Origin of the sequence: Gillisia lutea, assembly GCF_021568705.1 — a bacterium.
GTDB lineage: Bacteria > Bacteroidota > Bacteroidia > Flavobacteriales > Flavobacteriaceae > Gillisia > Gillisia lutea.
In genome coordinates this window covers 519,044-576,714 of sequence record NZ_JAKGTH010000007.1, presented here as the reverse complement: position 1 = coordinate 576,714, position 57,671 = coordinate 519,044, and the positions used below count along the sequence as shown (strand labels likewise).

53 protein-coding genes and 1 tRNA gene (2 of these 54 running past the window's edge) are annotated in these 57,671 nt (G+C 36.8%); 37 read left to right on the top strand and 17 right to left on the bottom strand.

Annotation, left to right across the window (positions count from 1 at the left end; genetic code table 11):
* The 3 genes from L1I30_RS06935 to L1I30_RS06925 all read right to left on the bottom strand — a co-directional run.
* Positions 1-559, bottom strand: partial view of a SusC/RagA family TonB-linked outer membrane protein gene (locus tag L1I30_RS06935; RefSeq protein ID WP_236133540.1) — the start only. The gene continues 2,501 nt to the left of window position 1, outside the view; only the first 559 of its 3,060 coding nucleotides appear in the window; it begins with the start codon at positions 557-559; its stop codon lies off the left edge, out of view.
* A 71-nt stretch (positions 560-630) separates the two neighbouring features.
* Positions 631-3,096 (bottom strand): hypothetical protein, encoded by a 2,466-nt coding sequence (locus tag L1I30_RS06930; protein WP_236133539.1) that lies wholly within the window; start codon positions 3,094-3,096, stop codon positions 631-633.
* A 226-nt stretch (positions 3,097-3,322) separates the two neighbouring features.
* On the bottom strand, positions 3,323-4,342 hold the full coding sequence (locus L1I30_RS06925; protein WP_236133538.1) for a LacI family DNA-binding transcriptional regulator: 1,020 nt from the start codon (positions 4,340-4,342) through the stop codon (positions 3,323-3,325).
* Between the two features lie 737 nt (positions 4,343-5,079).
* Here L1I30_RS06925 and ftsH point away from each other — a divergent pair.
* From ftsH to L1I30_RS06910, 3 genes are read left to right on the top strand one after another with little or no spacing between them, the layout of a single operon-like run.
* Entirely contained in the window at positions 5,080-7,068 is a 1,989-nt protein-coding gene (ftsH, locus tag L1I30_RS06920) for an ATP-dependent zinc metalloprotease FtsH (protein ID WP_236133537.1), read from the top strand.
* A 22-nt stretch (positions 7,069-7,090) separates the two neighbouring features.
* Complete coding sequence (locus L1I30_RS06915) at positions 7,091-7,477, top strand: hypothetical protein (RefSeq protein WP_236133536.1); 387 nt, start codon at positions 7,091-7,093, stop codon at positions 7,475-7,477.
* A 37-nt stretch (positions 7,478-7,514) separates the two neighbouring features.
* Positions 7,515-8,279 carry an exodeoxyribonuclease III gene (locus L1I30_RS06910; RefSeq protein WP_236133535.1) on the top strand — a complete coding sequence of 255 codons (765 nt, stop codon included), beginning with the start codon at positions 7,515-7,517 and terminating at the stop codon, positions 8,277-8,279.
* A gap of 1 nt (position 8,280) precedes the next feature.
* Here L1I30_RS06910 and L1I30_RS06905 read toward each other — a convergent pair whose 3' ends face one another.
* Positions 8,281-8,694, bottom strand: a complete 414-nt coding sequence (locus L1I30_RS06905; protein WP_236133534.1) for a hypothetical protein — start codon at positions 8,692-8,694, stop codon at positions 8,281-8,283.
* A gap of 329 nt (positions 8,695-9,023) precedes the next feature.
* Positions 9,024-9,098 (bottom strand) — tRNA-Pro (locus L1I30_RS06900).
* 161 nt (positions 9,099-9,259) lie between these two features.
* On the opposite strand from L1I30_RS06900, the gene L1I30_RS06895 reads away from it, so the two are divergent.
* The 13 genes from L1I30_RS06895 to L1I30_RS06835 all read left to right on the top strand — a co-directional run bounded on the left by L1I30_RS06895 (position 9,260) and on the right by L1I30_RS06835 (position 21,810).
* The gene (locus tag L1I30_RS06895) at positions 9,260-10,393 is read left to right on the top strand and encodes a PQQ-dependent sugar dehydrogenase (RefSeq protein ID WP_236133533.1); all 1,134 of its coding nucleotides are present in this window, start codon (positions 9,260-9,262) and stop codon (positions 10,391-10,393) included.
* The gene (locus L1I30_RS06890) at positions 10,390-10,839 is read left to right on the top strand and encodes a c-type cytochrome (RefSeq protein ID WP_236133532.1); all 450 of its coding nucleotides are present in this window, start codon (positions 10,390-10,392) and stop codon (positions 10,837-10,839) included. The genes L1I30_RS06895 and L1I30_RS06890 overlap by 4 nt, the downstream gene beginning before the upstream one ends.
* A gap of 92 nt (positions 10,840-10,931) precedes the next feature.
* Complete coding sequence (udk, locus tag L1I30_RS06885) at positions 10,932-11,540, top strand: uridine kinase (protein ID WP_236133531.1); 609 nt, start codon at positions 10,932-10,934, stop codon at positions 11,538-11,540.
* Between the two features lie 19 nt (positions 11,541-11,559).
* A complete protein-coding gene (locus tag L1I30_RS06880) occupies positions 11,560-11,874 on the top strand; it encodes an FtsB family cell division protein (protein WP_236133530.1) in 315 nt (104 codons plus the stop codon).
* A gap of 51 nt (positions 11,875-11,925) precedes the next feature.
* Complete coding sequence (locus tag L1I30_RS06875) at positions 11,926-13,293, top strand: methylmalonyl-CoA mutase subunit beta (RefSeq protein ID WP_236133529.1); 1,368 nt, start codon at positions 11,926-11,928, stop codon at positions 13,291-13,293.
* A gap of 38 nt (positions 13,294-13,331) precedes the next feature.
* Complete coding sequence (scpA, locus tag L1I30_RS06870; RefSeq protein ID WP_236133528.1) at positions 13,332-15,464, top strand: methylmalonyl-CoA mutase; 2,133 nt, start codon at positions 13,332-13,334, stop codon at positions 15,462-15,464.
* Between the two features lie 89 nt (positions 15,465-15,553).
* Complete coding sequence (locus L1I30_RS06865) at positions 15,554-16,438, top strand: SDR family oxidoreductase (protein WP_236133527.1); 885 nt, start codon at positions 15,554-15,556, stop codon at positions 16,436-16,438.
* Positions 16,439-16,587: 149 nt separating this feature from the next.
* Entirely contained in the window at positions 16,588-17,352 is a 765-nt protein-coding gene (locus L1I30_RS06860; RefSeq protein ID WP_236133526.1) for a ParA family protein, read from the top strand.
* Positions 17,353-17,355: 3 nt separating this feature from the next.
* The gene (locus L1I30_RS06855) at positions 17,356-18,258 is read left to right on the top strand and encodes a ParB/RepB/Spo0J family partition protein (protein ID WP_236133525.1); all 903 of its coding nucleotides are present in this window, start codon (positions 17,356-17,358) and stop codon (positions 18,256-18,258) included.
* On the top strand, positions 18,248-18,841 hold the full coding sequence (locus L1I30_RS06850) for a DUF5683 domain-containing protein (protein WP_373314919.1): 594 nt from the start codon (positions 18,248-18,250) through the stop codon (positions 18,839-18,841). Before L1I30_RS06855 ends, L1I30_RS06850 begins: the two co-directional genes overlap by 11 nt.
* A gap of 2 nt (positions 18,842-18,843) precedes the next feature.
* Positions 18,844-19,548, top strand: a complete 705-nt coding sequence (gene dapB, locus L1I30_RS06845) for a 4-hydroxy-tetrahydrodipicolinate reductase (RefSeq protein ID WP_236133524.1) — start codon at positions 18,844-18,846, stop codon at positions 19,546-19,548.
* A gap of 57 nt (positions 19,549-19,605) precedes the next feature.
* Positions 19,606-21,168 carry a signal peptidase I gene (lepB, locus tag L1I30_RS06840; protein WP_236133523.1) on the top strand — a complete coding sequence of 521 codons (1,563 nt, stop codon included), beginning with the start codon at positions 19,606-19,608 and terminating at the stop codon, positions 21,166-21,168.
* Between the two features lie 21 nt (positions 21,169-21,189).
* Complete coding sequence (locus L1I30_RS06835; protein ID WP_236133522.1) at positions 21,190-21,810, top strand: WbqC family protein; 621 nt, start codon at positions 21,190-21,192, stop codon at positions 21,808-21,810.
* A gap of 7 nt (positions 21,811-21,817) precedes the next feature.
* Here L1I30_RS06835 and L1I30_RS06830 read toward each other — a convergent pair whose 3' ends face one another.
* From L1I30_RS06830 to L1I30_RS06800, 7 genes are all read right to left on the bottom strand, one after another.
* Positions 21,818-22,843 (bottom strand): endonuclease/exonuclease/phosphatase family protein, encoded by a 1,026-nt coding sequence (locus L1I30_RS06830; protein ID WP_236133521.1) that lies wholly within the window; start codon positions 22,841-22,843, stop codon positions 21,818-21,820.
* A 6-nt stretch (positions 22,844-22,849) separates the two neighbouring features.
* Positions 22,850-23,755, bottom strand: coding sequence for a rhomboid family intramembrane serine protease (locus tag L1I30_RS06825; protein WP_236133520.1), 906 nt, complete (start codon positions 23,753-23,755; stop codon positions 22,850-22,852).
* On the bottom strand, positions 23,755-24,498 hold the full coding sequence (locus L1I30_RS06820) for a rhomboid family intramembrane serine protease (protein ID WP_236133519.1): 744 nt from the start codon (positions 24,496-24,498) through the stop codon (positions 23,755-23,757). Before L1I30_RS06820 ends, L1I30_RS06825 begins: the two co-directional genes overlap by 1 nt.
* Complete coding sequence (mutL, locus tag L1I30_RS06815; RefSeq protein ID WP_236133518.1) at positions 24,499-26,349, bottom strand: DNA mismatch repair endonuclease MutL; 1,851 nt, start codon at positions 26,347-26,349, stop codon at positions 24,499-24,501.
* Positions 26,350-26,356: 7 nt separating this feature from the next.
* Entirely contained in the window at positions 26,357-26,644 is a 288-nt protein-coding gene (locus L1I30_RS06810; protein WP_236133517.1) for a hypothetical protein, read from the bottom strand.
* A gap of 110 nt (positions 26,645-26,754) precedes the next feature.
* Complete coding sequence (gene ribH / locus L1I30_RS06805; RefSeq protein WP_236133516.1) at positions 26,755-27,252, bottom strand: 6,7-dimethyl-8-ribityllumazine synthase; 498 nt, start codon at positions 27,250-27,252, stop codon at positions 26,755-26,757.
* Between the two features lie 7 nt (positions 27,253-27,259).
* Positions 27,260-28,033 (bottom strand): tetratricopeptide repeat protein, encoded by a 774-nt coding sequence (locus tag L1I30_RS06800; RefSeq protein ID WP_236133515.1) that lies wholly within the window; start codon positions 28,031-28,033, stop codon positions 27,260-27,262.
* A 145-nt stretch (positions 28,034-28,178) separates the two neighbouring features.
* Here L1I30_RS06800 and recF point away from each other — a divergent pair, with 145 nt between their 5' ends.
* Genes recF through L1I30_RS06785 form a run of 3 tightly spaced genes read left to right on the top strand, consistent with a single transcriptional unit; the run spans position 28,179 to position 29,972 of the window.
* A complete protein-coding gene (gene recF / locus L1I30_RS06795) occupies positions 28,179-29,258 on the top strand; it encodes a DNA replication/repair protein RecF (protein ID WP_236133514.1) in 1,080 nt (359 codons plus the stop codon).
* Entirely contained in the window at positions 29,255-29,692 is a 438-nt protein-coding gene (locus tag L1I30_RS06790) for a hypothetical protein (protein WP_236133513.1), read from the top strand. The genes recF and L1I30_RS06790 overlap by 4 nt, the downstream gene beginning before the upstream one ends.
* Complete coding sequence (locus tag L1I30_RS06785; protein ID WP_236133512.1) at positions 29,676-29,972, top strand: DciA family protein; 297 nt, start codon at positions 29,676-29,678, stop codon at positions 29,970-29,972. The genes L1I30_RS06790 and L1I30_RS06785 overlap by 17 nt, the downstream gene beginning before the upstream one ends.
* A gap of 79 nt (positions 29,973-30,051) precedes the next feature.
* Here L1I30_RS06785 and L1I30_RS06780 read toward each other — a convergent pair whose 3' ends face one another.
* Positions 30,052-30,471: a nucleoside-diphosphate kinase gene (locus L1I30_RS06780; RefSeq protein ID WP_236133511.1), complete on the bottom strand. Its 420-nt coding sequence runs from the start codon at positions 30,469-30,471 to the stop codon at positions 30,052-30,054.
* 81 nt (positions 30,472-30,552) lie between these two features.
* Positions 30,553-31,590 carry an alkaline phosphatase D family protein gene (locus L1I30_RS06775; protein ID WP_236133510.1) on the bottom strand — a complete coding sequence of 346 codons (1,038 nt, stop codon included), beginning with the start codon at positions 31,588-31,590 and terminating at the stop codon, positions 30,553-30,555.
* A gap of 78 nt (positions 31,591-31,668) precedes the next feature.
* On the opposite strand from L1I30_RS06775, the gene L1I30_RS06770 reads away from it, so the two are divergent.
* Genes L1I30_RS06770 through L1I30_RS06760 form a run of 3 tightly spaced genes read left to right on the top strand, consistent with a single transcriptional unit; the run spans position 31,669 to position 34,377 of the window.
* Entirely contained in the window at positions 31,669-32,685 is a 1,017-nt protein-coding gene (locus L1I30_RS06770; RefSeq protein WP_236133509.1) for a DHH family phosphoesterase, read from the top strand.
* Complete coding sequence (gene gldI / locus L1I30_RS06765) at positions 32,682-33,239, top strand: gliding motility-associated peptidyl-prolyl isomerase GldI (protein WP_236133508.1); 558 nt, start codon at positions 32,682-32,684, stop codon at positions 33,237-33,239. The genes L1I30_RS06770 and gldI overlap by 4 nt, the downstream gene beginning before the upstream one ends.
* A 13-nt stretch (positions 33,240-33,252) precedes the next feature.
* Complete coding sequence (locus tag L1I30_RS06760; RefSeq protein ID WP_236133507.1) at positions 33,253-34,377, top strand: peptidylprolyl isomerase; 1,125 nt, start codon at positions 33,253-33,255, stop codon at positions 34,375-34,377.
* 69 nt (positions 34,378-34,446) lie between these two features.
* On the opposite strand, the gene L1I30_RS06755 is transcribed toward L1I30_RS06760, so the two are convergent.
* Positions 34,447-35,907, bottom strand: coding sequence for an aminoacyl-histidine dipeptidase (locus tag L1I30_RS06755; RefSeq protein WP_236133506.1), 1,461 nt, complete (start codon positions 35,905-35,907; stop codon positions 34,447-34,449).
* Between the two features lie 89 nt (positions 35,908-35,996).
* Here L1I30_RS06755 and L1I30_RS06750 point away from each other — a divergent pair, with 89 nt between their 5' ends.
* The 8 genes from L1I30_RS06750 (at position 35,997) to L1I30_RS06715 (ending at position 47,693) form a co-directional block, all read left to right on the top strand.
* Positions 35,997-37,070, top strand: coding sequence for a DUF3810 domain-containing protein (locus tag L1I30_RS06750; RefSeq protein ID WP_236133505.1), 1,074 nt, complete (start codon positions 35,997-35,999; stop codon positions 37,068-37,070).
* An 87-nt stretch (positions 37,071-37,157) separates the two neighbouring features.
* Positions 37,158-40,121, top strand: coding sequence for an amidohydrolase family protein (locus tag L1I30_RS06745; RefSeq protein WP_236133504.1), 2,964 nt, complete (start codon positions 37,158-37,160; stop codon positions 40,119-40,121).
* 12 nt (positions 40,122-40,133) lie between these two features.
* Complete coding sequence (locus L1I30_RS06740) at positions 40,134-41,444, top strand: amidohydrolase family protein (protein WP_236133503.1); 1,311 nt, start codon at positions 40,134-40,136, stop codon at positions 41,442-41,444.
* Positions 41,445-41,556: 112 nt separating this feature from the next.
* Positions 41,557-42,360, top strand: coding sequence for a TrmH family RNA methyltransferase (locus L1I30_RS06735; protein WP_236133502.1), 804 nt, complete (start codon positions 41,557-41,559; stop codon positions 42,358-42,360).
* Positions 42,361-42,444: 84 nt separating this feature from the next.
* Positions 42,445-43,677: a M48 family metallopeptidase gene (locus tag L1I30_RS06730; RefSeq protein WP_236133501.1), complete on the top strand. Its 1,233-nt coding sequence runs from the start codon at positions 42,445-42,447 to the stop codon at positions 43,675-43,677.
* A 42-nt stretch (positions 43,678-43,719) separates the two neighbouring features.
* Entirely contained in the window at positions 43,720-45,927 is a 2,208-nt protein-coding gene (locus L1I30_RS06725) for a RelA/SpoT family protein (RefSeq protein WP_236133500.1), read from the top strand.
* Between the two features lie 28 nt (positions 45,928-45,955).
* On the top strand, positions 45,956-46,414 hold the full coding sequence (locus L1I30_RS06720) for a Fur family transcriptional regulator (protein ID WP_236133499.1): 459 nt from the start codon (positions 45,956-45,958) through the stop codon (positions 46,412-46,414).
* A gap of 7 nt (positions 46,415-46,421) precedes the next feature.
* Complete coding sequence (locus L1I30_RS06715; protein WP_236133498.1) at positions 46,422-47,693, top strand: adenylosuccinate synthase; 1,272 nt, start codon at positions 46,422-46,424, stop codon at positions 47,691-47,693.
* Between the two features lie 68 nt (positions 47,694-47,761).
* Here L1I30_RS06715 and L1I30_RS06710 read toward each other — a convergent pair whose 3' ends face one another.
* Positions 47,762-48,604 carry a ferritin-like domain-containing protein gene (locus L1I30_RS06710; protein WP_236133497.1) on the bottom strand — a complete coding sequence of 281 codons (843 nt, stop codon included), beginning with the start codon at positions 48,602-48,604 and terminating at the stop codon, positions 47,762-47,764.
* Between the two features lie 41 nt (positions 48,605-48,645).
* Positions 48,646-49,389: a ferritin-like domain-containing protein gene (locus L1I30_RS06705; protein WP_236133496.1), complete on the bottom strand. Its 744-nt coding sequence runs from the start codon at positions 49,387-49,389 to the stop codon at positions 48,646-48,648.
* Between the two features lie 270 nt (positions 49,390-49,659).
* Between L1I30_RS06705 and L1I30_RS06700 the strand changes: the two genes are divergently transcribed.
* The 7 genes from L1I30_RS06700 to L1I30_RS06670 all read left to right on the top strand — a co-directional run.
* On the top strand, positions 49,660-51,426 hold the full coding sequence (locus tag L1I30_RS06700; RefSeq protein ID WP_236133495.1) for an OstA-like protein: 1,767 nt from the start codon (positions 49,660-49,662) through the stop codon (positions 51,424-51,426).
* A 4-nt stretch (positions 51,427-51,430) separates the two neighbouring features.
* The gene (locus L1I30_RS06695) at positions 51,431-52,618 is read left to right on the top strand and encodes an aspartate aminotransferase family protein (protein WP_236133494.1); all 1,188 of its coding nucleotides are present in this window, start codon (positions 51,431-51,433) and stop codon (positions 52,616-52,618) included.
* A 99-nt stretch (positions 52,619-52,717) separates the two neighbouring features.
* On the top strand, positions 52,718-54,115 hold the full coding sequence (locus L1I30_RS06690) for a tetratricopeptide repeat protein (RefSeq protein WP_236133493.1): 1,398 nt from the start codon (positions 52,718-52,720) through the stop codon (positions 54,113-54,115).
* Between the two features lie 40 nt (positions 54,116-54,155).
* Entirely contained in the window at positions 54,156-55,103 is a 948-nt protein-coding gene (locus tag L1I30_RS06685; RefSeq protein WP_236133492.1) for a DUF368 domain-containing protein, read from the top strand.
* Positions 55,081-56,097 (top strand): DUF368 domain-containing protein, encoded by a 1,017-nt coding sequence (locus L1I30_RS06680; protein WP_236133491.1) that lies wholly within the window; start codon positions 55,081-55,083, stop codon positions 56,095-56,097. Before L1I30_RS06685 ends, L1I30_RS06680 begins: the two co-directional genes overlap by 23 nt.
* A complete protein-coding gene (locus tag L1I30_RS06675) occupies positions 56,094-56,825 on the top strand; it encodes a shikimate dehydrogenase family protein (RefSeq protein ID WP_236133490.1) in 732 nt (243 codons plus the stop codon). Before L1I30_RS06680 ends, L1I30_RS06675 begins: the two co-directional genes overlap by 4 nt.
* A 114-nt stretch (positions 56,826-56,939) precedes the next feature.
* A protein-coding gene (locus L1I30_RS06670; RefSeq protein WP_236133489.1) for a DUF349 domain-containing protein crosses the window boundary here: on the top strand, positions 56,940-57,671 show its 5' end (the start). The gene runs 1,395 nt beyond the window's last position; the window shows 732 of its 2,127 coding nt (coding positions 1-732); the start codon lies at positions 56,940-56,942; the stop codon falls past the right edge of the window.

Sequence of the window (57,671 nt, the reverse complement as noted above, 5' to 3'; positions counted from 1 at the left end):
TTGAAGGAATACCATCTACCACGTATAGCGGATTATTATTTCCTATAGTTCCTTCTCCTCTAATACGTATTTGGATATCATCTCCCGGGGCACCGGTACTTGAAGTTACCTGAACACCTGCAACCTGCCCTTGTAAGGCCTGAGCTACATTCGGAATTCGTGATTTTTCAAGGTCGGACATGTTTACCACCGAAACCGCCCCGGTAAGCGTTGACTTCTTTTGAGAAGAATACCCTACCAAGATTACTTCACTTAATTGCTGTGCGTCTTCTTCTAAATTGACATTAATCTCACTCTTTCCATCTACCGAAAGCTCTTTTGAAATATAGCCAATACTACTAAATACGAGTACCGCGTTTGGATCTACGTTATTAATGGTATAAGCACCATCAAAATCGGTTGAAGTACCGTTGGAGGTTCCTTTCACAAAAACATTTACCCCAGGTAAAGGTCCTTTTGCATCAGTAACAATTCCTGTAACAGTTTGTGCCATTAAGGCACTTCCAGAAAATACCGCCCATATAAACAACAGGCTATAAAGCATATTTTTTTTCATCATATCAAGAAATTAAATTGATTAATTATAGTGTGAACTCTAATCATAACTTTAAATATTTAGGTGAAGTGGTTTTATTTGTTTTTATAATCGGGATCCATTTCTTTAGTTCTAATACCTGCAACCTCATCAGCCATCAGTATAAACACATTCCAGCATAATCCTCTAGTTGAATGCCACCACGAATCTGTAGACTCCCATTTAGTAGGGATGAACTCTTTACTGTAAGGCCATTTTGAATTGAGATTGATCTCGGCCCAGGCTCTGTTCTCCATTAATTTTCTGGCCTTTTGCCATCCATGCTTAAGCCCTACTACATAAGCCATATACTCTGCGCGCATCCAGCTACCTCCATTATAGTAAAAGCCATCCCGGGATCCATCTTTATAATTGGATTCCCCAAACTCTGCAAAAGGTTGATACTTTTCATTTAGGTATGCATATCCCTTTTCATCTTTAGTTAAACGCACTAATATTGGAGCGGTGGTCCCAAATTCGGGATATGGAGAATTAGAAACTTTATTTAATACAGGAATTTGCTCTAAATGATTAACCACCATATTATCTGTTAGCAAGTTTCTTTCAAATAACCAAAGAGAAAAGAATTCCGGTTCCAGATCGGTTAAAGAAATAATATCAGGATACTTCCTATCAAATAAAATATGTTTCTTCTTAGCATCATAAAAGTCACGGTACCCTTCTTCGGCTTTTTTAATATATTCCTCAGAAATATCATAACCCAATTCTTTAATGGTTCTTAAAGCTATTGCGAACATCCCTTGATTTACCGCTAATCTATCGGTCTTAGGTGTGTACTCTATAATATCAATTTGGTTTAATGTAAAATGAGATTTACATAGACCATCTTTATCTTTATCAAATTCGTTTAAGACATATTCCACAGTCTTATCTATCTTCTCTTTTGGAAGAGCAACCCCGTAACGCCTTTTATTTAACATTGCCCAAATCAACCACTGAATGGTGGCTTCGTTATCCTTGGCTTCAACGGTGCCCATATACGGAGTTATAATGGTTGCTATTGCTCCTTTAGAGGTTTGGGTTTTAGCCCATTGATCCCAAATTTTCAAATTCAGCTCTTCATTATAGCTGGATGTAATCGAGAAAAATGAATCGCGGTTATACATATCAGGTGCATAATTCATATTAGGCACATTTAGGGGTGTAAAATCATTTACAGAAGTGATCCATGTTAACATGTTGAAATTAGCATATAACATTTTCTCGATTTGTGTTCCCTCAAAACCTTTAGCTTCAGCAAGACGAGACTGGGAAGAAACAACAAAATCGTGGTGATTGGTCCAGGGTTCAACAAAAATATAGGTTGTTTTTGTAACCTTTTCCCCCATGTTCATTTTGTTGTAAGGTTCCTTTTTGGGCTCATGTTCAATAATTTGAAGATCTTTTATCTCCAGCTTCGACTTGTTACCTAATTGAGTAAGGAACATCGCCACGCTATCATTCTGAATATAAGGCACCAGAATACTTCCTTTAAAAGCGGTCCATTCAGTTTCTTTAACTGGAAAATTATCGATGTATTTTATTCCATGCTCCAGCTCTACAGTTTTCTTTCCATTTTTAATTCTGAAAAGTTTCAGCGCAATTAGGGCATTTCCTTTAGAAAGAAAGGAAACTGTGTAGGATTTTTGATCTTGTAATGGTGTTAGCACTTCAATCCCCGAACGACCCGAAGTTTTAGATGCGATTGAAATCACTCCTGAATTGGTTTCAATTTTAGCATCTCCAACTTTTTTAAAATTCTCTTCTACTTTATAAATCAATTCTTTTCCCGCATCCAGATTGTACATTTCTCCAAATGTATACTGCACATAATGCTCTCCTTTCTCCCTTTCGGTCAATGTTGCTGAAGAAACTAGTGCGGGATCAGGCAATTTTCTCATTCCTACAAAACCGCCTCCATGACCATTAAAACGACGGCGAGTGGAGCGAGTATAATGATTTTTATAACCTGCATCTGTCAGAAAACCAACTACATGATTATCTGGTGTAACAAAACCAATCGAGGGAAACATTTCATGCGCAAAACCTCCCGGAAAATCATCATGCTCAAAAGAGACGTATTTAGAAGGAGCCTCTGCCGGCTTAGAAATTTCTTTAATTGTAAAATATAAAGCAGGCATTCCCGATTGAAAAAGATCGATACTTTTTCTAATAACCTGCTCATTAATTATCTCATAAGTTACAGTTATAGATAAGTTTAGATCAAACTCTTCTATAAATGTATCCCGGGTTAAACGTATCTTTTTCTTATTACCTGTCCACTTCTCCCCTTTCCAGTTCGTGATGTTTACATTCTCACTAAGATCTAAATTTGCCATGTTAAGCGAAAACTCTTCTGTATTATTAAGAAGTAACTTTTCACCATTATAAACCACCACATTAAAACCGCTAATAGAATCGCCTATCACTTTTAAATTCAGGTTTTGCGCATTTCCTGCTGCAACAAGAACACAAAAGAAAAAGACTGTAAGAATTTTAATACTGGTAATATTTCTTAGCATAGGTGATACATTGTATTTATTAAGTAAATCGTTTTACTAACTGTCTTTAAAAAATACCACTTTACGTGGCTGAATTAAAATTAACAAAAAGATAACTATATCGAAATAGTTCTTAAAAGTAAGTTAAATTAATATTCTCACCTAATTTATTATTTTAAAATATAAGTTTAACGAGTTTTTCGCCTCACGAACAATGCTGCAACACTTTAATAATGCGACAACTAACTCAGGAAGATTTTCTTACAATTAACTCCCCGTCCAACACAATTTGAATTTTATCCTGAATACTGTGTTTCCTTTTCAACAATTTTAAGGTACCACTAATAACCTCTTTTGCCAGTGATGTAATGGGTTGCGACATCACCGTAATAGCCGGAGCATGAAGCTCAAACAGGTCACGATCATCAAAAGTTATAACTCCTATATCTTCCGGGATCTGGATATTTTTTTTCTTTAAGATCTTCAGGCCTGTAATAGCCAAGTTGTTTGTAGCAAATAATATGGCATCAATTTCAGGGTGTAGTTCTAAAAATTCTTCAAACTGTTTGTTTCCTACTTCAGACTTTACATCATCAAAGCTTATAAGCAGCGACAAATTTTCCCTGTTTGCTTCTCGTACTGCTTCTTTGTACCCATCAAATCTATCCGTTAAAGTAGATAGTTCGGTTTTTAGACCTACATAAGCAATATTCTTGAAACCCTGATTCTTTAAATATTCTACTGCCCTTTTGGTACTTCCATAATTATTAAGCACTACATAATTGTAATCGGCATCTCTATAAAAACGGTCAAAAAGCATTACTATCTGGTTTTCTGAAACCAATTGCTCGATTTCATCCTGAAAGTCTTCGGGAGGAGTAATAATATAAGCATCTACCTGCCTGTCCTTAAACATTGATATCAGCTCTATGGCTCGTGATTTCTTATTATCTGTACTACAGAAAATAATTTTATACCCGCTATCAAAAGCTAATTTTTCCATCTCTTTGGCAACCGATGAAAAGAAGGGGTCAGAAATATCTTCTACCATAAAAACGATGGTCTTGGTCTTTCCGGTTCTAAGGGATTGTGCTGCAGAGTTTGGTTTGTATCCCACTTTCTCTATATAGGCTTCAACCTTCTGAATTACCTCATCGCTAATTCTGTTCTTTGCCTTTTTATTGATTATAAATGAGATCGTAGTGATAGATAAGCCCAATTCCTGAGCAATATCCTTAATAGAAATCTTAGATTGGTTTTTTTTCATTTACATGTTGGATTATTAAAATATGGTTCATAATTATTGAATAAGCCTTTCAGTTTCACGCAGGCAGTTTTTCATGTTTTTCAATAAAAAGCTGTGAATGGTATTGAAATTAATTTTTGAAGGCTCTAATTGATGAAAAACTTATCTAAATGGCAATATATACCTTGATAATTTTCAAAAAGAAAATCTTCGACGGCTATATTACTTTAATTTTTTCTCAATTAAATGGTTAAAATTTAAAAAAAAGCTTGGTGTTTCTTTAATAATTTTTTCAGGCTATATGCAGAAATTAGCACCAGAATATGTATGGTTTACTACACTTTACATAATATTGGGTAAGATATTACCAGACCTGCTTTGTTCAAGGTTTAGAAGATGAATTTTCCTCTGATTTCATTAAACCTGGATATTGCTTGTGCTGTTTTTCTTAGAAGAAGTCTTCCTCTATAAGTCGCGCTGACTATTGGCACGACCATGAATAGAGAGCATCCTACTTAAGATCCTCAAATTCTTCATATGCTTTGATAACCCTCCACTTCCCGTTGGTTTAACTAGTTTATTACTAGTGTATCCCGTACTTATAAAGAAAAATGGAAGGTAAACCAAGGGAAATGACTTAAGTCATTTTACACCCTACTTATTTTAAATAATTTAGAAGCCGATCGACTCATTGCTCATGCTTGCTACTCCCCTACAATGAAGTCATCTAAAAAAATACAACTCAGCTTCGTAAAAGAATGGAATCGCAACAACCAAATAAAATACACAAACAGCCGGAAAAGAAACCACCCAAGTCGCCCCTTAATGGATCAGGATCTCTATGGATTTATCTTATAATTTCGGTAACTTTTATAGCCCTATATCTATTTATAAGTCCTGAGTTTACAACAAAGGAAATAAGCTGGAAAGAATTTGAAAACACCATACTTCCTACCGAAAAAATTGAACAGATCATTATTGTAAATAAAGAGATTGCCGAGATTTATGTAAAAGCTAAACTTACTGACAGTACCAAGTATGATCAAATTACAGATAATTCGTTCAATCTAAGTCAAACGACACCGGCCTATACTATTCAAATTGGATCTGTAGACAGTTTCGAAAATAAACTGGAAAAGGCCCAACAAGAACTCCCCACAGCAGACCGAATTACCGTCACCTATACCAGTCGAAGTAGTTTTCTTGATATATTTTCCTGGCTTATTCCATTAGGAATCTTAATTTTTTTCTGGATATTCATTTTAAAACGAATGTCTACAGGAAGCGGCTCTAATCCCCTATTCAATTTTGGAAAAACCACTGCCAGGATCTCTGAAACAGACAAAAAAAGCAGCGTGAGCTTTAATGACATTGCGGGCTTAAAAGAGGCCAAAGTTGAAGTAATGGAGGTAGTAGATTTTCTTAAAAACCCTGAAACCTACACCAAATTAGGAGCAAAAATACCCAAAGGTGTTATGCTTGTTGGCCCTCCTGGCACAGGAAAGACCCTCATGGCCAGAGCGGTGGCAGGAGAAGCCCAAGTACCCTTTTTTTCTCTATCAGGATCAGAGTTTGTAGAAATGTTTGTAGGAGTGGGAGCTTCACGTGTACGCGATCTTTTTAAACGCGCAAAGGAAAAAGCACCCAGCATTATTTTTATAGATGAAATAGATGCAGTAGGACGCTCAAGAGGTAAGGTGAACGCTTTTCAAACTAACGATGAACGAGAAAGTACATTAAATCAGTTACTTACAGAACTTGACGGATTTGGTCCTAATACCGGTGTGATTGTTCTGGCTGCTACTAACCGTCCCGATATTTTAGATAAAGCTTTACTTCGCCCGGGTAGATTTGACAGGCATATTTACCTAGAACTCCCCAATAAACATGAAAGGGAAGAAATTTTTAAAGTTCATATGCGTAATCTCGTTTTAGGGGAGGATGTTGCTATAGATATTCTTGCCACTTTGAGTCCAGGATTTTCGGGTGCAGATATTGCCAACATTTGTAATGAAGCCGCTTTAATTGCAGCACGCAAAAAAACGGAAGCCATAATGCAAGAAGATTTTTTAGAGGCCAGAGATCGTGTAGTGGGAGGTTTAGAGCGAAAAAGCAAAATTATATCCCCAAAAGAAAAAAAGATTATTGCTTTTCACGAAGCGGGACATGCTGTAGCTAGCTGGTATTTAGAGCATGTTGATTCCCTGGTAAAAGTATCCATTATTCCCAGAGGAAAATCTTTAGGATCTGCCTGGTATTTACCAGAAGAACGTCAAATTGTTACCAAATCACAGTTTATGGATCAAATATGCGCTTCTCTGGGCGGTCGGGCGGCTGAAGAGATCATCTTTAATGAAATCTCATCGGGAGCAATAGACGATTTGGAAAAAATAACAAAACAAGCCTATGCTATGGTAGCATATTATGGTTTAGATGAATCTATAGGTCCCCTTAGTTTTTTTGATTCTTCAGAACAGAGTAGAACACTATTTGGAAAACCTTATAGCGAACATATGGCAAAACTGATTGATGAAGAAGTGCAACAGCTCATCTCCAAGTCGTATCAAAGAACAAAGGAGATTCTAACTACCCATAAAGCTAAATTGATACAACTGGCTGAACTTTTATTGAAAAAAGAAACTGTAGAAAAAGAAGATCTTATAGAATTATTAGGAGCTCGCGACAGAAAGTTCTTAGAAACAGACGATCATACCAACCAATCCCTATCACAATTTAATAAGACTTAATAATCACTTAAATGAATTAATTATGGAAACACAAGTTTTTTTCAATTCAGATTTACATTTTGAACATGTTCAATGGCAAAGAGAACTATTATTCTGGGAAGACGAACTAAAGTCTTTCAAAAATAAGTTAGAAGAATTGGCTACCCGCTGGACAGATAAATCGGTATTGGCACAGTTAGAGCAATTTCAAAACAAATTCATTCGTCATGGCGAAGTAATAGATGAGTTGCAACATGAAATAAACGTTCATGAAACCAATATGGCCGAACATAGTATTAAAAATGAAGAAGTGTTAGATTATTCCCTTCTCAAAAATCATATAAATTTTAGAAGTAAAATTGAAACCCAAAGAAGTATCTACCAGGATCTCAAGAAAGATCTCTTTCGATTTCTTTCAAAATATATGTAGTTTACAACTATATAAGTAAAATATTAACTCTCTGCAAATGAAAATTATATCGTGGAATGTTAACGGATTGCGTGCTATCTTAAAGAAGAACTTTTCAAAATCTGTAAAAGAATTTCAGGCAGACATCCTATGTTTTCAGGAAACAAAAGCACAAGATAATGAAGTTGTCGAAGCCTTGGCTAAGCTTGAGGGATATCATATTTTCATCAATTCAGCTATAAAAAAAGGCTATTCGGGTATTGTTCTGCTTTCTAAAAAACAACCTATTTCAGTACAATATGATATGGGAATAGATGAGCATGATAATGAAGGACGCATTATTTGTGCTGAATATTCCTCCTTCTATTTAATTACCGTATATACTCCAAATTCTGGTCAAGGCCTTAAAAGACTGGATTACAGAAAAAAATGGGATGCCGATTTTTTGCAGTACTTAAAAAAACTGGAGGAGAAGAAACCTCTTATAATTTGTGGTGATTTTAATGTTGCCCATCATGCCATCGACCTTAAAAATGATAAGTCCAATTACAATAAGACAGCCGGCTACACACAAATTGAAATTGATGGAATGGATAATTTAATCAATTCCGGGTTTGTAGATGTTTACCGTAAATTTCATCCTGATGTAATTGCGTACACCTACTGGAGCTACCGTTTTAAAGCCAGGGAACGAAACATAGGATGGCGTATAGATTATTTTTTAATTAGCTGCGCTTTATATGGCAAAGTAAAAACCACGTATATACTTCCCGAGTATCATGGCTCTGATCATTGTCCCATTTCGCTGGAAATCGATCTATAATTTATAATTCAGAATCTTTCACATATTGGAAAACAATTTTTTTAAATATGAAAAAATTGCTTTTAAAGTCATCCATTCGAGCACTTAGCTCACGATGCCTTTCTCTGTATGCTGCATCTGCAATTCCTTTAGCGCCTTTTTCAAGTTGAGAAAGCTGTTTTTCATGAGCAATAATATCCTCATGCATAGATTTGAACAAGTTTGAATGTATACCATCTAAATCTTCCAGCATCTTTTTGGTATCTATTTTGCGTTCATCCTTAGGCGATGTTTTCTTCAGTAAATTATCAAAGAATTTTATTTCATCTTTCCAGAAAGCAATAGTATCCAACCATTCCTTACTTTCAAAATGTAAGACATTTAGCCCGGCCTCCAGTAAAAACGCCCTCTTAAGGTTTAAAATTTCTGTGTTCATTGCGTGTACTTTTAATGAGTTATTTATTACATGAAAAATTTACCTCTCATCTATATTATTCACTAAAATGAAAGAATACAAAGATTCCTCTTTTTCGCTGGAGACAAAATGACCTTGGTCATTTTCTTACATTTTCATCTCAATTAAAAGCATGCACACTATTTAAAAAGAACCGAAACGATAATGTGTATGCTAGAATGAAACATGATTATAAACTATATAGTACCATGTTTCTACATATTCATTTTATTTCTAAGCAATTGAAAACAAAAAACCTCATTGATCAGAATGATCAATGAGGTTTTTATACCATTTGATAATGGTCTTAGTCGGGGTGGCAGGATTCGAACCTGCGGCCTCCTGCTCCCAAAGCAGGCGCGATAACCGGGCTACGCTACACCCCGAATTCCGAAGTTTAATATCGCTTAAAAAGCGAAATAAATTTTGTTTATCGGGCTGCAAATATAGTAATTCATTTCAATCAGACAACATACTTTTAAAAAAATAAAAATAAATTCTATTTAGCGCTTTTTAGAATTTTAGGTACCTTAAACAAAAAATATCCATGAAGCATTTTTTATACCTTTCAATCGTAGCTCTAAGTCTTTCATTTACAGCCTGCGGACAAAAAGACAACAGTATTCAGGAATCTACCTATTCCTACACATCAGAACTAGTTGTTGATGGCCTCAACATTCCTTGGGGCATGGCATTTTTACCGGATGGCAGCATGCTTATTACCGAAAAAAGCGGTGAACTTATTCATTTCAAAAATGGAGAAAAGCAACTTATAACGGGGGTTCCCAAAGTCTATGATCGCGGACAAGGTGGTTTTCTGGACATAGTATTACATCCTAATTACAAACAAAATGGATGGATCTATATTACCTATGCCTCGCCGGAAGGAGAAGAAGAGGGTGGAAATACCGCTTTAATGCGTGCAAAATTAGATGGCAATATGCTTACCGAGCAAGAAGTACTTTATAAAGCAACTCCTAACACTACTAAAGGACAGCACTTTGGCTCTAGAATCGCTTTCGATAAGGAAGGTTATCTCTATTTTTCGGCAGGAGAACGAGGCGAACGTGATATAAATCCGCAGGATATAACCAGAGATAATGGTAAGGTCTACAGGCTTAAAGATGATGGTTCTATCCCGGCCGACAATCCTTTTGTAGATACTCCAAATGCCAAATCGGCTATTTACAGTTACGGACATAGAAATCCGCAGGGAATGATTCTCCACCCAAAAACCGGGGAGATATGGGTTCATGAACATGGACCTAAAGGTGGAGATGAGATCAACGTCATTAAAAAAGGTGCAAATTATGGCTGGCCTGTTTTAACCTACGGGATTAATTACGACGGTACGAGTATGACCGATGAAACTTCAAGACCGGGAATGGAAGATCCTATTCATTATTGGGTTCCATCGATCGCACCTAGCGGAATGGCTTTTGTAACTTCAAATAAATACCCACATCTACAGGATAATTTGCTGGTAGGATCTTTAAAATTTCAATATCTTGAACTCGATATTCTAGATGGTGAAAAAGTTGTTAAAAGAGAAAAATTATTAGAGAATATTGGGCGAGTTCGCGATGTTGTTCAAGGTCCAGATGATTATATTTATGTGGCTGTTGAGGGAAAAGGAATTTATAAATTAATAGAAACAAAAATTGAAAAACCACAAGAATGAGAATAGTGTTCCCACTTTTGATCTTTAGTCTACTTACAGGTTGCAAAACCGATAAAAAAGAAGAGAAAGAAGAAATTAAATTAAGTGCTAATCAGGTTACCGAGGCGAAAGACACACAGTCAGAAAGTTATAAAAGAGGTAAAGAAGTATATGCCGATTTTTGTGTGGTGTGCCACCTTCCCAATGGGAAAGGAATTCCCGGCTCCTTCCCTCCTCTCGATGGCTCTAACTGGTTAACCGAAAAACGCAAAGAAAGCATACATGCCGTAAAGTATGGATTACAAGGCAGTATTAAAGTGAACGGTGAGGAGTATTCAAATGTAATGACCCCACTAGGCCTTAGCGATCAGGAAGTGGCAGATGTATTAAATTACGCGATGAATTCGTGGAGCAATAAAATCGAGCAACCCGTAACGCTTGAAGAAGTACAAGGGGTGACTAAATAATTCCCCTTTAAAAAACCTTAAAAAACTATTAAATTAAAAAGCAAACCCGGCATTAAAAACTAATAATTAACTTTGCCGCAAAAATTCTATTTATGCTAATTATAGGAATAGCCGGGGGAACCGGTAGTGGAAAAACTACGGTTGTTAATCAAATTATTGAGGAACTTAAGAATGAAGAAGTAGATGTAATATCTCAAGATTCTTATTATCAAGACACTAGCCATCTTACCTACGAAGAACGCACCAAAATCAATTTCGATCATCCAAAATCTATAGATTTCGATTTATTAGTATCACACTTAAAAGACCTTAAAGACGGAAAAACCATCGAGCAACCTGTTTATTCGTTCAAAGAGCATAATAGAACCGGGGAAACTGTAATTACTGAACCTAAAAAGGTAATTATCGTTGAAGGTATTCTAATCCTTACACATACCGATATTAGAGACATGTTCGATATCAAAATATATGTACATGCCGATAGTGATGAGCGTTTAATTAGAAGATTGAAGCGTGATATAAACGATAGAGGTCGGGATCTCGACGAAGTGCTTTGGCGCTATCAAACTACTTTAAAACCAATGCATCAGCAGTTTATAGAACCTACTAAGGAGTTTGCTGATATTATCATTCCTACTAACCGCTACAATACCGTAGCTGTTGATATTGTGCAGACTATTATCAAAGAGAGGTTAGCTTAATTTTGTATATTTAAACATTATGAAATTAAAAGAGCTGCGCAGCAAAAGATGGTTCAAAATTATTAGTAATAAGTATGTTCTTATCTTACTGATATTTGCTTTTTGGATGCTCTTTTTAGATAGTAATTCCTGGCTAATTCACCGGGAATTAGATCAGGAAATAGACAAATTACAAACCAATAAGGAGTATTATCAAAAAGAGATTGGGAAGGACAGAGCAACCATACAAAAACTCAATGATTCCTTTGAGCTGGAAAGTTTTGCCAGACAGCAGTATTACATGAAAAGACCTAATGAAGATATCTACATCATTCATTACGACACCATAGATTAAAAAAGCGTTTTAAGAGTCAACTCACAGATTTTATTTAAAAATATAACAACAATGAGCCAAGCTTTATTTCAGGAATTTGATGAAGTTTCCGCAAAAGAGTGGAAACAAAAAATTCAATTCGATCTAAAAGGAGCCGACTATAATGAGAAACTCATCTATAATAGCAGGGATGGAATTTCAATAAAACCTTTTTATAATGCTGAAGATGTTAAGGAACCTGCAAATATAGATTCTCCTTCACAATGGAATATTTGTGAGAAGATCTATGTGGCATCTGTTGAAAAAAGCAATAAAAGAGCGAGAAAAGTATTAGAGAAAGGCGCAGAATCGTTGTGGTTTATCATTCCTTCGGAAGAGACTGATCTGGAAGCACTCTTTAATAACATCGACCTTTCTTCAACTCCTATCTATCTTGCTTTTGAATTTTTAGCCGATAGCTTCGTTGATAAATTGAATCTTTTCTTAAAAGATAAAGATCATCACATAAAACTCCAAATCGACATTATTGGAAACCTGGCAAGATCCGGAAACTGGTATCACAATTTAAAAGAAGATCATGCAATTTTAGACAAGATCGTTTCTAAATCAAGCTATTCCTCTATTATCAGCATCGACTCCGGTCTTTATCAAAATGCAGGAGCAACCATCCCACAGGAATTAGCATACGCACTTGCTCACGCCAATGAATATTTGAATCATTTTTCAGAAGATGTTACGCGGCTAGGGGAAATGCAGTTTTTGGTGGCTTCCGGTACCAATTACTTTTTTGAAATCGCAAAACTTAGAGCTCTCCGATTGTTATATGCTAGTTTGGCTGTAGAATACGGAATCTCTGAGACTTGCCATATTCTAGCACAACCAACTAAGCGGGATAAGACTTTATATGATTATAATGTCAATTTACTTAGAACTACCACTCAAAGTATGAGTGCAGTACTAGGAGGAGCAAATGCGGTTTATAACCTACCCTACGATGCTATCTACCATAAGAATAATGAGTTTGGTGATAGAATAGCGAGAAATCAGTTGTTGGTATTAAAGAATGAAAGTTATTTCGATAAGGTATCAAATGCAGCTGAAGGTGCATATTATATTGAAAGTCTAACTGCTCAATTCGCTGAAAAGGCGCTCGAAATCTTTAAAGAGATCGAGAATGGAGGAGGATTTCTAAAACAATTGAAAGAAGGCATCATTCAACGAAAGATCGCAGAAAGTGCTAGTAAAGAACAAGAACTTTTTGATACCGGAAAGCTGATCCTAATTGGAACTAATAAATTCAAGAATCCTGAAGATCGTATGAAACAGGATCTGGAATTATACCCTTTCTTAAAAATGGATCCGCGAAAGACTCTGCTTCAGCCTATCCTGGAGCGCAGACTGGCAGAGAAACTTGAAAAGGAACGCATAGCAAGCGAATAAGAATTGATTGGAAAGACAAGCACTAAAGAATTAAATAGATGCAACGTAAGAATCTTCAACATATAAAATTGAAAAAATCTGTTTCCCAAGAGGCAGAACACACCAATTCCGAAAAAGGCTTTTTAACTGCGGAAGAGATCAGACTTAAGTCAACTTACACAAAAGAGGACCTGAAGCAAGCAGAGCATTTAAATTTTGCAGCGGGAATTCCGCCTTATTTACGTGGCCCATATAGCACGATGTATGTTAGCAGGCCTTGGACCATTAGGCAATATGCCGGGTTCTCGACAGCTGAGGAGAGCAATGCTTTTTACAGAAGGAATTTAGCTGCTGGACAAAAAGGTCTCTCAGTAGCATTCGATCTCCCTACTCATAGAGGATACGATAGTGACCATGAACGTGTGGTAGGAGACGTTGGAAAAGCAGGAGTCGCCATAGATTCTGTAGAAGATATGAAGATCTTATTTGATAAGATTCCATTAGATGAAATGTCGGTTTCTATGACCATGAACGGTGCGGTATTACCTATTCTGGCGTTCTATATTGTAGCTGCAGAAGAACAAGGTGTGAAGCCCGAGCAACTTTCCGGAACTATTCAAAATGATATTTTAAAGGAGTTCATGGTACGAAATACCTATATCTATCCTCCTACTCCTTCCATGAAGATTATTTCAGACATCTTTGAATATTCTTCCAAGAACATGCCTAAATTCAATAGTATAAGTATCTCCGGATATCATATGCAGGAAGCGGGTGCTACCTGCGATATTGAATTAGCCTATACTCTTGCCGATGGATTGGAATACATTCGCAAAGGATTGGCTGCAGGTATGGATATTGACAGCTTTGCTCCCAGGCTTTCATTTTTCTGGGCTATTGGAATGAACCATTTTATGGAGATCGCCAAAATGCGCGCAGGAAGAATGTTATGGGCGAAATTAGTAAAACAGTTTAAGCCTAAAAGTGAAAAATCTTTAGCTTTAAGAACGCATTCTCAAACCAGCGGGTGGAGTTTAACCGAACAAGATCCTTTTAACAATGTTGCTCGAACCTGCATAGAAGCGGCGGCAGCAGCATTTGGAGGAACCCAAAGTTTACACACGAACGCTCTCGATGAAGCTATTGCCTTGCCTACAGATTTCTCTGCAAGAATAGCACGAAATACTCAATTATTCCTGCAACAAGAAACCAAGATCACCAAGACCGTAGATCCCTGGGCAGGAAGTTTTTATGTAGAAAGTTTAACGCATGAGATCGCTCAAAAGGCTTGGAAGCTTATTGAAGAAGTGGAAGAACTTGGCGGAATGACAAAAGCTATTGAGGCCGGGATCCCAAAACTCAGAATTGAAGAAGCCGCCGCAAATAAACAGGCTAGAATTGATAGTGAAACCGATATTATTGTTGGAAATAACAAATATCGCTTAGAGAAAGAAGATCCACTTGTTACCCTAGAAGTAGACAATCAGACAGTACGCAATCAGCAAGTTGCCAGGTTAGATAAAATTAAAGCTGAAAGAGATTCAGAAAAGGTAAGCAAGGCTCTAAAGGCACTTATTGAAGCCGCTAAAAGCAATGAAGGTAATTTATTGGAACTTGCGGTAGACGCAGCCAGAGAACGTGCTACCTTAGGTGAAATTAGCGATGCTCTGGAAGAAGTGTACGGAAGATATAAAGCGAAAATTCAATCTTTTAGCGGAGTTTATTCTAAACAGATGAAAGATAATACCTCATTTATAAAAGCAAAAGAGCTTGCCGATAAATTTGCCGAGCAGGAAGGACGACGCCCCCGTATCATGGTGGCAAAAATGGGTCAGGATGGACACGATCGCGGTGCTAAAGTAGTAGCCACAGGTTATGCCGATCTTGGATTTGATGTGGATATTGGTCCGCTATTCCAAACACCTGCAGAAGCTGCCAAGCAAGCAGTTGAAAATGATGTACATATTTTGGGAGTTTCCTCATTAGCGGCAGGACACAAAACCCTGGTACCACAAGTCATTGAAGAATTAAAGAAGCACGGACGAGAAGATATTATGGTGATTGTGGGTGGAGTGATACCATCACAAGATTATCAATACTTATTCGATGCAGGCGCAGTAGCTGTGTTCGGACCTGGAACTAAAATAAGCGAAGCAGCCATAGAATTACTGAATATTTTGATAGATGAATAGTAACTATTTCTATGGACTAACCATCTATAGCGCCTATACATATTTCTATATTAATACCTAACTATAACCAACTACTAAAAAAACTTAAAATGGATTATTCACAAAAAATGCTTAGAGATGATGCCCTAAAAGGGAAAACCATCGTTATAACCGGTGGAGGAAGCGGACTCGGAAAAGCGATGACCAGTTATTTCATGGAATTAGGTGCAGAAGTAGCAATTACTTCTAGAAATCTTGAAAAACTGGAAAATACTGCTAAAGAACTGGAAGCCGCAACCGGAGGAGTTTGCCTTCCGCTTCAATGTGATGTAAGAGAATATGAACAAGTAGAAGCTATGCTGGCGGCTACGGTAGAGAAATTTGGCAAGGTGGATATTCTTCTGAATAATGCAGCCGGAAACTTCATCTCTCCAACCGAACGACTAAGCGCAAATGCTTTTGATACCATTATTGATATCGTTTTAAAAGGAAGCAAGAACTGTACGCTTGCTTTTGGAAAACATTGGATAGACAACAAGGAACAGAATAAAACTATTTTGAATATAGTAACAACCTATGCATGGACAGGTTCTGCATACGTAGTTCCTAGTGCAACTGCCAAAGCAGGAGTATTAGCAATGACACGTTCCTTGGCGGTAGAATGGGCCAAGTATGGAATTCGCTCGAATGCCATTGCTCCCGGACCATTTCCTACCAAAGGGGCATGGGACAGATTATTGCCAGGTGATCTGAAAGAAAAATTTGATCTTGCTAAAAAAGTTCCTTTAAAACGCGTGGGAGATCATCAAGAATTAGCAAATCTGGCTGCTTACTTGGTTTCAGATTTTGCTGCGTATGTAAATGGCGAGGTAATTACCATTGATGGTGGAGAGTGGCTTAAAGGGGCTGGTCAATTCAACCTGTTGGAAGCCGTTCCTGAAGAAATGTGGGATATGCTCGAGAGTATGATTCGTTCGAAGAAGAACAATTCTTAAGCAGCTAATTAACAATCATTGTTATCTTATTAAAATCAAATATCCTCCAGCTTTAGAGGATATTTGATTTTATGTATAAGCTGTTAACAAAATCATTTCCTAAACCTATAATAAATTGTATTTTTACTTTTTAAATTAGAACACATTTAATGGGTAAAATCATTGCAATTGCAAACCAAAAAGGAGGAGTTGGTAAAACCACCACCTCTGTAAATTTAGCGGCCTCCCTTGGAGTTCTTGAGAAAAAAGTACTGCTTATTGATGCAGACCCACAGGCCAATGCAACTTCCGGATTAGGCATCGATGTAGAACAGGTAGAACTTGGAACCTATCAGTTATTGGAGCATTCTATAAAAGCGGAGGAGGCTATTATAAAAACCAGCTCTCCAAATCTGGATATTATTCCCGCGCATATCGACCTTGTTGCTATCGAAATTGAATTGGTAGATCAGGACGAGCGAGAATATATGCTGAAAAAGGCCATTAGTCATTTAAAGGAAAGTTACGATTATATTCTTATAGATTGTGCGCCCTCACTTGGATTGCTTACACTAAATGCGCTTACCGCTTCCGATTCGGTGATCATTCCAATTCAGTGCGAATATTTTGCATTAGAAGGTTTAGGGAAGTTATTAAACACCATTAAAAGCGTTCAAAAAATCCATAACCAAACATTGGATATCGAAGGATTGTTACTTACCATGTACGATTCAAGATTACGACTTTCAAATCAGGTTGTCGAAGAGGTGCAAAAGCACTTTAATGAGATGGTATTCGACACAATCATTCAGCGAAATGTGCGTTTGAGTGAAGCCCCTAGTTATGGTGAAAGCATTATTAATTACGACGCTGCCAGCAAAGGCGCAAGCAATTATTTGAGCCTTGCTCATGAAATTATTAAAAAAAATAGCTAAACGATGGCGAAAGCTACCAAGAAACAGGCATTAGGAAGAGGACTTTCAGCTTTACTGAAGGATCCGGAACATGATATAAAATCTGCAGAAGATAAGAACGCCGATAAACTTGTTGGACATATTGTAGAACTGGAGCTGAGTTCTATTGAAGTTAACCCTTTTCAACCCCGTACCAGTTTTAATGAGGAATCTCTAAGAGAACTTGCTTCTTCTATTAAAGAATTAGGAGTTATCCAACCTATTACGGTTAGAAAGTTGGAATTCAATAAATTCCAACTAGTCTCAGGAGAGCGCAGGTTTAGAGCTTCCAAACTTTTAGGTCTGGAAACCATCCCGGCGTATATTAGGCTGGCTAACGATCAGGAATCCCTGGAAATGGCCTTAGTGGAGAACATTCAGCGTCAAGACCTGGACCCTATTGAGATTGCACTTTCCTATCAACGTCTTATAGACGAAATAAGTTTAACCCAGGAACAATTAAGCGAGCGTGTTGGTAAAAACAGATCTACCATCGCCAATTACCTGAGATTATTGAAGTTAGACCCTATCATTCAAACCGGAATGAGAGACGGTTTTCTTTCTATGGGGCATGGCCGAGCTTTGATCAATATTGAAGATCCGCAGATCCAGCTGGATATCTATGAAAAGATCCTGGAGAAATCGCTTTCAGTAAGAGATACTGAAAAACTGGTTCGTGAGCTAAGTGGAGATCCTAAAAAAACCGCAGCTCCAAAACCGAAATCCATCCCTACCGAATATAAAAAGGGCGTGAAAGAATTTTCAGAATATCTTGGTGCTAAAGTCGATATTTCTGTAGCTCAAAAAGGCAAAGGAAAATTGATTATTCCGTTTACTTCGGAAGAAGATTTCAAGAGAATCAAAAAACTTATTCAGGGTGAAGATTAAGCACTTTCTATTAGTATTTACTCTTCTCTTAGCTACTTCAAATTTGGTTGCTCAGGAAGATTCTCTTTCTGTGGCAGTTAACACTGATACTATCGTTGCAAAGAAACCTGATTATAAACCCTATAATCCCCTTGCTCCTGCTAAGGCAGCATTCTATTCTGCAGTACTTCCAGGATTAGGCCAGGCGTACAATGGGAAATACTGGAAAATACCTATTGTATATGCAGGAATGGGCGTAAGTATCTATTTTTATCTTGATAATGATAAGAAATATGATAAATATAGAGATGCCTATAAGCGTAGATTAGCAGGTTATACAGATGATGAATTCTCTACACCGGAAGGTGTTCCCAGGGTTTCTACCGATGGACTTATACGCGCTCAAAAGCAATTACAGCGATACAAAGAACTTTCACTTCTTATAACAGCGGGAATTTATGCTTTGAATATTATAGATGCCAACGTAGATGCGCATTTGCAGCAGTTCAACGTAAGTGAAGATCTAACTTTGAAACCTGCTATGAATTTTGATAAATTCACAGGGAAAACCGATTATGGTCTTTCTCTAAATTTTAATTTTTAAATATGAAGATCGCACTTTTAGGATACGGCAAGATGGGAAAGACCATAGAAAAAATCGCAATAGATCGCGGCCATGAAATAGTTCTTAAAGTTACCGATGATATTGAAAGTAAAGACCTATCTCAAGTAGATGTCGCCATAGATTTTAGTGTTCCTTCAGCTGCTTTTAAGAATATTACTGCCTGTTTTAAACAACAGGTTCCGGTAATATGTGGAACCACCGGTTGGCTTGAACAATATGATGAAGCGGTTGAACTATGCAAAACTCAGAAAGCTGCTTTTTTATACGCATCGAACTTTAGTATTGGCGTTAACCTCTTTTTCGATCTTAATCAAAAACTGGCAAAACTGATGGCACCTTTTAAAGATTACGAAATAGAAATCGAAGAGGTGCACCATACACAAAAATTAGATGCTCCCAGTGGAACCGCCATTACTCTGGCTCAGCAAGTTATTGCAAATTCTTCTAAAGAGAACTGGAAGCTGGATACTGCTGCGGAAAATGAAATACCAATTTACGCCAAACGTGTAGATGATGTTCCTGGTACGCATACTATTTCCTATAAATCGGAGATAGATTCTATTGAAATTACGCATACTGCCCATTCCAGAGCAGGATTTGCATTGGGAGCTGTAATAGCTGCAGAGTGGATAAAGGATAAAAAAGGAGTTTTCAGCATGAAAGAGGTGCTTTCAGGTTTATCCTAATAATTTTGTAACACTACAGCTTTCATTTATACTTATAGAAAGTAAAGAATTTATACTATGACAATTACACAATGGTTCTTGTTTTTCCTTTTAGTTCAGCTAATTCATTTTTTAGGAACATGGAAATTATATATTAAAGCAGGTAGAAAAGCCTGGGAAGCGGCAATACCTGTTTACAATGCAGTTGTTCTAATGAAGATTATTAACAGGCCATGGTGGTGGACTATTCTTCTTTTCATACCAATTGTTAATCTCATCATGTTTCCTGTAGTTTGGGTAGAAACCATTAGGAGTTTTGGGAAAAACAGTAAAATAGATACTTTCCTGGTCTTAGTTACCTGCGGACTTTACATATACTATGTGAATTATCTAGCAGATGTCACTTATATTGAAGACAGAAGCTTGAAACCGAGAACGGAGGTTGGCGAATGGGTGAACTCCATTTTATTTGCGGTCATTGCAGCTACATTGGTTCACACCTACCTTATTCAACCTTTTACCATTCCTACTTCTTCTTTAGAAAAAACATTGTTGGTAGGGGATTTTCTTTTTGTAAGTAAATTTCATTATGGTGCAAGAACGCCTTTAACAGCAGTGGCTTTCCCAATGGTACATGACACTATTCCTCTTGTAGGAGTAAAATCATATTTATCAAAACCTCAGATTCCATATTTTAGATTTCCTGGATTTGAAGATATAGAACGATCGGATATTGTAGTATTTAACTGGCCGGTAGACACCATGAGATACATGACGTATACCGATAAACATTATTATAAACCTATAGATAAGAAGACCAATTATGTGAAACGTGCTGTTGGTGTACCTGGAGATTCTTTAAGTATCGTTAACGGAAAGATCAATATAAATGGGAAACCATTAGATTTACCTGGAAGATCGAAAGTGCAGTACTCTTACAGTGTAACTCCAAAAGGTCAAAATTTCGATCCGCGTTCATTATATGAACTTTATGATATTACCGATCCTTACGGATTTAATTCTACCACACAGACTTTCACTATAAACCTTACTGAAGAGACTGCAGAAAAATTTAAATATCATCCAAATGTTGTTTCGATAGAGCGTATTATAGATTCTGCAGGAGTTAGAGAACAAGGGCTTTTCCCTGATAACAAAAACTTAGCGTGGAATAAAGACAACCTTGGCCCTATTTATATTCCGAAGAAAGGAGCTACGATTCCTCTAACAGCTGAGTCAGTACCTTTTTACAAGCGCATTATCGAGGTGTATGAAGGTTCGGAGTTAGGTATTAACAATAAACTTGGAGTAAATGGTACTCAGGTTACTTTAAATGGCCAAAAGATCGATTCTTACACCTTTAAACAGAATTACTACTGGATGATGGGAGATAATAGACATAACAGTTTGGATAGCCGTTATTTTGGCTATGTTCCCGAAAATCATGTAGTAGGTAAACCAGTGTTTATATGGATGAGTTGGGATACCAATGCACAGGGAATTATGAATAAAATACGTTGGGAACGTATGTTTACTACGGTAAGTGGAGATAACGAACCCGTGTCTTTTCTTCCTTATGTATTAATTTTGGCGGTTATCTGGTTTGCCTTTAGTTTTTTCAGAAAGAGAAAAAGAGCATAATTTATAAGAGTCAATTTTATCATGCAGGAGATCTTATTGAACCTTCCTTATTTTGGCCCGGTTACCCATTTCAGGGAAATTGTAAAACCTACGCTGATTTGGTTTGAAAATGAAGATAATTACCAAAAGCAAACCTACCGTAATCGTATGTATATCTACGGTGCAAACGGTAAGCTACTGCTAAATATCCCTATTAAGCATCTGCCTAAATCACCGGTGAAACAATACCAAAAATATAAGGAGGTAAGGATAGACAATGATATGAAATGGCAGAAACAACACTGGAAATCCTTAAAATCGGCATACCAGACCTCTCCTTTCTTTGAATTCTATGAAGATGAGCTCGCTCCACTTTACAATCGTGATTTTGAATATTTAATGGATTTCAATTATGCCTGTTTTGAAACTATATCTGAATGTTTGCAACTAGATATAGACTATAAAAAAACTACTGAGTATATCAAGCAGCCCGAAAATCTATTAGATAAGCGCAATTTGATTAATGCTAAAGTAGCTGTTGAAATTCCACCTTACAATCAGGTATTTCAGGAAAAAGAAGGATTTCTCTCAAATCTATCTATTCTGGACCTTCTATTTAATGAAGGGCCAAATGCACTTATGTATTTAAATGCAATGAAATAAGCGCTGTTTACAAGCTTAAATTCACCAGGATAGGGAAATGATCAGAATATTTTACAGGAAACACCTTGAAGTTATCGATGTGGATAGATTTTTCGATCATTGCAAAATCTATTCTTAAAGGAAAATAATTCAAGTTGAAAGTCTGCCCAAACCCGCTCCCCACTTCCAAAAATGCATCATTAAATCGGCTTCCCTTTATCTCGTTATAAATGTATGAAAAAGCGGTATTGTTAAAATCGCCAATAATAATGGTTTTATAAGGTGAATTATTCACTTCCTCCATCATCATTTCGGCCTGGGTTTGCTGCAGCTTAAAGCCATAACCTATGCGCCCCATCAATTTCTTGGAATCTTCCTTCTGAAGGTCATCTATTCCCGCTTTTATATTTAAAGATTGAAAATGCACATTAAAGACCCTTAAGGTATCCTCTTTCTTAACAATATCAACAAAAATGGCATTGTTATTCCCGTCATGGGGGAAGTTTACAGACCCTTTATTTATAATAGGATATTTCGAAAATATGGCCGACCCAAACTCAGATGCTTTTTCTTTCAATACAATATATTCATAGGGATATATTTTTGGAATACCTTTATAGCCAATAGCATGTTCCTGTGTGGCAAGAACGTCCGGATCCTTATCGGCTATGAAAGTCAATATCTTTTCAGGAATATCATCATCTTTCACCCATTCATAGGCATTAAACATCCTTACATTGTAACTCATAATATTAAGATCATTACCTTCTATAACATCAGTATCTCCATTAAACTGAAACCAAGAAAACACATAGTTATATCCTAGGGCCAGAACTATTAAAGAAAGTAAGAGTTGTCTTTTGAAACGAAGTACCCAGAAAACCAGAAAGATAAAATTTGAGAGAATAAGCAATGGCACGCCCAAACTTAAAACTGATAAAAGCGGAAAGGTTTTAGGAGGCGTATGAGGTAGTAAATAAGACAATAGAAGCGCAAAGGCAAACACCGAATTAAGAATAAATATAAACTTATCTATTAATTTCAGATTCCTCATTAATAACTAATTATCTTTACCCGCATGAAATAAGAAATCCTTTTCCTGCTTGGTTAAACTTTCGTAGCCACTTTTACTAATCTTATCCAAAATAGCGTCAATTTTTTGCTGCTTTTCTGTTTTAGGGATATTATTCTTCTTTTTACCAGGATTCACAGAAGATTTTTTTGCTTTCTTATAAACGGTTTTCATTCTAGCTTTTGGCTTATCAGAAGAATTAAAAAGCGATAAGAACCAGGTGATCATCTTTTCAAATCCGCTTCCAATATCATTTCCTTTCGCTAATTGCTTAGTGTAGAAATATCCAAATAGTGCGCCCCCTAAATGCGCAAAATGCCCTCCAGCGTTTCCAAAAGGAATTTGAATTATATCTAATACCACCAAAAAAGCTGCTATATACCAAAATTTCACATTTCCCAGGACCAGCAATCTAATTCGCATGTTGGGAATATGTGTGGCAATACCTACCAATACCGCCATAACCCCGGCAGAAGCCCCTATGAGATATGATTTTCCCGTACCCTGAAATGCAGGAAAAAGATTGTAACTTAACATATACACCAAAGCTCCTACAATTACACCTAAAAAATAGTACGTAAGCAACTTTTTAGAAGGGAAGTATGCGAGAAAATACATGCCTGAATAATACAGGATTAGCATATTAGAAAGTATATGCCAGATCCCGGAATGCAGGAATGAATAAGTTATAATAGACCAGGGCTTAAAAATATACTCCCCTGGATCCATTGGGAATACTAACCATTCTAAAATGAAGTTAGCGGGTAATTTGAAAAGAAACGCAATGGTTTGGAAGAGAAAGTAAAGAATAAAAATAAGCACATTTATAGCTATTAGCTTTTCAACTATACTAGCAGTTTGCAACTTATATTTTAAATTCCCTGACAATCCCATTAGTCCCACCTGTTTTGGTTAAACTGATTCTTCTTCCAGTACCACATCATTATAAACCCAAACAATGCACCCCCTACGTGCGCGAAATGGGCAATCCCTCCTCCAAATAAGGAGTATCCTGTTACACCTGAGAAAAGATCTAAACCTATTAGAACAGGGATGAATATTTTAGCTTTTATAGGAACTGGAACGAAAATAAGAAACAATTCAACATTAGGAAACAACATTGCAAAAGCCACTAGGATACCATATATAGCTCCCGATGCTCCCACAGCAGGAGTATTAAAGGCAGCAAAGATATTTTCTAAACTGCTTTTAGAAATGCTGTCTAAAATGCTGGTTGAATATTGCCCTGTTTCTAATAATGTTCTAATGCCATTAGGGTCCATTCCTGCCTCCAGCAGCGCATTATATCCCGATTGCACCTGGTAATAATTTACCAGGGTATGCAGTAAGGCTGCACCAATCCCACAGGAAAAATAGAAGAAAATAAACTTCTTTTGCCCTAACATTTGCTCGATAGGACTTCCAAAAGCCCATAACGCGTACATATTGAATAAAATATGCATGAAACCACCATGCATGAACATATGGGTTACTATTTGCCAAACGCCGAAATTCTCGTTTTCAAAATACCATAAAGAGAACAACTTATAAGTGTAATCTCCAATGAACATTGTTCCCGCAAAGAAAATCACATTTATGATTAATAATACTTTTACGGTATCGGTTATTCTTCCCATTTACATGAATTTTTTTTCCAATTCTTCTACCGGCAAGGTAATAAAAACAGGCTTGTTAAACGGTGTTAATGATGGCTCTTTGCAAGCAAATAATCCATTTACAATATGTTGTTGTTCTGTAGCATTTAATAAATTACCAGATTTTACCGCCATACTTCTAGCTAATGATTTGGCCAGTAAATCGGTTTGTGAGAAATTACTGCCGGGAACCTCATTCTCAAAATCTGCAAGTAACTGCTCCAATAACATCTCTACCTCGCTTTCTGAAATAGAAGTGGGTATTCCGGTAATTTCTGCTGAATCTGATTTTATTTCAGAAAAGATGAATCCAGTTTGCTCCAAAGACTCTTTAATTCCCTTCAATAGAGCGATCTCCTGTTGAGTGAACTGCAGCACTAAAGGAAATAATAACTGCTGACTCACCGCCGCAGAAACAGTGATGCTCTTCAATAATTCCTCATAAAGAATCCTGGTATGTGCTCTATGCTGATCTATTACTAACATTCCATTTTTAAGAGTGCTAATAATGAATTTCTTATTTAACTGAAAAGTAGAATTCTGGTTCTCCTCCACTCTGGTAGCTCCAAACAAATTCCCCGTAACCTCTTCACTTTCGAACTCAATTTGTTTTAAATCGACATCGGTCTCGACTTCCTCGTTCTTTAAACCGGTGTATAGGCTCTCCCAAGGTGCCGTTTCCTTTTTAAATGTGGGCGCAAAGCTTCTATTACTCTGGTACTCATTTTTAAAAGGATTGAAATTCCTGTCGACTTCCACCTGCGGAGTAGCCACAGGTTTATTCTCGTAATTATATGGGGTATCCAAATTTGGATCTCTCTCAAAATCTAGAACTGGCGCTACATTGAACTGCCCAAGACTATGTTTAATAGCACTTCTTAAAATAGCATATAACGCATGCTCATCATCAAACTTGATCTCTGTCTTTGTTGGATGAATATTGATATCTATACTCTTCGGATCGACTTTAAGGTATAGAAAATAACTCGGATAAGACTTTTCTTTCAACAGTCCCTCAAAGGCGGCACTTACAGCGTGGTTGAGATACGGACTTTTAATAAATCTGTCATTCACAAAGAAGAATTGCTCTCCTCTGCTACGCTTAGCAAACTCCGGCTTTCCAACAAAGCCTGAAATTTTCAATATTTCGGTATCTTCATTTACAGGCACTAGTTTTTCATTGGTCTTTCCTCCAAAAATATTCGTAATTCGCTGTCTGAAGTTCGTTCCTGGCAATTGAAATAACTCACCGGAATTATGAACCAATGAAAATGAAATTGCAGGATGAGCCAATGCCACACGTTGAAATTCATCTACGATATGACGTGTTTCCACGGTATCCGATTTTAGGAAATTACGTCTTGCCGGAATGTTATAAAAAAGATTTTTAACGCTAATGGAAGTTCCTCTTGGGGTAACACATGCCTCTTGCGAAGTAATCTCACTGCCTTCAATTTTAATGCAGGTACCTACTTCGTCATTTTCACGACGGGTTTTAAGTTCTACATGTGCAATAGCGGCAATAGATGCAAGTGCTTCCCCTCTAAATCCTTTGGTTTGTAATTGAAAAAGGTCTTCGGCAAGCTTAATTTTTGAAGTTGCATGTCGCTCAAAACTGAGCCGGGCATCGGTAAGACTCATCCCTACTCCGTCGTCTACAACACGAATTAGGATCTTTCCTGCTTCTTTGATGTAGACTTGTATATTTTCGGCCCCTGCATCTATGGCATTTTCAAGTAATTCTTTTATTACCGAAGCCGGGCGTTGTACCACCTCTCCCGCAGCTATTTGATTGGCTACGTGATCGGGCAGTAGATGTATAACATCACTCATTTAAAAATTAATTCGAAAAAATGGATAAATCGAAGTCTATGATCCACAAGAATAATAACACCAAAATTATAATAATTAATACAACCCTTTTGTTGATCTCTCTATTCCCTCTGGTTCGGCTGGCACCTCGTGCCTCTGCCCATTGGGATCCAAAATCAATAGAATTGGTGGTGTTTTTATATTTATTGAATTTTGAGTCAAATTCATATATATTACCGATGTCTTTCCCTTTATAATAACGTGGAGTGTAATTATAACGGGTGTTCTTTCTGGTTTTATAGAAATTGATCTTCAAAATTTATCTTTTATGGATGTCCAAATTTACTTAAAAAGCCACAGAATATAAAGCTTGTTCAAGTTAAATTAGAAAGAACAATAATAATGCCGAAGGAAAGGAGCTTTTGTTTAGAATCTGGCGTCCTTTCGAAGTTGCGCCATTTTTATGGCAGCTATTCCGGCTTCAGAACCTTTATTCCCGTGAATTCCTCCGGAACGATCTATAGACTGCTGCTTATTATTATCGGTAAGCACGCAAAAGATTACCGGGATATCATTTTGAACATTAAGATCTTTGATACCTTGGGTCACGCCCTCACAAACAAAATCGAAGTGTTTGGTTTCTCCCTGAATTACGCTTCCTATTGCAATAATAGCATCCAGCATATCGTAGCTTTCCTGCATTTTTTTACAACCGTAAATAAGTTCAAAACTTCCAGGGACGTTCCAACGAACGATATTCTCGTTAACAACACCGTTCTCTTTAAGGGCATTAAAAGCCCCTTGAAATAATCCTTCTGTTATATCCTCATTCCATTCTGCCACAACAATTCCAAATCGGAATTCCTTTGCATCCGGAACTCGGCTCTTATCATATTCAGAAAGATTATTTCCTTGGGTTGCCATATATATCTTATTGCTTCATTGCTTGCGCCTGACCTAAATAAACAGGTACAGTTGCAGCTTCTGGTGAAGTTGAAAATTCGTCTTTAATTCTATTCAGGTACGATGCAGCTTTTTCACCTTTTCCTAATTGAATAGCAGTAATTGCAGCTTTCATTAAAGCTTTAGGAGTAGTAAAACTGTTAGATCTCATTGAAGCAGCTTTATCATAGTAATTTAAAGCTTCTTCCGGTTGGTCCAATTGCATGAAAGCATCGCCTATTCCCGCAACTGCCAAAGGAGCAGTAATTTCATCATCTCCATTATAATCTTCTAACTGATCTATAGCTTCCTGATACTTATTTGTATTTAGGTATGCAAAACCTGCATAATATTTCGCAAGGTTCCCAGATGGTGTACTTCCGTAGTTATCAATAATATCTAAGAAACCAAATTTACCTTCACCACCATTTAAAGACATAGTATATAAAGAGTCACTTTGAGCGCCTGTGCTGGCCAATGCCGAATTAAAGTAATCCTGAGCTTGAGACATTTCATTAGCCGCCTCAATTTCTTTAGGCTCCTGAATAAAACGTTGCCATCCTAAATATCCAAGGATAATAATGGCAGCCAAACCAACTACTATATATATGTATTTTTGATTCGCAGCAACCCACTCCTCTGTTCTATTTGCACCTTCATCTAAGGTGTTAAAAACTTCTGCTGTTGTAGATTCTTCTTCTACATGTTTTATTTGTTCTTCTTTAGAAGATGGTTTGTTCCCTTTTTTCTTGTAAGTGGCCATAAAATTGGTTTAATGTGCAGCAAAAATAAAATTTTTATTCTTATTTAAAAGGGAAATTTTTTCTTATTTTTTAATAATTTCGAGGCTAATAATATACCTTTACCATTAAAATTATAATTAATAATTAGCTGAATAACAGCGTTTTATGTTTTTAAAATCTCTCTCCTTAGTAAATTATAAAAATTTTGATTCCGTCTCTTTCGATTTTGATTCCAAAATAAATTGTTTGGTAGGTCATAATGGGGTAGGTAAAACCAATGTGTTAGACAGCATTTATCATCTCTCCTTTGGAAAGAGTTATTTCAACCCTATTACCAGTCAAAACATCAATCATGAAGCCGACTTTTTTGTGATTGAAGGTACCTTAGAGAAGAATAACAGAGAAGAGCATATTTTAGTAAGTGCCAAAAGAGGACAAAAAAAGGTAATTAAAAGGAATAACAAACCTTACGAGAAATTTAGTGAGCATATCGGGTTTATTCCGGCCGTTATAATTTCTCCCGGAGATAGAGACCTTATCTTGGAAGGAAGTGAAACACGTCGTAAATTTATTGATGGAGTAATTTCACAGAGCGATCAGGAGTACCTTAACGCGCTTATTCAATATTCTAAAGTAGTAGCCCAAAGAAATGCCTTACTAAAATTCTTTGCTGCCAATTCGAAGTTCGACAGGGACACGTTGGAGATCTATAATTCACAGATGTCTCAATTAGGCAACCTGCTTTTCTCGAAGAGAAAAGCATTTTTAGCCGAATTCATTCCTATTTTCAATAAGCGTTACGCCGAGATCACTAAGCAAAATGAACAGGTAGCCATCGAGTATAAGAGTAAATTATATGACAAAACCATCGCTACTTTACTGGAAGAAAATTTACAAAAGGACATGATCTTACAATATACGAGTGTGGGAGTGCATAAAGATGACCTCAGCTTCGAGATTGATGGACATCCTATCAAGAAATTCGGATCACAAGGACAGCAAAAGTCATTTTTAATTGCATTGAAATTAGCCCAATTCGATTTTATAAAGAATATGAGCAAGGCCAATCCCATTCTTCTCTTAGATGATATCTTCGATAAATTGGATGAAAACAGAGTAGCTCAAATTGTGGCCTTGGTGGCAGAAAATGACCTCGGGCAGATTTTTATAAGTGACACCCATGCCGACAGGACCGAGAAGGTGGTAAAGGACAGCAATCAATCGTATAAAATTTTTAAGTTATGAACAAGCACGTACTAATTCTACTTTTAACCTTTATATTAGTAGGTTGTCAAAAACAAGATCCGAAGGAGCAATTGCAACATCTTAACGGATATTGGGAAATTAACAAAGTCGAATTCTCAAAGGATTCTATTCGTGAATTCAACATGAGTGAAGACGTTGATTATTTTGAGCTTAAGAATGAAAAAGGTTTTAGAAAGAAAGTACGACCACAATATGATGGTACTTATAAAGTAACCAATACTGCGGAAGAAATAATTGCAAAAACGGAAGAAGGAAAGTTGATGCTTTATTATACAACTCCTTTTAATTCCTGGAAAGAAACTGTATTAAAAGCAGATGAAGATGAACTACAAATCAAGAACGAGCGCGATTTTATTTATCACTACAAACGATACACTCCATTATTAGAAAACTACAATGAAGAAGAGGAATAACGAGAACATGAAACTGAGCGATGCATTACAGGATTTTGTATCGAAAAACAAACTTCAAAAAGGACTGGATAAAGTAAATGCAAGAGATGTATGGAATGAACAAATGGGACCTGCTATAGAAAAATACACTTCAGCAATTAAACTGGATGGCACAACCTTATATGTGCAATTAAGCTCTTCTGTGCTTAGAGAAGAACTAAGTTATGGGAAAGAAAAGATTGTCACCTTATTGAATGAAGCTTTGGGAAAAGAACTTATCACTAAACTTATACTTAGATAAATAAGTAAAAAGAACTTTAAAATTAAAAAGGGCTGTTAGAAAATATCTAACAGCCCTTTTTATAAACCTTGAAAAATGCCTAGAACATTTCTCTTCCAGAAAAATGGAAAGCAGCTTCAATAGCAGCGTTCTCATCGCTATCACTTCCATGAACAGCATTTTCTCCAATAGAAGCAGCATATTTCTTTCTGATAGTTCCTTCGGCAGCTTCTGCAGGATTTGTAGCACCAATTAAAGTTCTAAAATCTTCTACTGCGTTATCTTTCTCTAACACTGCAGCCACGATCGGTCCGCGTGTCATGTATTCTACTAATTCCCCAAAGAATGGACGTTCGTTATGAACTGCGTAAAAAGCCTCAGCATCTTTACGTGTCATTTGGGTCAATTTCATTGCAACGATTCTAAATCCTGAAGCATTGATAAGGTCAAGGATCGCTCCTATGTTACCATTTTCAACTGCATCTGGTTTAAGCATTGTAAAAGTTCTATTCTCTGCCATTTTGTGGATTTTATTTTTTTGCAAAAGTAAGCAATTGAATGCTTTATACAAGTCCTTACCTAATTTTCTATAAAAAATGGACTATTTATATACTTGAACCAACTCTTCCTGTACCCTATTAGTTGTTCCGCGCATTTGCATTTTAACTTGCTTTTTGTTGAAATCGAATAACAACAGCCCGAAACTCAATTCGTTTACTACCTTAGATTTCCTATATTTATTTGGCTCTTCAGAATATTCGGAATACGTATGGGTCATCCCGCTGGAAGTAAAATCGATGAGCGGATAATTTAAGCCTTCCACTTCAGTTTCTGAAATTTCAGAGATGTGCCTGTCACCACTTAACAGGATCACATTTTTTGCTTTAGAATTCACTATTGTTGTCTTTAATTTCTCCACTTCATGTGGGAAGTTCCCCCAAGTTTCAAATCCGTGCTCATAAGATAACACTTGAATGCTACTAACAATAACATTAAAGTCGGCACTGCTATTACTTAGTTCTGCTTTTAGCCATTCCCATTGTGGCTTTCCAAGCATAGTCCCGCTGTTTGTTGGCTCATATCTTTTATTAGGATCATCACTTTTTCGTAAGGGTGATCTAAAATATCGCGTATCCAGAACGATCACTTTTACACTTCCATTAGGCGTCGTGAAGAGTTTGGAATTATAAACTCCGTGCTGCTTTCTTCTAGCATCCGTGTTCTTCACTTCCATGAAATCGAGAAATAACTGCTGACTTTCCTTTTTACGCTCCCATTCAACTCCGCCATCATTCAATCCATAGTCATGATCATCCCAAGTTGCCATTATCTCGGTGTTCTTTTTCAATTTTTTATAGCCCGGGGTTGCATTTTGCTTTTTATAATCATCCTTCATAGCCTTCATATCCCTACTACTTGCATACACTATATCTCCTCCCCAAATAAATACGTCAGGTTCGTCCTTTTGCATTGCAGCCCATAGAGGTTGTGGTAATTCAGGTTTATTACAGCTCCCGAAAGCCAGTGTAAAATCGGCTGTTTCATCTAATGGTTTACCCTCCTTATTCGCCGACTCTTTTATATTTCCACAGGAAATGAATAAAAATAAACATAGGCTTAAACTGAAAAATTGTTTCATTTGTTAAAAATTTGAAAGCCAAAAATAAAGATTCAGTTTATAACTAAGTATTATTAAATTGTATCTTTACCCCTAGTTATGATAGAACAAAGTATTTTAGAAATTACCTCTGCCCTATCCCGGGCCAATAATATAGTAATAGTTCCGCATAAAGGACCTGACGGTGATGCTATTGGCTCCTGTTTAGGACTCTACCATTTCTTGAAAGAGAAAGGACATACTGTGAATGTTATTGCTCCAAATGATTATCCCGATTTTTTAAAATGGCTACCGGGCCAGGAAGATATTCTTATCTATGAAAAGGATGTTGAAAATTGCAAGGAACTAATAAATTCGGCAGATATCATTTTTACCTTAGATTTCAATTCCCTGTCTCGAACAGGTGATATGGAACAACCTATAGCCGATGCTGAAGCTATCTTTGTAATGATAGATCACCATTTAGAACCATCAGACTATGCCCATCATACTTATAGTGATTCTACTATGAGTTCTACCTGCCAGATGGTATATCAATTTTTAAAGAAATTAAGAGCAGTAAAGCATATAACTCCCCAGATTGCAACCTGTTTGTATACCGGTATCATGACCGATACAGGTTCTTTTCGATTTCGTTCTACTACCAGTGAAACTCACAAGGTTATTGCCGATCTAATAGATAAAGGAGCCGATAATTCCCTTATTCACGAAAAGGTATACGATACTTATTCGCAAAACAGGATGCGGTTATTAGGAGTTGCCCTTAGGAATTTGGAAGTGAATGAAACTCTTAGAACAGCTTATATTACGCTATCCCAGGAAGAATTGGATAAAAACAATTTCAGAAAAGGAGATACCGAAGGTTTTGTGAACTATGCATTAGCATTAGGCGGAATTAAATTTGCAGCTATTTTTATTGAACATAAAACAGACGGTATCGTTAAAATAAGCTTTCGCTCGAAAGGAAGTTTTTCAGTAAATGAATTTGCCCGGGCTCATTTCGAAGGCGGTGGCCATATGAATGCCGCAGGTGGAAAAAGCGATTTATCTTTAGAGAACACGGTAATAAAATTCAACAGTATATTACCCGAATACAGTGAACAATTAAGCATATGATACAAAGAGCGCTCTACTTAATTCTATTATTAGCAGCAGTTGTTTCCTGTAAAACTACTCCTGAAGCGAGACGCCCAGTAACTCAGCGATCCGGATCGTTTATAAATGAATCTATCGAACGAAATAAAGCGCTTGTAGCCAAAGAAGAGGAACAAATTGAAAAGTTGATAGCCCGAGACTCCTCTAATACCTATATAGCTTCCAGCAACGGGTTCTGGTATTATTATAATTCTAAATCTACCGATTCTTTAAATGTGGAAACACCCGAATTTGGAGATGTAGTACGATTTGATTACAGCGTAAAAGACCTTTATGGCACCGATATTTACACTGAAGGTGAAATTCCTACCAAACGATATGCTATAGATAAGGAAGAACTTTTTCAAGGACTTCGGGAAGGTTTAAAACTTATGAAAGCTAACGAGACAGTAACCTTCATTTTTCCATCACATAAAGCATTTGGTTATTATGGTGATAAAAATAAAATAGGAACCAATGTTCCAATAATTACCCAGGTTACCCTTCATTCTATTACTCACGAAACCAATAAATAATTTAATAACGAACATGAAAAAACTGAGCTTACTATTTATTTGCACTATTCTATTCACACTTGCAAGTTGTAATGAAGAATACCCAGATCTAAAAGACGGGATGTATGCTGAATTCAACACGAATAAAGGAACTTTTTTAACTGAATTATACTTTAAAGAAACTCCTGTTACTGTTGCCAATTTTGTTTCTTTAGCTGAAGGAGATAGCCATACTATGCTTGACAGTACTTACCAGGGAAAGAAATATTATGACGGATTGACCTTTCACCGTGTGATCAAAGATTTTATGATACAAGGTGGCGATCCTACAGGAACCGGAAGTGGTGACCCAGGATACAGATTCCCTGACGAAATTGTAGATACACTTCAATTAGACTCTAAAGGAGTTTTGGCTATGGCCAATGCAGGTCCGGGAACTAACGGAAGTCAGTTCTTTGTAACTCTTGCTGAAACTCCATGGTTAAACGGGAAGCATACTGTTTTCGGAAAAGTTATTGAAGGTCAGGCTGTGGTAGATAGTATTGGGCAGGTTAAAACTGTTGCAAGAGATAAGCCTGAGCAGGATGTAATTGTTGAAACAGTAAAGATTATCAGAAAAGGAAAAGATGCTAAGAATTTTAAAGCCTCAAAACTATTTGAAGCAAAATTAGCAGAAGCACAGGCTGAAGAAGAAGCTTTAGCAAAAAAACAGGAGGAAGCTAAAAAAGCAAATGCCGAAAAATTTGCTGCCTTAGCTACAGATGTTACAGAATTGGAAAGTGGTTTAAAGGTTCATTTCCTTAATAAAGGAGAAGGTCCAAAACCAAAGAATGGCGACATGGTTAAAATTGACTATGCCGGTTATTTCGCCGATGGAACTATATTCGATACCAGTATTGAAGAAGTTGCTACACAAGGTGGTATTTTTAATGTTCAAAGAAGAGACCAGAATGGATATGTACCAATGGAAATTCCTTATGGTCCCGATGCCCCTGTAATTCCTGGATTTAAAGAAGGTATCATGCAAATGACTGTTGGTGACAAGGTTGTACTTTTCATCCCTTCTCATCTAGGTTATGGTGCCAGAGGTGCTGGTGGTGTGATTCCTCCAAATACCGATCTTATTTTTGAAATGGAAATGGTAGGTATCAAAGAATAACCTCTCCATACATATAAAAGAGAAGAGCCATCTAATTTAGATGGCTCTTCTCTTTTATTAACTTTCTAATTACTTCTTAGGAATGTTCTTTAAAATCTCCAGCACAAATTTCCAGTATTTCTGCGCCGATGATATACTTGCTCGCTCATCTGGAGAATGTGCTCCACGAATTGTAGGCCCAAAAGATATCATATCCATTGCCGGGTAATGATCACCTATAATACCGCATTCGAGTCCTGCATGGCATGCTGCTACATCGGCTTTTTCATTATTAAGGTCTTGATAGATGCCATCAAGTACTTTCAGGATAGCTGAATCTCTGTTTGGGGCCCAACCAGGATAATCTCCGGAAAGTTCTACATTACAACCTCCTAATTCCAATCCTGCTCTTAATGTATTTGCAAGATCTTCTTTTGAAGATTCTACAGAAGATCTTGTTAAACATTTAATGGTTATGTTTCCTTCTTTGATCTCTACCTTGGCAATATTATTAGAAGTTTCAACAAGTCCTTTAATTTCCGGGCTCATTCTATACACACCGTTGTGCGTTACATATATTGCCTTCAAAATTTCATTTTGAGCCTCCAATTCCATAACTTTTTCTGGAACTTCAACTTCTTCAATGCTAAGTTTAAGGTTTGGCTCTAAAGAAGCATACTCTGCTTTAATAGCTTCCATTCCTTTTTCTAATTCCGATTTAAAGGCTTTAGTTTGAAAATCGTCTACAACCACAACCGCTACACTTTCTCTGGGGATAGCATTACGAAGTCCGCCACCATTTATCTCCACTATCCTCATTTCCAGATCTTCCGAAGAATTAAAAAGAAGTCGGTTCATCAACTTATTAGCATTCCCCAGGCCTTTAATAATATCCATTCCAGAATGCCCACCTTGCAATCCGTTCAAAGTAATTTTGAATGCAGCAGAACCTTCAGGAGTTTCTTCTTGAGTATAATTTCTTTTAGCGGTTACATCTACACCTCCTGCACAACCTATTCCTATTTCATCATCTTCCTCGGTATCAAGATTTAAAAGGATCTCTCCTTCCAACAATCCCTCTTCCAAACCTTTAGCTCCGGTCATGCCCGTTTCTTCATCAATAGTAAATAAGGCTTCAATCGCGGGATGCACGATATCATCACTTTCCAGGATCGCCATGATCGTAGCAACTCCCAATCCATTATCGGCCCCCAAAGTGGTTCCTTTTGCCCGAACCCAATCGCCATCAACATACATTTCTATACCCTGAGTATCAAAATCGAATTGAGTATCATTATTTTTTTGATGAACCATATCAAGATGCGATTGTAAGACCACAACTTTTCTATCTTCCATTCCTGGAGTAGCAGGTTTTTTTATAATTACATTTCCAACCTTATCCACAAGGGTTTCAAGATTAAGACTATTTCCAAAACTCTTCATAAATTCTATTACCCTTTCCTCCTTTTTTGAGGGTCTGGGAACCGCATTTAAATCGGTAAATTTATTCCACATTTTTTTTGGTTCTAGCGCTCTTATTTCTTCATTCATACTATTATAATTTGGTATCTTCACAAAGATATTGGTAATTACCATTGCAGGAAAATTTGTTGCTCTTTAATTGTTTGTATTTTAAAAAAGTGAAAAACAAGACCGGATTAATTTTAGCTATTCTTTTGCCATTACAATTTGTGGCAATTAAGATTGCATCGGGCTATCCTACTTTTATCGAAAATTGGTACAGCAACGGGGTCTATCCGTATATCTCGAGTGTTATGCGATTTTCATTAGGTTTTTTGCCGTTTTCCTTAGGCGATCTACTATATTGTTTCTTGATATTCTCTCTCCTTCGATGGCTATATTTCCGAATAAAATACAGGCTTAGAAATGTAAATATCTGGATAATTGATTCGTTGGCCTTTCTTTCTATCATATATGCTTGCTTTCACATTTTCTGGGGTTTAAATTATTACAGGCTTCCGCTTCATAAAACACTGAAGATAAAGAACACGTATACTACTGAAGAATTGGTTTTACTCACCGAAACTTTAATCAAAAAATCTAACGAAATACATTCCAACCTAGTAGAAAATGATTCTTTGAAAGTCCCTTATGATTTTACTAAAAACGAATTATTAAAAAAAACCGTGGAAGGCTATGATTACCTCAGCAAAGATTATCCGAAGTTAACCTATAATGGAAACAGTTTAAAGCGTTCCCTTTTTAGTATTCCTCTTACCTATATGGGTTTTAACGGATATTTGAATCCTCTCACAAACGAAGCTCAGGTTAACACCCAAATTTTGGCTTATAAGATACCTACTACAGCAAGTCACGAAATTGGACATCAATTAGGCTTTGCAAAGGAAAATGAAGCAAATTTCATCGCCTGCTTGGCAACCATGAAAAATCCTGATCCTTATTTTCGATATTCAGGTTTTACTTTCGCTTTAAGATATTGTTTAAACGAACTATACCTTCGCGATCAATGCAAGGCCGATGAGCTGATAAAAAAGATACACCCGGGGATCTTAGAGAATTTTAAAGAAGTTCGTATTTTCTGGGAGGAACATCAAAATCCGCTAGAACCATTTTTTCAATTTACTTATAACGGATTCCTTAAAGCAAATAATCAACAAGAGGGTATGAAAAGCTACAGCTACGTGGTTGCTTTACTTGTAAATTATTTTGATGACGTAGAAAATGCCTTTTAAAGAATTTGGGTTTCCACATCATTAAAATTATCCTTAAATTCCTGTTTTTAAATTTTAACCACACTTACATTCTAATCTTTTTCTTTTATGAAATTAAAATTTCTACTCCTTCCAGTGCTGCTGACTTGCATGAGTTTGCAGGCTCAGGAATATTTCCCCTCGAACTCAGGCGTAAAAACCACCAATACGAATTATACGGTTTTTGAAAATGCAAAAATCCACGTAGATCCCAATACTATTATTGAAAATGGAAGTTTTGCCGTAAAAGACGGTAAAATTACCGCAATAGGTTCATCCATTAACATCCCTAAGAATTCAGTAAAAATAGATTTAAAAGGAAAAGAAGTTTACCCTTCCTTTATTGATATTTACAGTGAATTTGGTATCAATAAACCTGAAAAAGCGAAGGGTGGCGGAGAGCCTCAGTATGATGCAAGTCGCGAAGGTTATTATTGGAACGACCATATTCGTCCAGAAACCAATGCCTTGGAAAGCTTCAGTTTTAATGCAGAAGAAGCCAAGAAACTGCAAAAAAGTGGTTTTGGAGTTGTGAACACCCACGTTCCAGACGGAATTATAAGAGGAACCGGAATGTTGGTAGCCTTAAATACCGATGGCACCGAAGGAGATAGAATACTTAGTGATCGCTCTGCCCAATACCTATCATTTGAAAAAAGCGTTCAATCCAGACAGTCCTACCCTACTTCTATAATGGGAGCAATGGCATTATTAAGACAAACATACTTGGATGCTTCCTGGTATGCAAATGGTAATTCTAAAACCAAAGACCTTGCTCTGGAAGCTTTGAATAGAAATAAAGGTCTTACCCAGATCTTTAAGACAGACGATCTATTAGAGGTGATGCGTGCCGATAAGGTGGGTGATGAATTTGGTATTCAATACGTGATCTTCGGAAGCGGTTACGAACTGGAAAAGTTGGAGGAAATAAAAGCAACAAATGCTGCTCTTATTGTACCTCTCAATTTTCCTAAGGCTCTGGATGTGGAAGACCCATATTTAGCAAACTTTGCAAGCCTTCAGGATATGAAACGTTGGAATCAGGCCCCATCAAATCTAAGCGTGCTAGCCAGCAACAATATTCCTTTCTTACTCACTACATATTCTTTAAAAGATGGTGATAATTTTAAAACCAATCTTCTAAAAGCTATTGAGTATGGGCTTGATAAGAAAAAGGCTTTAGAAGCATTAACAACGGCACCGGCCAAAATATTGGGACAGGAAAACAAATTAGGTGTTTTAAAAGTAGGTTCCTGGGCTAATTTTTTAATTACTTCCGGAGATTTCTTCGATAAGGAGACTGTGGTGTACGAGAACTGGACAAAAGGAAATAGAACTCTTTTAGAAGACATGAATATCACAAATCTTGCAGGGAATTATCAGCTACAATTGCAGGGTGAAACATACGATCTTACAATAACCGGAAAACCAGATGCGCCAAAAGCTGAAGTAAAACTAGGTGAAACCAAAGTAACTTCTAAACTGGCATATACCGATAGCTGGATGAACCTTTTACTTTCTTCTCCAGATTCTACCAAAACAGAGTTTACAAGGCTAGTTGCAAGAATAACTTCCAAAGAGAAAATTCAAGGAAAAGCAATCTTGAATGATGGTTCTGAAATTGCTTTTACAGCAAATAAAACTTCAGAAATTGAAAAGAAAGATGAAAAGAAAAAAGACAAGGATACCACCCATGAAGTTCTTCCAGTAAGTTTTCCAAATATGGCTTATGGTTTTAAGTCTATGCCGAAACAAGAGAATTTCCTTTTCAAGAACGCTACCGTTTGGACGAACACTAATGATGGTATTTTAGAGAATACCGATGTTCTCATCAAGAACGGGAAGATCTCAGGAATTGGAAAGAATTTAAATGCCGGGAATGCCAAGGTGATTGATGCTACGGGGAAACACCTTACCAGCGGAATTATTGATGAGCATTCTCATATTGCAGGATCTGCTATTAATGAAGCCGGACAAAATTCCAGTGCTGAAGTTTCTATGGAAGATGTTATAGATCCAAACGACATCAACATATACAGAAACCTTGCCGGAGGAGTAACCACTGTTCAATTATTACATGGTTCAGCAAACCCTATTGGTGGTAGATCGGCTATTTTAAGATTGAAATGGGGATCAGCAGCTAAAGATTATATTTTTCAAAATTCTCCTAAATTCATAAAATTTGCTTTAGGTGAGAATGTGAAACAATCTAACTGGGGAAGTACCAATCGTTTTCCACAAACTAGAATGGGTGTAGAACAGGTTTTTACCGATTATTTTAGCAGAGCACGAAATTACGAGCAAGAAAAGCGAACAAATAAGAACTTCAGAAAAGATATAGAAATGGAAACCATTTTGGAAATCTTAAATGCTGAACGTTTTGTAAGTAGTCATTCCTATATTCAAAGTGAAATAAATATGTTGATGAAAGTGGCTGAAAAATTTGATTTCAGAATAAACACTTTTACCCACATTCTTGAAGGTTATAAAGTAGCCGATAAAATGAAAGAGCACGGTGCCGGTGCATCTACTTTTTCTGACTGGTGGGCTTATAAATATGAAGTGAAGGATGCAATTCCCTATAATGCAGCAATTATGCATAATGCAGGACTTACCGTGGCTATTAATAGTGACGATCCGGAGATGAGCCGAAGACTGAATCAGGAAGCTGCGAAAAGTGTGAAATACGGAAATATTTCAGAAGAAGAAGCCTGGAAATTTGTAACGCTGAATCCTGCCAAACTGCTTCATATAGACGACCGCGTAGGAAGTATTGCACCCGGTAAGGATGCCGATGTTGTTTTATGGTCTGGTCATCCACTTTCCATCTATTCAAAAGCAGAAAAAACATTGATAGAAGGTACCGTGTACTTTGATACTCAGGTAGACCAGGAATTAAGAGCGGAGATCACAAGACAGAAAAGTTTGTTGACCAAACAAATGCTGGAAGCTAAGAATGGTGGCGCTAAAACCAAACCCGTTACCAAAGAAGAAAAACAACTTATTGATTGTAACACCTTGGAAATCTACTAAAAAGAAAAAACAATGAAAACTATCAAAATAACATTCTTACTGGTATTGATTTCCTTTTGTGGAGAACTTTACGCACAACAAACTCCTGCTTCTAAACAATCTACAGCGGTTACCATCGTGGGAGCAAAAGCGCATATTGGAAATGGAGAGGTCATCGAAAATAGCCTTATCATTTTTGAAAACGGAAAGCTTACGCAGGTCATGGATGCAACAACTACCAAAATGCAGTATCGCGGTACCATTATCAATGCAGAAGGCAAACATGTATATCCCGGGTTTATAGCCCCAAACAGCACTTTAGGACTAGTTGAGATCGATGCGGTTCGTGCTACCGATGATCAGGATGAAGTGGGGGAAATGCTTCCGCATATTAGAAGTATTGTTGCCTATAATGCCGAAAGTAGAATAATAGAATCGATGAGGCCCAATGGTGTACTTACTGCCCAAATCACACCAAGAGGAGGAACTATCTCAGGAACTTCTTCTATAGTTCAACTAGATGCCTGGAATTGGGAGGATGCAGCTGTAAGAACAGATGACGGACTTCATATAAACTGGCCTAGCAGCTTTACGAGAGGTCGTTGGTGGGAAGGTGAAGACCCCGGAATGAAGGCCAATAAAAAATATCAGGAAGAAGTTTTAAAACTTAACCAGTTCTTCAACAATTCGAGAGCTTATTTGGCTGGAGACCAAAAATTGGTCAACCTTCCTTATAAAGCGATGGAAAGTGTTTTTAGCAATGATAAAAGGGTGTTTATTCATGTAGATCTTGAAAAAGAGATCTTGGATGTGCTGCAATTCAAAAAGGACCAGAATATTGAAAATTTAGTAATTGTGGGTGGATATGAAGCCTTAACTGTGGCTGATGCTTTAAAAGAAAATAATGTAGCGGTTCTTGCTACGCGCCCTCATACTTCTCCGGGACGCGACGATCTTGACTACGATTACAATTACAAGATGGCAAAACTTTTAACCGATAAAGGAGTATTAGTGGGATTAGAAAGCAGCGGACAAATGGAGGCTATGAACACCCGGAATTTACCTTTTTATGCCGGGACGGTGGCATCATTCGGAATGGACAAAGAAGAAGCATTAAAACTGGTTACTTCTAATACTGCCCAGATCCTTGGCATAGACAATATGATTGGAACTTTAGAAAGAGGAAAAGATGCTACCCTTTTTATTAGTGAAGGAGATGCGTTAGACATGCGAACCAATAAACTTACCAAAGCTTTTGTACAGGGCCGTGAAATAAGCCTTGAGAGCCACCAAACAGAACTTTATAAAAGATATTCCAATAAATATAAACCGGAAAAGGAGTAAGTACTCTAAATAAGAGTTACCCATAGAATGCTCACATTTATGTGGGCATTTTTTATTGAATCAATCCTAAAAACTCTTTATCCAGTTCATATAATCTGCTTATTTTAGCAACATGTTTAAACAAATTTCAAGCCCTCAGAATCCGGCCATTAAAAGGCTGTTACAATTACAGGAAAAATCCCGCAACCGTAAAAAGGAAGGCCTTTTTATTGTTGAAGGAATCAGGGAGATTCAACTCGCGCTAAAAGGAGATTTTCAAATTTCGGAGCTTTTCTTTTGTGATGAATTACACCCCGCCGAACAAATCTCAGGTCTTTTAAAGATTGGAAATAAACCTGAGATCACAGAGATCAGTTCAGATATTTATAACAAATTAGCGTACAGAGGCAGTACCGAAGGACTTATCGCTGTTTTTAAGACAAAAGAACCTAATCTGGAAAATCTTCAGCTCAATAAAAACGATAATTTATTGATACTTGTAGCAGAAGCTCCCGAAAAACCCGGAAATATCGGGGCCTTGTTAAGAACTTCCGATGCTGCGAAAGCCGATGCCGTATTAATCGCAAATCCGAAGACCGATCTATACAATCCCAATATCATTCGCTCTAGCGTAGGAGGAGTCTTTACTAATAAAATTGCTATGGCAAGTACCACAGAGATCATAGCTTATTTAAAGGATCTCGATGTGGCTATTTATGCAGCGGCATTACAGGCTTCAAAAAATTACGTGGAGGTAGATTTTACAGGTTCCTCTGCAATAGTTGTGGGTACAGAAGCTACGGGGTTAAGTGAAGAATGGCGCAGGAATTCTACTCAAAATATCATCATTCCTATGCAAGGAGAAATAGATTCTATGAACGTGTCGGTAGCAGCAGGAATTCTAATTTTTGAAGCCAAACGCCAAAGGGGTTTTTAGAAATTAATCTATATGACATCATAAATTATGGAATGAAAATTGAATTTTCATAAACCTATTGAATAACTCCAGAAATTAAAAAATTTGACAGCAAACACTTTATTTTATATCATTATCGCGTTCGTACTATTAGATTTTGTAGTCGATAAAATTTTAGATGCCCTAAACGCCGCTCATTTCAAGGATCCGGTTCCGAAGGAATTGGATGACGTTTATGATGAAAATGAGTATTTGAAATCTCAGCAGTATAAGAAAGAACGCTACCGTTTTGGAATACTTAGTTCCAGTTTCTCAATACTGGTCATGTTGCTTTTTTTATTGCTTGATGGCTTTGCATATGTAGATGATATTGCCCGAAATGTCTCTGATAACCCTATTGTTATCGCACTGGTATTCTTCGGTATTATCATGTTTGCTAGTGATATCCTCAGCCTACCCTTTTCCTATTACAGCACTTTTATAATAGAAGAAAAATTCGGCTTCAATAAAACCACAATAAAAACATTCATTTTAGATAAATTAAAGGGCTGGGCGATAATGGCAATAGCCGGAGGAGTAGTATTGGCCCTAATTGTTTGGTTCTATCAAGTAACGGGAGAAGATTTTTGGTGGTATGCCTGGATCCTGGTTACAGTGATCTCATTATTTGTAAATATGTTCTATGCTAAATTGATCGTTCCTTTATTCAATAAACAAACCCCTCTTCAAGAAGGCTCTTTACGTACTAAAATAGAAGCCTATGCTAAAAAGGTTGGGTTTAAAATAGATAATATTTTTGTAATTGATGGCTCTAAAAGAAGCACTAAGGCAAATGCCTACTTTTCAGGTTTTGGTAAAGAAAAAAGGATCACTCTTTACGATACTTTGGTCAACGATCTGGAAGAGGAAGAAATTGTAAGTGTGTTAGCGCATGAAGTTGGGCATTATAAAAAAAAGCACATCATTATAAATCTAATTGCATCTGTCGCCACAACCGGATTTACACTTTGGCTTTTATCATTATTTGTTGGAAACCCTTTATTATCTGAAGCTTTAGGTGTAAACATTCCCAGTTTTCATATAGGTTTAGTTGCCTTTGGAATGTTATATAGCCCTATTTCTGAGCTCACCGGACTTATTATGAATTATCTTTCCAGAAAATTTGAATATCAGGCAGACGATTTTGCAAAGAATACCTACGATGGTAATTACTTAATTTCGAGTTTAAAAAAGCTTTCTAAAACAAGTTTAAGCAATCTCACTCCGCACAAAGCATATGTATTTATGCACTATTCTCACCCCACGCTCTTACAGCGTTATAAGAATTTAAGAGCGTAGTTTGTAGTTGTTTCTTTACAATCTTAATCGTATTTTTAAGCTATGACAGAAGTTGAAATAGAAAAGGAAAATAAGAATATTGCAAGGCAATATAAAGAGTTACTGCGAATTAGCTACAGGTCACTTTCTGATGATGACAAAAAACTGATTCGACTGGCTTTCGACACTGCCGTAGATGCCCATAAAAATCAGCGTAGAAAATCGGGAGAAGCTTATATTTTTCATCCAATTGCCGTAGCAAAAATAGTGGCTTCAGAAATTGGTTTAGATGCTACATCTATTGCCGCTGCCCTACTCCATGATGTAGTTGAAGATACCGAATATACCATTGAGAACATTGAAGAGATGTTTGGGAAAACCGTGGCCCGAATTGTTGATGGACTTACTAAGATATCTCATTTACAACACGACAAAGATGTTTCTCTCCAAGCAGAGAACTTCAGAAAAATGTTGCTGACACTAAATGATGATGTTCGGGTGATCATTATAAAGATTGCCGACAGGTTGCACAATATGCAAACTATGGAATCTATGCGGGCAGATAAGCAGGTGAAGATAGCTTCAGAAACTTTATATATCTACGCTCCATTAGCCCATAGAATTGGATTATATAGCATTAAAACTGAACTGGAAGACCTGGGTTTGAAATATACCGAGCCAGATGTTTATCATGATATTCTAACAAAAATACGAGAAAGCAAAGAAGAGCAAGATGCGTATATCAAGGATTTTACGAATGTTATTCAAAACTCTTTAGATCAGGAAAATCTAGAATATCAAATTAAGGGAAGACCCAAATCTATATTTTCCATAAGAAGGAAAATGAAGAATCAGAACGTTACGTTCGATGAGGTTTTCGACAAGTTTGCTGTTCGTATTATTTACAAAAGTGATATCGCGGAAGAAAAATTTCTTGCTTGGAAGATCTACTCCATCGTTACAGATCACTTTAGACCTAACCCAATTCGCCTTCGAGACTGGATATCATCTCCTAAATCTACTGGCTATGAAGCATTGCACATTACCGTAATGGGGCCAAAAGGGCGTTGGGTGGAGGTGCAAATTCGAAGCCAGCGCATGAACGAGATAGCCGAAAAGGGTTATGCCGCTCATTACAAATACAAGCAAGGCGCAGAGCAGGAAGAAAAGACCATGGAAGAATGGTTGAACAGATTACAGGAAGCTCTCGAAAACTCGGAAGCCAATGCCGTAGATTTTGTAGAGCAGTTCAAATTGAATCTCTATGCAAAAGAGATCTTTGTGTTCACCCCACAGGGAGATCTAAAATCCTTACCAAAAGGAGCTACTCCACTGGATTTTGCGTTCGGGATCCATACCGAGATAGGATTGCATACCCGGGGAGCCCGGGTGAATAATAAACTGGTACCATTAAGTCATGAACTAAAAAGTGGCGATCAAATAGAGATCATCACTTCAGAAAATGCCAAACCAAATATTAACTGGTTAGATTATGCAACTACTGCAAGGGCCAGAGCCAAGATAAAATCTTCGTTAAAAGACGAGAAAAAGGAGATTGCCGAGGAAGGAAAAGCAATTCTGGCGAGAAAACTTAAGGCTCAGAAGTTAAACTTCAATGAGAGTATTATTAACGAATTGGTGTTATATTTTAAGCTTAAAACAAGCTTAGACCTTTTTTACAGAGTGGGAATCGGTAAAATTGATAATGTAAAACTTAAAGAATTTACGTCTTCTCGAAGTAATGCATTTGTTAGTTATATAAAGACCAAATTTAGAAAACCTGCGGTTGCCGAAGATCTTTATAAAGAAGAGATCACTTCTAAATATGACCAGCTGGTTTTTGGGAAAGAAGAGGAAACTCTGGATTATAAACTTGCCAACTGTTGCAACCCTATTCCGGGAGATAATGTTTTTGGATTTATTACCGTTAGTGAGGGTATAAAAGTACATAAGAAGGATTGTCCAAATGCCATTCAACTTCAAAGTAATTATGCTTATCGTATAATTCAGGCTAAGTGGATAGATTCTTCTCAACAGGATTTTAAAGCTGTTATCAATTTAACAGGAATAGATAATCTGGGCTTAGTGAGTGAGATCACTCAGGAGATCTCGAAGAGTATGAATGTGAATATGAGAAGTATCAATTTTGAAAGTGCAGATGGTTTATTTATCGGTAAAATTACCGTTATTGTGAAGAATAATTCCATACTCAACACCCTAATAGATCATCTCAGAAAAATTAATGGTATTGATAAGGTCTCTAGAGAATAAACCAATATCTTTGCAACGAAGCAAAATTATGAGTAAAAAAGTAGTAAATAAAAACGACCAGGCAGTAGTTAAAAATGTGTTCACTAAATTCTTAGAGGAAAAGGGGCACCGTAAAACGCCGGAACGTTTTGCCATACTTCAGGAGATATATAATAATGAAGAACATTTTGATATAGAATCTCTTTATATCAAAATGAAAAACAAAAAGTATCGTGTTAGTCGCGCAACTCTTTACAATACGATAGAACTATTATTGGATTGCGGACTTGTTAGAAAGCATCAATTTGGGCAAAATCAATCCCAGTATGAGAAATCATATTTCGACAGGCAACACGATCATATAATTCTTACCGATACCGGGGAAGTAATAGAATTTTGCGACCCAAGAATTCAAAGTATAAAGCAAACCATAGAAGAGGTTTTTGATATCGAAATTTCAAAACATTCTTTATACTTTTACGGCACAAAAAAACAACCAACAAATTAAAATATTTATGGCAGTAGACTTACTACTCGGATTACAGTGGGGAGACGAAGGAAAAGGTAAAATAGTAGATGTTTTTACCGAAAAATACGACATTATCGCACGTTTTCAAGGTGGACCAAATGCAGGACACACTTTAGAATTTGATGGTCATAAACACGTTCTTCATACAATTCCTTCAGGAATATTTCACAAAAACACCATAAATCTTGTTGGGAACGGAGTGGTAATAGACCCTGTTATCTTTAAGAGAGAATTAGAAAATCTTGCAGCTTTCAATACAGATTATAAATCTAATTTATACATCTCCCGTAAAGCACATTTAATATTACCAACTCACAGGTTACTGGATGCAGCTTCCGAGGCTTCTAAAGGAAAGGCGAAAATTGGCTCAACTTTAAAAGGGATTGGTCCAACTTATATGGACAAAACCGGAAGAAATGGAATGCGTGTTGGTGATCTTGAGCTGGAAGGTTGGAAAGATAAATACCGAGCCCTTGCCGATAAGCATGAAACGATGATTGATTATTACAATGTAGATATTCAATATAATCTTGCTGAATTGGAACAGGAATTCTTTGAAGCTGTAGAAGTTTTAAAGACCTTGAAATTCATAGATAGCGAACATTATTTACAAATGGCTCAAAAAGAAGGTAAGACCATTTTAGCGGAAGGCGCACAAGGATCTTTACTAGATATCGATTTTGGAACCTATCCTTTTGTAACTTCCTCTAACACTACCGCAGCGGGAGCTTGTACTGGTTTAGGAGTTGCCCCAAATAAAATTGGAGATGCCTTCGGGATCTTTAAGGCTTATACCACACGTGTTGGTAGCGGACCTTTCCCTACCGAGCTTTTTGACGATAATGGAGAAACCATGAGTCGTGTAGGTAACGAAGTGGGTGCAACAACAGGAAGACCTAGAAGATGTGGATGGTTAGATCTAGTAGCCTTGAGATATGCGGTAGAGATAAATGGAATCACTCAGCTTATTATGATGAAAGGTGATGTACTTAGTGGTTTTGAAACATTAAAAGTTTGTACCGCTTATAAATATAAAGGTGAAGAGATCACTCATTTACCTTTTAATATTGAAGCTGAAAATGTAACTCCGGTTTATACAGAATTTAAAGGTTGGAAAGAAGATCTTACTAAAATGACTGAGACTTCTCAACTTCCTAAAGAATTTATGGAATATGTTGAATTCTTAGAAACTCAGTTAGAAGTACCAATTTCAGTAATTTCTGTAGGTCCTGACAGAAAACAGACCATCACGAGATAAAGTGATTTAAATATATAAAAAAAAGCCTTTCATTTCTGAAAGGCTTTTTTATTGGAGCTAGTCAATATTTAAGAAACAATAAAAAGTCCTGCAATTGCTTTTGCGGTTTCACCGCTAATGGGTTCGTCAAACGACTGAGAAACAGCTTTTGCATCAAACGAAGTTGCCATAGTAAGATCTACTCCACCTTGGGTTACATTTTGCTCACCATCATAAACTGCTTGCGTAGCTTCTGGCATTCCTGGACCTCTATTATCTAATGTAATCCATCCTAATGCATTTTCATTTCCCACTTCTCCCATTACCGAAGCTCTAAGTCTTCTAATTTCGGAAGCATGTTTTGCCTCAACAGAATGTATTTGAAGCGCCGGTGTTAAATAAGGAGTACCCATTAAATTTCCGGCCTGCCCTTTATAAGCTCTTACACCTGTATCCTCAAAAGCTTGCGCTAAAGCTAATAGCTGTGCGTATGCTACTTCCTGCCCTGTACCATTTTCATTAAATGGGTCGAACATACCACCAACAGTAAAGTCGAAAGTTGGGGAATCTATTGAAGCATCACCTAACGCAGTTTTAAGGAATTCTACGTGAGCAGATTCATGTTTAGATATTTGGTTGTAAACAGCTTCTGCTCTACCACCACTTGGAAGTACTCCCGAATCTAAGGCTTTAATGTAGAATTCAGCTTCCAAATATTCAAGAGTTAAAGCCAATTGTAATGGTTCTTCATGTTGTTTTAACCCTGCTTGGGCAAAAGCTTTGCCTGAAGAAGTTGCTAACCCAAAAGGAACTGCGGCTAAAGCGGCCTTTTTTCCTAAAGAACCGAAAGTTCCAAATACGTCTCTTCTTGAGGATACCTTTCCGGTTAAGCTCTCCGACGTAAATTCATCTAAAAATTTTATAATATTCATAATGTTTCGTTTTAGTGTTTAAAATAATTTTTTAGCTATTATTATGCTCCGGTTGGTAGATTATTAGCTGTAAAAGCTGTTTTCACAAAACCGGTGCTACCCACTGCAGCTAAGATAGTTGCAGGGTCTACAGCCGGATCTAAACCGTTTGCATCTATTACATCATCTCCAGCGAAAGCTGTATCATCTGATAGATATATAGACCTAATAGCTGAAGCATGTCTTGCTTCTACTGAAACTATTTTACCTGCCAGAGTTAAATAATCTGGGGTCACTAATAACGAACCGGCACCATTATAAGCAGATACTCCAGTATCTTCTAATATTTGTGCAGTTTGTAAAACTGAATCTCTATCTCCAAAGTTTACGGAAGAAAAATCAAATTCCAATTCAGGTAAAGTTTTAGCTGCACCAGCTGCACCGGTAATTGCTGCTTTAAAGAATTCTCGGTGGATCACTTCGTGCTTATATAAATCTTCTAAGATCTTTTTTTCCTCTGCATTTGCATTCATCCAATAAGATCCATCTAATACATTGGTATAGAAAGCAGCTTCTAATTGTTCTAGGGCATATGCATAATTCAGTATTCCAACATCTCCAGATCCAAGATCGAAAACTTCTCCCGGCATTGGTTCCATGTCATCATCATCGTCGCTACAACCATACAGTAGCAAACTTGAACCAGCTACTGCTAATCCTCCCATTTTTAAGAATTGTCTTCGGGAATTGTTCGTTTTTGGGTGCGATAAGTTGGTTTTTTGCACCTTAATCAGTGGTTTTTTCATAATTGTGTTTTTCTAGATTACAACTAAACTTACGCAGGAAGAAGCTATATGGTTTTCGTTATATCGTTAATGTTTCCTTAAAGGAATTTTGAGATTATTAAAATTTCCCAAATTTTGGAAAGATTTAGCATTCTCTTAATTTCTATAACATTTAATTGTGTATTGTTCAAGGCGTTTTTATAGGATATATCTATACTCCTTAGGCAATATTTTCATTTAAATAAGTTAGTATAATGCCTTTTACTTACTTTTGCTGCTAAATAAGTTGTCTTGAAAAAAATACTTTTTTATATATTCATAATTGGTCTCGTTTCTTTGATTCCCCTTGAACTTTACAGCCAAGAGGTAAAGCAAATTGACTATACAAGCGATAGAACATTACGAGACCCTAAATATCCCGGGGCGATTATTTTAAGCAAAGTGGAAAATCAGGTGCATTTTATACATGAAGGAATAGATATCTGGTGCGACCAAGCTATACATTATGACAAAGCTAACTTCTTTAAAGCCTATGGAAATGTGAGGATGCAGCAGGGTGACACGGTAAAAATGCGGAGCAATTATGCTGAATATAACGGTACGACACAATTTGCATTTGCCAGTGGAAATGTAAAGATGACCCGACCACAAACTTCTCTGGAAACAGACACATTATTTTTTGACAGAATAAAACAACAGGCGTATTATAGAAGCGGGGGAACTGTAAGAGATACCGCAAGTGTTTTAAAAAGCAATATTGGAAGATATTACATGGAAGATGATAAATATTCGTTCGTTTCTAATGTAGTGGTAACCAATCCTGAATATGTTATTAACTCGCAGCAGTTAGATTTTTATTCAGAAAGTGGATATGCGTATCTATATGGCCCTACGACTATAGATAGTAAAACCAGTAAGGTTTACTGCGAACGAGGATTCTATGATACTCGCGGAGATAACGGATATTTCGTAAAGAATTCGCGAATAGATTATGAAAACCGAGTATTGCAAGGTGATAGCCTATATTTTGATAGAAATAAAAGTTTCGCTTCGGCAACTAATAATATCAAGGTAACTGATACCCTGAACAAAAGTGTAATAACCGGGCACTATGCCGAAGTATTTCGTGCAAAAGATTCCGTATTTATAACAAAAAGAGCAGTGGCTGCAACTTTACAGGAAAAGGATTCTATTTTTATACATAGCGATACTCTGATGATCACTGGTAAGCCGGAAAATAGAATTATTAGAGGTTATTACGATGTACGCATGTATAAGAGTGATATGAGCGGAAAGAGCGATTCAGTTTACATCGACCAGAAATCCGGTTTAACGAAACTTATAAATATTAATAGATCTGCATTAACCTCTATTGACACCAGGAGAAGCCCCATTATTTGGTCGGGCAATAATCAAATGACGGGTGATACCATTCATATTCTAAGTAATCCGGTAACCGAACAATTAGATTCACTTAAGGTCTTTGATAATGCATTTCTGGTACAAAAAGATAGTATTGATGGATATAATCAAGTAAAAGGAAAAGAACTCACGGGATTATTTGTTAATAATGAATTGTATAAAGTAGATATCCTAAAGAACACGGAGACTATTTATTTTATGAGAGATGAAAATCAAGAGCTCACAGGAATCAATAAAACGCTATCCAGTTCAATTAGTATCTTATTTGAAGATCGACAAATGACCGATGTGTATTATTACAAACAAGTAGATGGGACTTTGACTCCTCCGGAGGATTTTCCTCCAAATGCAAGAAAACTAGCCGGTTTTAGCTGGCGCGGGGAAGAACAACTTACCAGAAAAGAAGATCTTTTTGCAGGACAGGAACCTCCGGAACTTGTAAAAATAAAAGGAATACCACTTCCTGAGGCTCAGGAAAATTTCTTTGACCAGGAAAATTCGGAAGAACCTTTATTAAATGAAAATTCCAGATTAAAGCCAAAAGATCTTAAAGATAAGGAAATCAACTCCTTAAAAACTAGAACAGATTCGACTACCGTAGTTCCTGTTCTTAAAGAAGAAAAAACAAAGGAATAATATATTGAAACAGGATTTTTTAAAATATCAGGCACAAACAACGCCTCACCCTTTAGCCATGGAAATATCTCATGCCAAGGGTTCTTATATCTATTCAAAACAAGGTAATAAATATCTCGATTTTGTAGCTGGTGTTTCGGCATGTAGCTTAGGACATTGCCACCCTCGCGTGGTAAATGCTGTTAAAGAGCAAGTAGATAAATATTTACACGTAATGGTCTATGGAGAATATGCTCAGGAGCCGGCGGTAGCACTAACAAAGCTTTTAGCTTCTAAACTCCCTGATTCACTAAATAAGACCTATTTAACGAATTCTGGAACAGAGGCTATTGAAGGTGCTATAAAGCTGGCTAGAAGAACAACAGGACGAAGCGAGATAATTGCCGCAAGAATGGCATATCACGGGAATACTATGGGTTCACTAAGTTTAATGAGCTATGAAGAAAGACTAACACCCTTCCGTCCTTTAGTAGGAGGAATAAATTTTATCGAATTCAATAATACTGAAGATCTTTCCGAAATTACTACTAAAACCGCTGCTGTAATACTCGAAACCATTCAAGGCGGAGCGGGTTTTATAATTCCTAAAGAACAGTATCTGGAAAAAGTAAAACAGCGTTGTGAGGCGGTAGGAGCCTTACTTATTCTTGATGAAATTCAGCCGGGTTTTGGAAGAACAGGAAAACTTTTCGGGTTTGAGCATTTTAATATTGTGCCCGATATTCTTGTTATGGGTAAAGGAATGGGTGGAGGTTTGCCTATTGGTGCCTTTACCGCCTCTGAAACTGTAATGGATAATTTGATGGAGAATCCTAAACTAGGGCATATTACCACCTTTGGAGGAAACCCCGTAATCGCCTCGGCTGCTTTAGCAACGCTTCAAGAAATTACGGAATCTGACCTTATGGCAGAGACCCTGAAGAAAGAGAAACTGTTACGAGAATTATTGGTTCATCCCCTAATAAACGAAATACGAGGTATAGGGTTAATGCTTGCTTTAATTACTCCTTCCGAAGATATTGCCACCCAATTAATTTTAGCAGCACAAGACAAAGGCCTTATTTTATTTTGGCTGTTATTCGAGAAAAAAGCGGTTCGTATTACCCCTCCCCTAACAATTTCGCAGGAAGAAATACGGGAAGGATGTGGCATTATTATTGACATTCTAAATAGTATCACAACAAAGTCTTAAACTGTTCATTACTTTGTTAAAAACAATATAAAGACCTACAAAGATTAAAGCTTTTCATTTTTACCTTTAATACTGTAGAAATCTCGTAATCCCCAGTGTATGCAATTAAGTCATAACGAAGAAAACAATTTCTCACTTACCCGTTTTGAATCCATGCTAAAAACAAACGATGTATTGTTTTTCGATTCAGAAGAATTTGAGGATATTATTCACCATTATTTAGAGAATGGAAAGATTGCATTGGCTAAAAAGGCCGTTAAATTAGGATTAGCCCAGCACCCCACCTCTACCAACTTAAAATTGTTTAAAGTAGAAATACTGGTGTTTGAAGATAAGCTGGATCTGGCCGATGGCCTTTTAAATGAACTTCATGATCTTGAAGCTTCAAATGAAGAGATCTATATTCAAAAAGCAAATATATTTTCTAAAAGAGATGAGCACAGGAAAGCTATTAAAATGCTGGAACTTGCTTTGGAAATAACCTTAGATGAAGCTGATGTCTATTCTTTATTAGGAATGGAATATCTGTTTCTGGAAGATTTCGAAAATGCTAAGTACAGTTTCATGAAATGTTTAGAAGCAGATGAAGAAGATTATTCTGCACTCTACAACATCATGTATTGTTTTGATTTCTTAGAACAAAAAACAGAAGCGATAGATTATCTTAATCTTTTCCTTAATAAAAACCCATATTCTGAAGTTGCATGGCATCAGATTGGAAAACAATATTTTGATCTTAAACAATTCGAAAAGGCACTTACGGCCTTCGATTTTGCAATTATCAGCGATGAATATTTTATAGGGGCTTACCTTGAAAAAGGGAAAGTGCTTGAGAAATTAGGCCGCTATAATGAAGCTATAGAAAATTACAGAATCACTCTCGATCTTGACGATCCTACTTCTTTTGCATATTTAAGAATTGGGAAATGTTTTGAAAAATTAGGTTCAGACGAACTGGCTTTAGAGCATTATTCCAAAACCGTGCATGAAGATCCTTTATTAGATAAAGGCTGGATAGCCATTACCGATTTTTATTTCAAAAAAGGGAATTTTCAAAAAGCCCTTTATTATATCAATAAAGCGATTAGTATTGATGAAGAAAATGTACTTTACTGGAAACGATATGCCAAGATAAACAGCCGGCTTAGTTTCTATGAAGAAGCAGATCGTGGTTATTTGAAAACTATAGAACTGGGAAATTACGAACTGGAAACGTGGATTAGACGTTGTGATATCCTTATAAATTTAGGCGAATTTGAAACTGCCATTCAAAATTTGATGCAAGCTGTTGAATTTTATCCAGACTCTGCAGAGATCGAATATCGTTTAGCAGGATTATTTTTTAGTTTGAATGAAGGTGATAAAGGTTATTCCCACTTGAATAACGCCTTAAAGATTGACTCTGAGTACTATATAATAATAGAAGAGCTTTTCCCAAAGATCTTCAGCAGAAAGAGTGTTAAAGAAATAATCAACTCTTACATTAAAGCATCCTGATATTTATTTAACTTTGATTCAAATTAATTAATATCAGCACATGCAGAGAGGCATTAAAGATTACATTTCAATAATTTTTAAAGGTATGGCAATGGGCGCTGCCGATGTGGTGCCCGGAGTTTCAGGAGGAACAATCGCTTTTATTACAGGTATCTATCAAGAGCTTATTAACACCATTAGCGGAGTAAATCTATCTCTTTTTAAAACTCTTAAAGAACGTGGCTTCAAAGCAATGTGGGAGCAATTAAACGGCTCTTTTATCCTGGCGCTTTTCTCGGGTATTATTATAAGTATTTTCACAGTGATGAGGCTTACCAATTATCTATTGGACAAACATCCGGTTTTAATATGGTCCTTCTTCTTCGGACTTATTCTTGCCAGTATCTTATTTGTAGCTAAGCAGATTCCGAAATGGGATTATAAAATTATTATAAGCCTTATATTTGGGGCTGCGGTAGCAATGTATATTGTATCGCTCCCTGTGATGGGAACTGCTACTAACAGCTGGTTCTTATTTATGGCTGGAGCGATAGCCATATGCGCTATGATTCTTCCTGGAATTTCCGGAGCTTTTATACTCGTTCTATTAGGGGCTTACAAAACAGTGACGGAGGCAGCTCATGACTTCGATTTTAAAACCTTGGGGATTGTGGCCGTAGGAGCCATCTTTGGCTTGCTTAGCTTTTCCAAGCTTCTAAAATGGCTATTTGATCACTATAGCAGTATTACATTAGCAGTACTCACCGGTTTTATAGCTGGTTCTTTAAACAAAATATGGCCCTGGAAAGAAGTGCTGGAAAGAGCTCAATTTGGTGATAAAAGCGTGGTGATACGAGAAGCTTCAGTACTTCCTGCTAATTTTAACGGTGATCCACAACTTTTACCAGCTGTTATTTTAATGCTTGTGGGATTTTTTTTAATTCTTATATTAGAGCGAATCGCAACTCAAAAACCTATAAGCCCAGATGCAGCAAACGCGGACCTTTAGTGATAAACTTTTTTTAGTTCTTAAAGGTTTAGCTATGGGAGCCGCAAATAAGGTTCCCGGGGTTTCAGGCGGCGTGGTGGCCTTTGTTGCCGGGTTTTATGAAGAATTTATTTACTCCCTTCAAAAAGTTAATTTTAAAGCTTTTAAACTTCTTATTAATGGACGCTTTAGGAGCCTTTATCATTATATAAATGGGAAATTTTTAGGACTTTTAATTCTTGGAATGATCATTAGCTATTTCAGCGTTTCAAAGTTATTGGATTTCCTTATCGTGCATTTCGAATTATATGTTTGGGCTGCCTTTTTTGGAATGATCATTGGCTCTATTTATTACATAAGCAAGGATTTCAGTCAGTGGACCAGAAACAACCTGTTTTTCGTTACTATGGGAATTATTGCAGGAATCGCAATAAGTTTTCTTGAGCCTGCAAGAGAGAACGATAACTTATGGTTTGTTTTTTTCTGTGGAATGGTGGGAGTATCAGGAATGACACTTCCCGGGTTATCGGGTTCCTTCATCCTTATTCTATTCGGAAATTACGTATTACTTCTAGTAGATTCGGTAAATGCGTTGTTCGATACCTTAGCGAACATTATGTTATTGGATTTTTCTTTTATCCATAATTCTGAAAGACTCCGACTTTTACAAGTATTGATCGTATTTTCTCTAGGTTCTTTAGCCGGACTCGTTTCTTTATCACACCTATTGGGGTATGTTTTAAAAAGATACAAAAAGGAAACCTATTCAGTAATTATTGGTTTCATTACCGGATCATTAGGAGTGGTTTGGCCCTGGAAGGAGAAAATCTTTAAAATAGGTGCAAACGGCAAGTATATTACAGATGCACATGGCGATAAAGTGCTGGATAATTATGACAGATATTTTCCTGATTTTGCAAATTCGCAAACATGGATGGCGATCTTATTCATTATAATTGGAATTTTTATAGTGCTGGCTTTAGGCTGGTATGAAAAAAGAAATGCTACATCATGAACATCTTCGGACTAATTGGTAAAAATATAGACTATTCCTTTTCCAGGAATTATTTCAACAATAAGTTTAAAGCTGAAGGAATTTCAGCTACCTACAAAAATTTTGACCTCAGCGATATTCAGGAATTTCCAGACATCTTCAAGAATACATCAGAGATAAAAGGATTGAATGTAACCATTCCTTATAAAAAAGAGATTATTTCATATTTAGATCATTTAGATCCCATTGCACGGGAAATAGGTGCTGTAAACACCATAAAAATAAATGATGACAAAAGCCTTACTGGATATAACACCGATTATTACGGCTTTTTAGGAGCCTTAAAACCCTATTTAAGAAGTCACCATACAAAAGCTCTTATACTTGGTACAGGCGGTGCTTCCAAAGCGGTCGCCTACGCATTAAAATTACTTAATATCCCATTTAAATTCGTTTCCCGAACCCCTAGCCCGGAAATTTACAGTTATCCCAGTTTAAGCCAGCAACATTTAGAGGACTACCAGCTTATAATAAATTGTACTCCGCTGGGAACACACCCTCAAACTTCACAATATCCTCCCATACCGGTTGAATTCTTAAATTCTCATCACCTAATATTCGATCTTATATACAATCCCGCTACTACAAGGTTAATGCAGCTTGGGCTTAATAATAAGGCTACGGCCTTGAATGGTTATCGTATGTTACAGTTACAGGCTGAGAAAGCTTGGGAAATTTGGAATAGCTAGTAATATTCCTTTTCTTTTAACTGGTTATAAATAAGCCTAAAACCTTGGCAGATTTTTAGGGAGTTATTATCTTTCAGCATTAATAACTTTTGAAGAACCTTAACATTGAAAGATATGTCTCAGCAAGAAAATGATCACATGAAGAATGACCTTCCCCAGGAAGACTTGAAAAATTCTGAAGCTAATTCTACGGAATCCAGTGCAAAATCAGATAAACCCCAAGAGGAGCAGCAGGAAAATAAAAGCGAAAGTTCATTTTCTAAATTAGCTGAAACTTCTACGAACCATCCCGATAGCGAAAAAGAAAAGGACAATCTGGAAAAAGCCATGGTAGCCGAAAGTGAAGCTTCAGGTAAATCTGCAGAAACCGAGCAGCGCGAAAGCGACAGCACCTCGTCTCACATGGATGAGGAAGAGGAGAAAGCAGAAAGCATAACTCCTTCCAAGAAAAGTGCACAATCTGAATTTGAAGATTCGGTTGCTGAGGATAGCGAAGATGAAACAGTAACTGAACGTCATGGAATAGAGAAAAAGGATTACCACTCTATGTCTAAAGAAGAACTTGTTGGCGAATTGGAGAAACTTGTAGGTAGTGAGAAAGTGCAGGCTATCAAAGAACACGTAGAGGAAATACGTTCAGAATTCAATGCTAAATTTGATGAAGAGCTGGAAGAGAAGAAAGAGGAATTTCTTGCCGATGGAGGAAATATAATCGACTTCCACTACTCTACGCCTATAAAAAAGCAATTCAATTCGGCTTACTTCGATTATAAAGAGAAGCGTAACAATTATTACCAGCAATTAAAACAGGATCTTAATAAGAATTTAGATAAGAGACTTGCCATT

Coding starts and splice junctions, on each gene's coding strand:
- L1I30_RS06930 (WP_236133539.1), bottom strand. CDS start 3,096: ATGCTAAGAAATATTACCAGTATTAAAATTCTTACAGTCTTTTTCTTT.
- L1I30_RS06925 (WP_236133538.1), bottom strand. CDS start 4,342: ATGAAAAAAAACCAATCTAAGATTTCTATTAAGGATATTGCTCAGGAA.
- ftsH (WP_236133537.1), top strand. CDS start 5,080: ATGGAATCGCAACAACCAAATAAAATACACAAACAGCCGGAAAAGAAA.
- L1I30_RS06915 (WP_236133536.1), top strand. CDS start 7,091: ATGGAAACACAAGTTTTTTTCAATTCAGATTTACATTTTGAACATGTT.
- L1I30_RS06910 (WP_236133535.1), top strand. CDS start 7,515: ATGAAAATTATATCGTGGAATGTTAACGGATTGCGTGCTATCTTAAAG.
- L1I30_RS06905 (WP_236133534.1), bottom strand. CDS start 8,694: ATGAACACAGAAATTTTAAACCTTAAGAGGGCGTTTTTACTGGAGGCC.
- L1I30_RS06895 (WP_236133533.1), top strand. CDS start 9,260: ATGAAGCATTTTTTATACCTTTCAATCGTAGCTCTAAGTCTTTCATTT.
- L1I30_RS06890 (WP_236133532.1), top strand. CDS start 10,390: ATGAGAATAGTGTTCCCACTTTTGATCTTTAGTCTACTTACAGGTTGC.
- udk (WP_236133531.1), top strand. CDS start 10,932: ATGCTAATTATAGGAATAGCCGGGGGAACCGGTAGTGGAAAAACTACG.
- L1I30_RS06880 (WP_236133530.1), top strand. CDS start 11,560: ATGAAATTAAAAGAGCTGCGCAGCAAAAGATGGTTCAAAATTATTAGT.
- L1I30_RS06875 (WP_236133529.1), top strand. CDS start 11,926: ATGAGCCAAGCTTTATTTCAGGAATTTGATGAAGTTTCCGCAAAAGAG.
- scpA (WP_236133528.1), top strand. CDS start 13,332: ATGCAACGTAAGAATCTTCAACATATAAAATTGAAAAAATCTGTTTCC.
- L1I30_RS06865 (WP_236133527.1), top strand. CDS start 15,554: ATGGATTATTCACAAAAAATGCTTAGAGATGATGCCCTAAAAGGGAAA.
- L1I30_RS06860 (WP_236133526.1), top strand. CDS start 16,588: ATGGGTAAAATCATTGCAATTGCAAACCAAAAAGGAGGAGTTGGTAAA.
- L1I30_RS06855 (WP_236133525.1), top strand. CDS start 17,356: ATGGCGAAAGCTACCAAGAAACAGGCATTAGGAAGAGGACTTTCAGCT.
- dapB (WP_236133524.1), top strand. CDS start 18,844: ATGAAGATCGCACTTTTAGGATACGGCAAGATGGGAAAGACCATAGAA.
- lepB (WP_236133523.1), top strand. CDS start 19,606: ATGACAATTACACAATGGTTCTTGTTTTTCCTTTTAGTTCAGCTAATT.
- L1I30_RS06835 (WP_236133522.1), top strand. CDS start 21,190: ATGCAGGAGATCTTATTGAACCTTCCTTATTTTGGCCCGGTTACCCAT.
- L1I30_RS06830 (WP_236133521.1), bottom strand. CDS start 22,843: ATGAGGAATCTGAAATTAATAGATAAGTTTATATTTATTCTTAATTCG.
- L1I30_RS06825 (WP_236133520.1), bottom strand. CDS start 23,755: ATGGGATTGTCAGGGAATTTAAAATATAAGTTGCAAACTGCTAGTATA.
- L1I30_RS06820 (WP_236133519.1), bottom strand. CDS start 24,498: ATGGGAAGAATAACCGATACCGTAAAAGTATTATTAATCATAAATGTG.
- mutL (WP_236133518.1), bottom strand. CDS start 26,349: ATGAGTGATGTTATACATCTACTGCCCGATCACGTAGCCAATCAAATA.
- ribH (WP_236133516.1), bottom strand. CDS start 27,252: ATGGCAACCCAAGGAAATAATCTTTCTGAATATGATAAGAGCCGAGTT.
- L1I30_RS06800 (WP_236133515.1), bottom strand. CDS start 28,033: ATGGCCACTTACAAGAAAAAAGGGAACAAACCATCTTCTAAAGAAGAA.
- recF (WP_236133514.1), top strand. CDS start 28,179: ATGTTTTTAAAATCTCTCTCCTTAGTAAATTATAAAAATTTTGATTCC.
- L1I30_RS06790 (WP_236133513.1), top strand. CDS start 29,255: ATGAACAAGCACGTACTAATTCTACTTTTAACCTTTATATTAGTAGGT.
- L1I30_RS06785 (WP_236133512.1), top strand. CDS start 29,676: ATGAAGAAGAGGAATAACGAGAACATGAAACTGAGCGATGCATTACAG.
- L1I30_RS06780 (WP_236133511.1), bottom strand. CDS start 30,471: ATGGCAGAGAATAGAACTTTTACAATGCTTAAACCAGATGCAGTTGAA.
- L1I30_RS06775 (WP_236133510.1), bottom strand. CDS start 31,590: ATGAAACAATTTTTCAGTTTAAGCCTATGTTTATTTTTATTCATTTCC.
- L1I30_RS06770 (WP_236133509.1), top strand. CDS start 31,669: ATGATAGAACAAAGTATTTTAGAAATTACCTCTGCCCTATCCCGGGCC.
- gldI (WP_236133508.1), top strand. CDS start 32,682: ATGATACAAAGAGCGCTCTACTTAATTCTATTATTAGCAGCAGTTGTT.
- L1I30_RS06760 (WP_236133507.1), top strand. CDS start 33,253: ATGAAAAAACTGAGCTTACTATTTATTTGCACTATTCTATTCACACTT.
- L1I30_RS06755 (WP_236133506.1), bottom strand. CDS start 35,907: ATGAATGAAGAAATAAGAGCGCTAGAACCAAAAAAAATGTGGAATAAA.
- L1I30_RS06745 (WP_236133504.1), top strand. CDS start 37,158: ATGAAATTAAAATTTCTACTCCTTCCAGTGCTGCTGACTTGCATGAGT.
- L1I30_RS06740 (WP_236133503.1), top strand. CDS start 40,134: ATGAAAACTATCAAAATAACATTCTTACTGGTATTGATTTCCTTTTGT.
- L1I30_RS06735 (WP_236133502.1), top strand. CDS start 41,557: ATGTTTAAACAAATTTCAAGCCCTCAGAATCCGGCCATTAAAAGGCTG.
- L1I30_RS06725 (WP_236133500.1), top strand. CDS start 43,720: ATGACAGAAGTTGAAATAGAAAAGGAAAATAAGAATATTGCAAGGCAA.
- L1I30_RS06720 (WP_236133499.1), top strand. CDS start 45,956: ATGAGTAAAAAAGTAGTAAATAAAAACGACCAGGCAGTAGTTAAAAAT.
- L1I30_RS06715 (WP_236133498.1), top strand. CDS start 46,422: ATGGCAGTAGACTTACTACTCGGATTACAGTGGGGAGACGAAGGAAAA.
- L1I30_RS06710 (WP_236133497.1), bottom strand. CDS start 48,604: ATGAATATTATAAAATTTTTAGATGAATTTACGTCGGAGAGCTTAACC.
- L1I30_RS06705 (WP_236133496.1), bottom strand. CDS start 49,389: ATGAAAAAACCACTGATTAAGGTGCAAAAAACCAACTTATCGCACCCA.
- L1I30_RS06690 (WP_236133493.1), top strand. CDS start 52,718: ATGCAATTAAGTCATAACGAAGAAAACAATTTCTCACTTACCCGTTTT.
- L1I30_RS06685 (WP_236133492.1), top strand. CDS start 54,156: ATGCAGAGAGGCATTAAAGATTACATTTCAATAATTTTTAAAGGTATG.
- L1I30_RS06680 (WP_236133491.1), top strand. CDS start 55,081: ATGCAGCAAACGCGGACCTTTAGTGATAAACTTTTTTTAGTTCTTAAA.
- L1I30_RS06675 (WP_236133490.1), top strand. CDS start 56,094: ATGAACATCTTCGGACTAATTGGTAAAAATATAGACTATTCCTTTTCC.